The 57,671-nt window shown below is 69.2% G+C and carries 46 protein-coding genes and 3 pseudogenes (2 of these 49 running past the window's edge); 16 read left to right on the top strand and 33 right to left on the bottom strand.

What is annotated here, in order from left to right:
- The 4 genes from AC4IJH_RS10890 to AC4IJH_RS10875 all read left to right on the top strand — a co-directional run.
- Positions 1–612: the 3' end of an alpha/beta hydrolase gene (locus AC4IJH_RS10890; RefSeq protein ID WP_490851391.1), read on the top strand. Its footprint begins 912 nt before the window's first position; the window shows 612 of its 1,524 coding nt (coding positions 913–1,524); its start codon lies off the left edge, out of view; it ends in the stop codon at positions 610–612.
- A 104-nt stretch (positions 613–716) separates the two neighbouring features.
- Positions 717–1,892: a serine hydrolase domain-containing protein gene (locus AC4IJH_RS10885; RefSeq protein ID WP_490851390.1), complete on the top strand. Its 1,176-nt coding sequence runs from the start codon at positions 717–719 to the stop codon at positions 1,890–1,892.
- 147 nt (positions 1,893–2,039) lie between these two features.
- Positions 2,040–2,219, top strand: a complete 180-nt coding sequence (locus tag AC4IJH_RS10880; RefSeq protein ID WP_490851389.1) for a hypothetical protein — start codon at positions 2,040–2,042, stop codon at positions 2,217–2,219.
- Between the two features lie 224 nt (positions 2,220–2,443).
- The gene (locus AC4IJH_RS10875; protein ID WP_490851388.1) at positions 2,444–2,917 is read left to right on the top strand and encodes a carboxymuconolactone decarboxylase family protein; all 474 of its coding nucleotides are present in this window, start codon (positions 2,444–2,446) and stop codon (positions 2,915–2,917) included.
- A 103-nt stretch (positions 2,918–3,020) separates the two neighbouring features.
- Here the strand turns inward: AC4IJH_RS10875 and AC4IJH_RS10870 are convergent, their stop codons facing one another.
- Entirely contained in the window at positions 3,021–3,995 is a 975-nt protein-coding gene (locus AC4IJH_RS10870) for a nucleoside hydrolase (RefSeq protein WP_490851387.1), read from the bottom strand.
- Between the two features lie 281 nt (positions 3,996–4,276).
- Here AC4IJH_RS10870 and AC4IJH_RS10865 point away from each other — a divergent pair, with 281 nt between their 5' ends.
- Positions 4,277–5,392 (top strand): LuxR C-terminal-related transcriptional regulator, encoded by a 1,116-nt coding sequence (locus AC4IJH_RS10865; protein WP_490851386.1) that lies wholly within the window; start codon positions 4,277–4,279, stop codon positions 5,390–5,392.
- A 112-nt stretch (positions 5,393–5,504) separates the two neighbouring features.
- On the opposite strand, the gene AC4IJH_RS10860 is transcribed toward AC4IJH_RS10865, so the two are convergent.
- The 3 genes from AC4IJH_RS10860 to AC4IJH_RS10850 are packed head-to-tail and all read right to left on the bottom strand — an operon-like array spanning position 5,505 to position 8,630.
- Positions 5,505–6,599, bottom strand: coding sequence for a LacI family DNA-binding transcriptional regulator (locus AC4IJH_RS10860; protein WP_490851385.1), 1,095 nt, complete (start codon positions 6,597–6,599; stop codon positions 5,505–5,507).
- A 1-nt stretch (position 6,600) separates the two neighbouring features.
- On the bottom strand, positions 6,601–7,299 hold the full coding sequence (locus AC4IJH_RS10855; RefSeq protein WP_490851384.1) for an HAD family hydrolase: 699 nt from the start codon (positions 7,297–7,299) through the stop codon (positions 6,601–6,603).
- 14 nt (positions 7,300–7,313) lie between these two features.
- Complete coding sequence (locus AC4IJH_RS10850) at positions 7,314–8,630, bottom strand: cytochrome P450 (RefSeq protein ID WP_490851383.1); 1,317 nt, start codon at positions 8,628–8,630, stop codon at positions 7,314–7,316.
- 569 nt (positions 8,631–9,199) lie between these two features.
- Here AC4IJH_RS10850 and AC4IJH_RS10845 point away from each other — a divergent pair.
- The gene (locus AC4IJH_RS10845; RefSeq protein WP_490851382.1) at positions 9,200–10,405 is read left to right on the top strand and encodes an MFS transporter; all 1,206 of its coding nucleotides are present in this window, start codon (positions 9,200–9,202) and stop codon (positions 10,403–10,405) included.
- A 45-nt stretch (positions 10,406–10,450) separates the two neighbouring features.
- On the opposite strand, the gene AC4IJH_RS10840 is transcribed toward AC4IJH_RS10845, so the two are convergent.
- Positions 10,451–10,876: a nuclear transport factor 2 family protein gene (locus tag AC4IJH_RS10840; protein WP_490851381.1), complete on the bottom strand. Its 426-nt coding sequence runs from the start codon at positions 10,874–10,876 to the stop codon at positions 10,451–10,453.
- Between the two features lie 319 nt (positions 10,877–11,195).
- On the opposite strand from AC4IJH_RS10840, the gene AC4IJH_RS10835 reads away from it, so the two are divergent.
- The gene (locus AC4IJH_RS10835; protein ID WP_490851380.1) at positions 11,196–11,981 is read left to right on the top strand and encodes a bestrophin-like domain; all 786 of its coding nucleotides are present in this window, start codon (positions 11,196–11,198) and stop codon (positions 11,979–11,981) included.
- Between the two features lie 144 nt (positions 11,982–12,125).
- Here the strand turns inward: AC4IJH_RS10835 and AC4IJH_RS10830 are convergent, their stop codons facing one another.
- The 22 genes and pseudogenes from AC4IJH_RS10830 to AC4IJH_RS10725 form a co-directional block, all read right to left on the bottom strand.
- Positions 12,126–13,934: an ABC transporter ATP-binding protein gene (locus tag AC4IJH_RS10830; RefSeq protein ID WP_490851409.1), complete on the bottom strand. Its 1,809-nt coding sequence runs from the start codon at positions 13,932–13,934 to the stop codon at positions 12,126–12,128.
- 71 nt (positions 13,935–14,005) lie between these two features.
- A complete protein-coding gene (locus AC4IJH_RS10825; protein ID WP_490851379.1) occupies positions 14,006–14,440 on the bottom strand; it encodes a lasso peptide biosynthesis B2 protein in 435 nt (144 codons plus the stop codon).
- Positions 14,437–14,691 carry a lasso peptide biosynthesis PqqD family chaperone gene (locus AC4IJH_RS10820; RefSeq protein ID WP_490851378.1) on the bottom strand — a complete coding sequence of 85 codons (255 nt, stop codon included), beginning with the start codon at positions 14,689–14,691 and terminating at the stop codon, positions 14,437–14,439. The genes AC4IJH_RS10825 and AC4IJH_RS10820 overlap by 4 nt, the downstream gene beginning before the upstream one ends.
- Before the next feature lie 66 nt (positions 14,692–14,757).
- On the bottom strand, positions 14,758–16,614 hold the full coding sequence (locus AC4IJH_RS10815; protein WP_490851377.1) for a lasso peptide isopeptide bond-forming cyclase: 1,857 nt from the start codon (positions 16,612–16,614) through the stop codon (positions 14,758–14,760).
- 27 nt (positions 16,615–16,641) lie between these two features.
- A complete protein-coding gene (locus tag AC4IJH_RS10810) occupies positions 16,642–16,752 on the bottom strand; it encodes a keywimysin-related RiPP (RefSeq protein ID WP_490851376.1) in 111 nt (36 codons plus the stop codon).
- A gap of 810 nt (positions 16,753–17,562) precedes the next feature.
- Positions 17,563–18,342 (bottom strand): IS256 family transposase, encoded by a 780-nt coding sequence (locus AC4IJH_RS10805; protein ID WP_490851375.1) that lies wholly within the window; start codon positions 18,340–18,342, stop codon positions 17,563–17,565.
- A gap of 326 nt (positions 18,343–18,668) precedes the next feature.
- A complete protein-coding gene (locus tag AC4IJH_RS10800) occupies positions 18,669–19,085 on the bottom strand; it encodes a hypothetical protein (protein ID WP_490851374.1) in 417 nt (138 codons plus the stop codon).
- A gap of 449 nt (positions 19,086–19,534) precedes the next feature.
- Positions 19,535–19,930, bottom strand: a complete 396-nt coding sequence (locus AC4IJH_RS10795; RefSeq protein ID WP_490851373.1) for a RidA family protein — start codon at positions 19,928–19,930, stop codon at positions 19,535–19,537.
- Between the two features lie 215 nt (positions 19,931–20,145).
- Entirely contained in the window at positions 20,146–21,318 is a 1,173-nt protein-coding gene (locus tag AC4IJH_RS10790) for a PP2C family protein-serine/threonine phosphatase (protein ID WP_490851372.1), read from the bottom strand.
- A gap of 1,194 nt (positions 21,319–22,512) precedes the next feature.
- Positions 22,513–23,229: a hypothetical protein gene (locus tag AC4IJH_RS10785; protein WP_490851371.1), complete on the bottom strand. Its 717-nt coding sequence runs from the start codon at positions 23,227–23,229 to the stop codon at positions 22,513–22,515.
- A gap of 127 nt (positions 23,230–23,356) precedes the next feature.
- Positions 23,357–23,524 (bottom strand): annotated as a pseudogene (locus tag AC4IJH_RS10780) (IS5/IS1182 family transposase); the annotation flags it as partial.
- A gap of 156 nt (positions 23,525–23,680) precedes the next feature.
- The gene (locus AC4IJH_RS10775) at positions 23,681–25,591 is read right to left on the bottom strand and encodes an acyl-CoA dehydrogenase (protein WP_490851370.1); all 1,911 of its coding nucleotides are present in this window, start codon (positions 25,589–25,591) and stop codon (positions 23,681–23,683) included.
- Positions 25,592–25,630: 39 nt separating this feature from the next.
- Complete coding sequence (locus tag AC4IJH_RS10770; RefSeq protein WP_490851369.1) at positions 25,631–25,879, bottom strand: hypothetical protein; 249 nt, start codon at positions 25,877–25,879, stop codon at positions 25,631–25,633.
- 981 nt (positions 25,880–26,860) lie between these two features.
- Positions 26,861–28,279: an NADP-specific glutamate dehydrogenase gene (gdhA, locus tag AC4IJH_RS10765; protein ID WP_490851368.1), complete on the bottom strand. Its 1,419-nt coding sequence runs from the start codon at positions 28,277–28,279 to the stop codon at positions 26,861–26,863.
- Positions 28,276–29,517 (bottom strand): beta-ketoacyl-[acyl-carrier-protein] synthase family protein, encoded by a 1,242-nt coding sequence (locus AC4IJH_RS10760; protein ID WP_490851367.1) that lies wholly within the window; start codon positions 29,515–29,517, stop codon positions 28,276–28,278. The genes gdhA and AC4IJH_RS10760 overlap by 4 nt, the downstream gene beginning before the upstream one ends.
- Positions 29,514–29,783, bottom strand: coding sequence for an acyl carrier protein (locus AC4IJH_RS10755; RefSeq protein WP_490851366.1), 270 nt, complete (start codon positions 29,781–29,783; stop codon positions 29,514–29,516). The genes AC4IJH_RS10760 and AC4IJH_RS10755 overlap by 4 nt, the downstream gene beginning before the upstream one ends.
- Positions 29,756–30,859, bottom strand: a complete 1,104-nt coding sequence (locus AC4IJH_RS10750; RefSeq protein WP_490851365.1) for a beta-ketoacyl-ACP synthase III — start codon at positions 30,857–30,859, stop codon at positions 29,756–29,758. The genes AC4IJH_RS10755 and AC4IJH_RS10750 overlap by 28 nt, the downstream gene beginning before the upstream one ends.
- Positions 30,860–30,891: 32 nt before the next feature.
- On the bottom strand, positions 30,892–31,752 hold the full coding sequence (locus tag AC4IJH_RS10745; protein ID WP_490851364.1) for an SDR family NAD(P)-dependent oxidoreductase: 861 nt from the start codon (positions 31,750–31,752) through the stop codon (positions 30,892–30,894).
- Positions 31,752–32,852 carry a 3-oxoacyl-ACP synthase III family protein gene (locus AC4IJH_RS10740; RefSeq protein ID WP_490851363.1) on the bottom strand — a complete coding sequence of 367 codons (1,101 nt, stop codon included), beginning with the start codon at positions 32,850–32,852 and terminating at the stop codon, positions 31,752–31,754. Before AC4IJH_RS10740 ends, AC4IJH_RS10745 begins: the two co-directional genes overlap by 1 nt.
- Positions 32,849–34,717, bottom strand: coding sequence for an acyl-CoA dehydrogenase family protein (locus tag AC4IJH_RS10735; RefSeq protein ID WP_490851362.1), 1,869 nt, complete (start codon positions 34,715–34,717; stop codon positions 32,849–32,851). Before AC4IJH_RS10735 ends, AC4IJH_RS10740 begins: the two co-directional genes overlap by 4 nt.
- Positions 34,714–35,769, bottom strand: coding sequence for an ACP S-malonyltransferase (locus tag AC4IJH_RS10730; protein ID WP_490851361.1), 1,056 nt, complete (start codon positions 35,767–35,769; stop codon positions 34,714–34,716). The genes AC4IJH_RS10735 and AC4IJH_RS10730 overlap by 4 nt, the downstream gene beginning before the upstream one ends.
- A gap of 215 nt (positions 35,770–35,984) precedes the next feature.
- The gene (locus AC4IJH_RS10725) at positions 35,985–37,358 is read right to left on the bottom strand and encodes an NsdA family TPR-like regulatory protein (protein ID WP_490851360.1); all 1,374 of its coding nucleotides are present in this window, start codon (positions 37,356–37,358) and stop codon (positions 35,985–35,987) included.
- Between the two features lie 1,688 nt (positions 37,359–39,046).
- On the opposite strand from AC4IJH_RS10725, the gene AC4IJH_RS10720 reads away from it, so the two are divergent.
- The gene (locus AC4IJH_RS10720; RefSeq protein ID WP_490851408.1) at positions 39,047–40,552 is read left to right on the top strand and encodes an alanine/glycine:cation symporter family protein; all 1,506 of its coding nucleotides are present in this window, start codon (positions 39,047–39,049) and stop codon (positions 40,550–40,552) included.
- A 375-nt stretch (positions 40,553–40,927) separates the two neighbouring features.
- Positions 40,928–41,383 (top strand): group II truncated hemoglobin, encoded by a 456-nt coding sequence (locus tag AC4IJH_RS10715; RefSeq protein WP_490851359.1) that lies wholly within the window; start codon positions 40,928–40,930, stop codon positions 41,381–41,383.
- Between the two features lie 716 nt (positions 41,384–42,099).
- Here AC4IJH_RS10715 and AC4IJH_RS10710 read toward each other — a convergent pair.
- Positions 42,100–42,987: a GAF and ANTAR domain-containing protein gene (locus AC4IJH_RS10710; RefSeq protein WP_490851358.1), complete on the bottom strand. Its 888-nt coding sequence runs from the start codon at positions 42,985–42,987 to the stop codon at positions 42,100–42,102.
- 780 nt (positions 42,988–43,767) lie between these two features.
- Between AC4IJH_RS10710 and AC4IJH_RS10705 the strand changes: the two genes are divergently transcribed.
- On the top strand, positions 43,768–44,319 hold the full coding sequence (locus AC4IJH_RS10705; protein WP_490851357.1) for an STAS domain-containing protein: 552 nt from the start codon (positions 43,768–43,770) through the stop codon (positions 44,317–44,319).
- 324 nt (positions 44,320–44,643) lie between these two features.
- On the opposite strand, the gene melC2 is transcribed toward AC4IJH_RS10705, so the two are convergent.
- Together melC2 and melC1 are read right to left on the bottom strand one after the other, a co-directional pair.
- Positions 44,644–45,471, bottom strand: coding sequence for a tyrosinase MelC2 (melC2, locus tag AC4IJH_RS10700; RefSeq protein WP_490851356.1), 828 nt, complete (start codon positions 45,469–45,471; stop codon positions 44,644–44,646).
- A gap of 114 nt (positions 45,472–45,585) precedes the next feature.
- A complete protein-coding gene (melC1, locus tag AC4IJH_RS10695) occupies positions 45,586–45,984 on the bottom strand; it encodes an apotyrosinase chaperone MelC1 (protein WP_490851355.1) in 399 nt (132 codons plus the stop codon).
- A gap of 487 nt (positions 45,985–46,471) precedes the next feature.
- Here melC1 and AC4IJH_RS10690 point away from each other — a divergent pair, with 487 nt between their 5' ends.
- Complete coding sequence (locus tag AC4IJH_RS10690) at positions 46,472–46,699, top strand: hypothetical protein (protein ID WP_490851354.1); 228 nt, start codon at positions 46,472–46,474, stop codon at positions 46,697–46,699.
- An 816-nt stretch (positions 46,700–47,515) separates the two neighbouring features.
- On the opposite strand, the gene AC4IJH_RS10685 is transcribed toward AC4IJH_RS10690, so the two are convergent.
- Together AC4IJH_RS10685 and AC4IJH_RS10680 are read right to left on the bottom strand one after the other, a co-directional pair.
- The gene (locus AC4IJH_RS10685) at positions 47,516–48,439 is read right to left on the bottom strand and encodes an AraC family transcriptional regulator (protein WP_490851353.1); all 924 of its coding nucleotides are present in this window, start codon (positions 48,437–48,439) and stop codon (positions 47,516–47,518) included.
- A gap of 302 nt (positions 48,440–48,741) precedes the next feature.
- Positions 48,742–49,833 carry a tetratricopeptide repeat protein gene (locus AC4IJH_RS10680; protein WP_490851352.1) on the bottom strand — a complete coding sequence of 364 codons (1,092 nt, stop codon included), beginning with the start codon at positions 49,831–49,833 and terminating at the stop codon, positions 48,742–48,744.
- A 507-nt stretch (positions 49,834–50,340) separates the two neighbouring features.
- On the opposite strand from AC4IJH_RS10680, the gene AC4IJH_RS10675 reads away from it, so the two are divergent.
- The 4 genes and pseudogenes from AC4IJH_RS10675 (at position 50,341) to AC4IJH_RS10660 (ending at position 54,133) form a co-directional block, all read left to right on the top strand.
- Positions 50,341–51,378 carry a polyprenyl synthetase family protein gene (locus AC4IJH_RS10675; RefSeq protein ID WP_490851351.1) on the top strand — a complete coding sequence of 346 codons (1,038 nt, stop codon included), beginning with the start codon at positions 50,341–50,343 and terminating at the stop codon, positions 51,376–51,378.
- A 183-nt stretch (positions 51,379–51,561) separates the two neighbouring features.
- Positions 51,562–51,627 (top strand): annotated as a pseudogene (locus tag AC4IJH_RS10670) (hypothetical protein); the annotation flags it as partial.
- 25 nt (positions 51,628–51,652) lie between these two features.
- Positions 51,653–51,835, top strand: a pseudogene (locus tag AC4IJH_RS10665) (Crp/Fnr family transcriptional regulator); the annotation flags it as partial.
- A gap of 156 nt (positions 51,836–51,991) precedes the next feature.
- The gene (locus AC4IJH_RS10660) at positions 51,992–54,133 is read left to right on the top strand and encodes a terpene synthase family protein (RefSeq protein ID WP_490851350.1); all 2,142 of its coding nucleotides are present in this window, start codon (positions 51,992–51,994) and stop codon (positions 54,131–54,133) included.
- 94 nt (positions 54,134–54,227) lie between these two features.
- On the opposite strand, the gene AC4IJH_RS10655 is transcribed toward AC4IJH_RS10660, so the two are convergent.
- The gene (locus tag AC4IJH_RS10655) at positions 54,228–55,574 is read right to left on the bottom strand and encodes an NsdA family TPR-like regulatory protein (protein ID WP_490851349.1); all 1,347 of its coding nucleotides are present in this window, start codon (positions 55,572–55,574) and stop codon (positions 54,228–54,230) included.
- A 608-nt stretch (positions 55,575–56,182) separates the two neighbouring features.
- Here AC4IJH_RS10655 and dxs point away from each other — a divergent pair.
- A protein-coding gene (gene dxs / locus AC4IJH_RS10650) for a 1-deoxy-D-xylulose-5-phosphate synthase (RefSeq protein ID WP_490851348.1) crosses the window boundary here: on the top strand, positions 56,183–57,671 show its 5' portion. Its footprint extends 401 nt past the window's final position; 1,489 of the gene's 1,890 nt are visible here — the first part of the coding sequence; its start codon is at positions 56,183–56,185; its stop codon lies beyond the right edge, outside the window.

Below are 57,671 nucleotides of genomic sequence, written 5' to 3'. Positions count from 1 at the left end.
TCCGGCGACGGCCCGCTCACCGGTGATGGCATCCGTGCTCGGCACGCCACGTTCTTCCGCGCTCAGCAGGCCGCCGCATGGGTCGCCGGGCTGAAGCAGGCGGCCGAGGGCGAGAAGCCGGCCCCGTCCGGCACGCCCGGGCAGGCCCCGAGCCCCGTTCCGCCGGCCGACGCCCGTGACGACTCCCCGGACAACCAGGCCTCCAGCGCCTGGGCGGTCATCTGCGGTGACACCCGCGCAGCGTGGCCGGGCGACCCCGAGCAGTACCGCCGCGACGCGATCCGCGACAAGGCCCGGTATCCGCTGTACGGCGATGTCGCCTCCAACATCAAGCCGTGTGCCTTCTGGAAGCCGGGCAGCGAGCTCCCGACGAAGGTGCACAACAAGGTCAGGGCACTGATCCTGCACAACGAGTGGGACCCGGCAACGCCCCTGGCCAGCGGTCAGGCCATGCACCGGGCCCTGCGCGGCTCCCGGATGGTCACTGTCGCGGGCGGGGAGGGGCACGGCGTCTACGGAACCAACCCCTGTGCGGACCACAGCGCCGCCGTCTATCTGACCACGGGCAGGCTCCCGGCCAAGGACCTGACCTGCCGGGCGTCGGCCGGGTAGCAGGCCACCTCCCGCACGCTCGCCAGCCGTCCGGGCGGCCGCATACGGACAGCCCGGGCCGCCCTACACCGCTGATCTTCCAACGATTTCCCAGGAGTTGACTCATGCGTGAGCAGACAGGACGGACAGGGCAGACGTTGCCTTCTTCCCGGCGGCAGTGGAGCGGTCGGCGCAGAGCCGCGTCGGCCGCGGCCGCGCTGGCCGTCGGCGCCGTGGCGCTGGGCCTGCTGGTGCAGCCCGCGGCGTCCGCGGAAAGGCCGGACAGTGTCCGGCAGGGCCTGACCGAGCTGGTGCGCTCCGACGGCGTGCCCGCTGCGCTGGCCGGCGTCAAGGACCACGAGGGCCACACCCGTACCTACACGGCGGGCGTCGGCGACCTGGCAACCGGCGCGAAGGTGCCCAGGGACGGGCAGGTGCGCATCGGCAGCAACACCAAGGCGTTCACGGCGGTGGTCGTGCTGCAACTGGTCGGCGAAGGGAAGATCGGCCTCAATGCCCGGGTCGACACCTATCTGCCGGGTCTGGTCCGCGGGGAGGGCATCGACGGACGCCACATCACCGTCCGCCAGCTCCTGCAGCACACCAGCGGGCTGCCCAACTACGTCAAGTACCTCGACGACAAACCCCGTTACTACACCCCGCGCGAGCTCCTCGACCGCGCCCTCGCGCACAAGGCGGACTTCGCCCCCGGGAAGAAGTGGGCGTACAGCAATACGAATTACGTGCTGGCCGGCCTGATCGTCGAGAAGGTCACGGGCCACTCCGTCGCCCAGGAGATCGACCGGCGCATCATCGAACCCCTCGGCCTGCGCCACACCTACTTCCCCGCCCCCGGAGACACGACGATCCGGGAAGCCCACCCCAAGGGCTACGACAAAGACGCGAAGGGCGCCCCGCTCGACGTCACGCAGTTCGACCCCTCCTGGGGCTGGTCGGCAGGCCAGATGATCTCCACCAACTCCGACCTCAACCGGTTCTACAGCGCGCTCCTGGGCGGCCGCCTCCTGCCCAAGGCCCAGCTCGACCAGATGCGGACCACCGTCCCCGCCGAATACTTCGGCCGCGGCGCCCGCTACGGCCTCGGCCTCGTCAGCAAGCCGCTGTCGTGCGGCGGCGTCTACTGGGGCCACGGCGGCAGCACGACGGGGTACGAGACCCGGGGCGGCGCCGCCGACCAGGGCCGCCGCGCCGCCAACGTCGCGGTGACCACCCAGCCGACGGACAAGGCCGTCATGGACCGTGTCGACAGCGTCGTGGACACGGCCCTGTGCCGCCGCTGAACCGCGCCTCTACGGGGAGGAGAGCGACCTCGGCGCGACGGTGGCCCCGGCACACCTGCGAGGGGGAGCCCCGGGCCCTCCTTGGGACAAAGGTGGCGGAAGGCAGGATTCCGGGTCCCGGAAATACGCCACTGACCAGGGAGGATCGTGTCGCAGCAGCTGGGGCCGCTGGAGCTGGTGGGCGATCGGTGGGCGGCGGCGCACCGGCTGGGCGCCCCGGAGTGGTTGAGCGAGGCAGTTGCCTGGCTGGCGGCGCTGGATGTCCGGTCGAAGTGGGCGGTGGCAGACGGGGGCCTGAACGCGATCATCGAGGGCCTGCGCACCTGACGACGCCCCGGACTGCTGCGACGGGGCACCGGGGCTTCGTCCCCCGCCCCTGAGAGCCGCGAGAGCTCACGGCGCCGCGCTCGCCGCACGGCGGCCGCTCCGGTCACGGCGTCCGGGGCTGCGGTGCCGGAGGCGAGACGCAGGTCGCGTGCGTTGATGTCACACCGTGCGGGAGCCGTTCCGTCGTAGAGGTGTAACCACCAACAGCGACACAGGAGTGCGCCATGGAAGCTCGGTTGGATCTCTTCGCCAGCACGGTCGCGGCCAAGTTCGGCAAGCACATGGTCGCTGCGGGCAAGGTGCTCGCGGACTCGACGCTGCCGGCCGCGACGCAGGAACTGGTGAAGCTCCGCGCCAGTCAGATCAATGGCTGCGGTTTCTGCACCGACATGCACACCAAGGAGGCCGCGCACGCCGGGGAGACCGCGACGCGCCTCCACCTGGTGGCGGCCTGGCGGGAGGCCACGGTGTTCACCGAGGCCGAGCGCGCCGCGCTGGAGCTGACGGAGCAGGGCACCCGTATCGCCGATGCGGCCGGCGGCGTCACGGACGAGGCCTGGGCGAATGCCGCCCAGCACTACGACGAGGAGCAGCTCGCCGCCCTGGTGTGCTCCATCGCGCTCATCAACGCCTTCAACCGCGGGAACGTCATCGTTCAGCTGCCCGCCGGTGACTACCGGCCCGGCCAGTTCGCATAATCCCGTCGCCTCACCAGGAGGCTCTGGCCGGGGCTGCCGGTGTCCTGCTGCGGCGGCGGCACGCGCCGAGGTGCCCGCTCGTCACGACGGTGGGCCGGTCGCGTCAGGCGGTGGGCCGGCGCAGCAGGGTTTCGGTGAAGTGGGCGCTGAAGTTGCGCGGGCCGGTGCCGAGGGCCACGCGGCCCGTGTGCTTCTCGCGGTCGAGGATGTGGGGCGGGTAGGCGTAGGTCCCGGCCCGCTCCTGCGTCAGGAACGCGGTCTGGCCGCGGCCGAGTTCGCTCGCGCACTCGACGACGACGGTGCCGGAGCCGGTGGTGATGAAGGACTCGTCGGCCGCGACGCCGACGGCCAGCGGGTCGTGCAGGGGGCAGGAGTCCTGCCCGCGGATCGTGGCGTACACCTTCAGGTACGCGCGCATGATCCGGGCCGTCAGCTCCTGCCCGGGGCCCGCGGCCTCGAGTCGGCCCAGGTCCTCGTGGGTGAAGTGCCAGCCGTGCGTGGCGTCGAGGCCGACCATGGTGTACGGGATGCCGCTGGAGACCACGATGTCGGCCGCGTCCGGGTCCGCCCAGACGTTGAACTCGGCGAGCGCCGTGACGTTGCCCGGCACCTGGGCGGCTCCGCCCATGAACACCAGCCTGCGCACCCGGTGGGCGAAGCCGGGGTCCTGCAGCAGGGCGGTGGCGATGTTGGTGAGCGGCCCGGTGGCGACGACGGTCAGCCGGCCCTCGTAGCGCCGCGACAGCCGCAGGAGCGCGGCGGCCGCCGGCTCGATCTGCTCGGGCACCGTGGAGTCCGCGAGCACCTCCTCGCCCAGGCCGGTCGGGCCGTGGAAGTCCGAGGTGCTGTCGACCCGGCTGATGGTGCGGCCCGCGCCGGGGTGCACGGGGACGTCGCCGTCGATGCCGAAGGCCCGGGCCAGGCCGCGGGCGTTGCGGAAGGCTTGTGCCATCGGGACGTTGCCGCCCACGGCGGTGTACGCCTTGAGGTCCCACAGTCCGCTGCCGAGCAGGTATTGCAGGGCGACGGCGTCGTCCAGACCGGGGTCGCTGTCGAGGACGATCGGCGCGAGAGTCACACCACACCTCTTCATTTCTCGCTTCAGGAAACGTTTACCAAGTAGGGCGGCACCAACCGTTTCCGGATCGATAGGCGGGCAGACGTATCCGGGAAAAACGGGCGTGATGGGGTTACTTCTGCTCGCTGATCACCCATCAGATCGCGTCCTTTTTCGTCAATGTGCGTGACCTGGCGGGAGTTCAGTTCGGGTGCCATCGGTAGGTTAGGCTTCCGGCACAGCAAACGAAGGGCAGGCAGGGGGTCGCATTGCTGCCTGGCGGCGAAGTGAGGGGTGTCGCGATGTCGCATGTGTCGCATGTCACGCAGGGGCCGGGGCGAGTTCGTACGGAAACCGCAGAAGTCGGGCGCGGTGATTCGATATTGAATTCTCTGCTGGGTGCGAACCATTTTCTTCGGGACGAGGAACGTAAGGTTTACGGCTGGATTTCGGGGGCCGTGCACTGCGGCGTCGAAGAGATAGCTGAGGGCACCGGCCTGCCGCGGCAGGACGTGGAGAAGTCGCTGGACCGGTTGATTCAACTGCGGCTGGCGCGCGTCGACCCGGGGTCCCCCTCCGGCTACTTCGCGGTGGCGCCCGAAACGGCGCGGGTCGAGTTGCTGGGGCCGTTGCAGCGTGAGATCGACCAGCGGCAGCATGCGGTGGACCACGCGCGGGCGGTCCTGCACGAGCTCGCCGATGTGTATCAAGAGGGAGTGGCGCAGTGCGCGGGGCCCGCGCCGGTGGAGGTCGTCGCCTCGCCGTCCCAGGCCGCCGAGCTGATCACGCAGCTGGCTGCCTCGTGCCGTTCGGAGATGCTGCTCTCCGAACCGGATGTGACGGCCGCGGTCGCGTCCCTGACGAATTTCCAGTCAGGCGGTAAATGGGTTCTGGGAGCGGATGTCCGGGTCCGCACGCTGTTCGCGCACACGGCGCGTTTCCGGCGAGAGCTCATCGAACTCATGCAGACCCAGGCGCAGCGAAATTCTTTGTACCGCACGCGCAGCGACAGCTTCATGCCGCTGATTGTTTTCGACGGGCAGGTCGCGGTCCTGTCCGATCAAACGCGTCCTGGCGGAGTCGTTCTGGTGCGGGATTCCGCCGTTGTCGCGTTCGCGGTCGCGGCCTTCGAGCGAGCCTGGAACCGGGGAATCGAGTTCAGTACGTCGTACGAGCGCCATGTGGTGGACGAGCTCTCCGAGAGCACCAAGCGCACCATTTTGCATCTCATGGTGCAGGGCGTTGAAGACCGGTTGATCGCGCGGCGGTTGAATATGTCGCTGCGTTCCTGTCAGCGTCACATCGAGGTCATCATGCGGCGTCTGGGGGCCAAGAACCGTATGCATGCGGGGTTTCTCGTCAGTGAGCGCGGGCTGCTGAACGAGTGTGAGGTGCCGGTGGAGTCGGAGTGCCGTTGACGGTGCGGATGCGGCAGGTCCGACTGCCAGGCGGCGGTGTCCGGCGCGACGCTCCCCCTGGCGTGGCCCTCTCCCACGCGCGCCGCTGCTCCAGGCACGGCCTCGCCCCGGGCTACGGCTCGCAGCCGCACGAGCCGCCGCGCTGCAGACGCGGACGGCTCGGCTCCCTGCCCGGCGGTGGCGGCGCTGCATCTGGGGCGGCGGAGGGACTGCCCTCCTTCGGCGCTGCGTCCGCGGCGGCCTGGCCCTCCTTCGGCGCCCCGATGCCCAACGCGTCCAGTGCCGCCTGTACGAGACGGTCCTGGTCGGTGGTCACGGTGGTCAGCGCAGGCGCGTGGAAGCCCGCCTCCCTGATGCCGTCCTGACCCACGACGGCCAGGCCGGCCGGGACCGGAATGCCCAGGGCGCGGGCCGCCGCGATGACGCCGAGCGTCTGCTCGTCGGTGCCGCACACGACGGCCGTGAGGCGGCCTTGCCCCGCTCGCCCGTCGAGCAGTGCCCGTGCCGCCTCGTAGGCGCCGCGCCGGTCGCCGGGTACGGGGAACAGCCGCCCGTGTGCGTTCGCGTCCGCGAGGGCCGCCCGCCAGCCGTCCGCGCGCTGGGCGGCCACCGGGTTGTCGGGCTCGGTGAAGAGGCAGACCTCCCGGTGGCCGTGGTCCAGCAGATGCGCGGTGGCCAGGCGGCCGCTCTCGCGCTCGTCGGTGGTGATGGCGGTGGGCGTGGGTTCGGTGGGCGCCGGGCCGTGCAACTGCACCACGGGGGTGCCCTCGCGTCCGACCAGGTCGGCGGTGTCGGGCAGCGGCCTGGCTCCCACCACGACGAGTCCGGCGGCCCGCATGCCGAGGAAGGCGTCCCGGTAGTACGGCTCGCGTTCGGAGCGAAGTCCCGAGTTGCCGACGATGGTCGTCAACCCGCGGCGGCTCGCCGCCTGTTCGAGCGCGTGCACCGCTTCCGCGAGGAAGGCCCGCCGCATGTCCGGGACGATCACGCCGACGAGGCCGGTGCCGTGGCGTCCGGCCATGGCCTGCGACATCCGGTTTGGCCGGTAGCCGAGTTGGCGTATCGCCTCTTCCACGCGGCGGCGGGTCTCGGGAGCGACGGCCCGTGGCCCATCGTTGAGTACGTAGCTGACCACCGCCGTCGAGACGCAGGCGAGGCGGGCCACGTCGTCGCGGGTGACCCGCCTCGGCTGTGGGTCGGAGGCCATGTCAGCCGGTGGCGTCCATGACCGCGGCCCGGGCCGGCAGCGGTACGTCCAGCAGGCGGGCGGCCTGCTCGACGGCTCCGTACAGGGTGTCGCTGACCGGTACGCCGGCGTCGGCGAGGCGGTCGGTGTGCTCGGCCCCGCCGGAGTACAGGGCGGCCCGTACCCCCGCGGCAGCGGCGGCCCTGGCGTCGTCGCGGGTGTCGCCGATGGCCACGATGCGGGCCGGGGGCAGTTCGAGGCGGTCGACATGGCGGCGCATGGCCTCCGCCTTGGTGCCGCCGGTGGGGCCGCGGCGCCCGTCGACCCGCACCAGCCAGGGCGACAGGCCGAGTCGGCCGACTTCACCCACCAGGTCCTGGTGGGTGTGCAGGGACAGCAGGGACGCGGTGTACCCGGCGGAGGTCCAGGCGGCCAGGGCGTCGAGGGTGCCCGAGACCAGCTCCGCCTGGTCCGGTGCGTACTCCAGGTAGTTGCGCTGGAAGATGCCGTCGGCCGCGAGCCATTCTTCCTGTGTCAGCTCGCGCCCCAGCAGCGTGGCGTAGAACCGGGGTACGGGGACGCAGAACGTCTTGCGGAAGGTCTCCATGTCGATCGCCGGGATTCCCAGGCCGACGAGCGAGTCGTTGAGGGCCTGCAGCCGCGGGGCGTTGTCGTCGAGGAGGGTTCCGTTGAAGTCGAAGACGAGGTGGGCGGTGCGCACGATTCCTGTCCCCTTCACGCGCTCGCCCCGGCAGCCTGTGCCGCGCTCGCCCGGGGCGGCGTGCCCGGCGCGGCCACGCTGACCGGCATGTCCAGAATTCCGTGGAAGGTGGGGTTGCTGGTCCAGCGCGGGTTGTCGAGGTCGTAGCGCGGCCGGATGTCGGGCACCCGGGCCAGCACGCCCTTGAGGACTTCCTCGACCTCGACGCGCGAGAACGCGGCGGCGATGCACGCGTGGTAGCCGCCGCCGAATCCCAGGTGCCTGCGGCCCGAACGGTCGAGGCGGAATGCCTCGGGGTTCTCGAAAGCATCCGGGTCGCGCCCTGCCGCACCCAGGTAGAAGTAGACGGAATCGCCCTTCTTGATGGTCTTGCCGTGCACCTCCACGTCCTCGGAGGCGTGCCGGGTGATGAACTGCGTCGGCCCTTCCAGCCGGATGCCCTCTTCCACGGCGGGCGTGAGCAGCTTCTCCGGCTCCCGCTTCACCGCGGCGAAAGCCTCCGGCGTACGGAACAGCAAGTGCAGGCAGTTGCTCAGCAGGAACTGGGGAATCTTGTGGCCGCCGAATATCAGGTGGATCACCTGCGTCATGACCTCGCTGTCCAGCAGCTGGCCGCCCTCGCCCGGCTGCTCGGAGATCAGTCGGGACAGCAGGTCGTTCCTGGGGGCCGCACGGCGTTCGGCGATGGCATCCGTCAGATACGTCACGATCTCGCGCATGCTCTGCCGGGTCTGCGCGCTGATCTCCCGGTCCGGCACCGGCGAGACGACGAAGTCCTGCATGAAGGCGGCGATGTCGTCCGACCACTGGATGAAGCGCTTGACCTCGTCACCGGGTATGCCGAGCATCTTGCACAGCACCAGTGCGGGAATCGGATGAGCAACCTCGGTGACGAAGTCGAATTCGGTACCGTTGCGGAGCAGTACATCGTCCAGCTGCTCGGACACGATCTTCACGATCTCGGGCCGGATCAAGTCGATCTCGGCGCTCAAGAACGCCCGGTTCATGTGGCCGCGCAGCTGCGCGTGACGGGGCCGGTCGTTATAGACCATCCATGTCGAGATGATGTCGATGATGTCCGAGAACTCGGTGTGCTCGCCCTCGGGGACGAGTTCCATCTTGGCGGGCACGAGACGGCTGGTGATGAAGCGCTCGCCGACCAGAAGCTTGGAGACGTCTTCATAACGGGTGATGAACCAGGACTCTGTCTCCTCGTGCCAGAACACGGGCTCCGTCTCACGGAGTTCACGGTATGTCTGGTATCGACGCTCTTCGAATTCGGGGGCGTTGACACTGAACTGCGCGACCCCGCCGCTGTACTTGCTGCTCATGGGGCAGCACGCTAGGTCCGTCTACGCCGCTCCACACCCCCCGGCAACACGTCGCGTCGCCGCCATGCGCAGACACGACACGTCCTCAGCGGCGATTCCATGACCGATTGGCTCGCTTTGACCACGTAATGCGCAGCATCCGGAACTCGATTCTCGCTGTGGCCAGTTGAGTGATCTGCTGCTGTCCGGACCGGGTGATCACGGCCGTATCGTGCCCGGTACGATCCCGGCAGCACCGGAAATCCCACCGGGCACGCCGTGCTGCCGGGACGGCATCGACGCCGTACCCCAGGCCGTACCCATGCCGCGACGCAGCAGCTCGCGGCCGAGGCGAACGTGCGGCTGGCCAGGCCGCCCGTGCTGTCACACACCACCGTCCCGTACAGGCATGCCCCGCGCAGCAACGGTGCTGCCGGCCGGATCCACCCATGCGATCCCCTGCAATACCTCACCCCACCCCGTCCCGTCGGCGAGCCAGGCAACTCCACTCGCCAACGGGTGCTTCAGCCCCCACCCGCACGGAGAGCTCCTTGACTGCCGCCGAAACCAGCCCGGCTGATCCATCCACCATGCCCACAGGTCCCGTACGCCTCCCCGTCCTCAAACTCCTCGCCTTCACCGCCGCCGGATTCCTGACCATCACGACCGAGACCATGCCGGCCGGACTGCTCCCCCGGATCGGTCAGGGGCTCGGCGTCTCGGAGAGCCTCGTCGGCCAGCTCGTCACGAGCTACGCCCTGGGGTCCGTACTCGCGGCCATCCCGGTGGTCGCGGCCACCCGCGGAGTGCGACGCCGCCCCCTGCTCATATCGGCGATCGCCGGACTGCTGGCGTTCAACGCCGTGACCGCCCTCTCCTCCAGCTACCAACTGACGCTGGCGGCGCGCTTCCTGGCGGGCATGGCAGCCGGCGTCGTATGGGGCGTGCTGATCGGGTACGCGCGACGGCTGGTTCCCGAACAGCTCCAGGGGCGCGCACTGGCCATCGTCGGCGTCGGCCAGCCCGTCGCGCTGACGCTGGGAATCCCCCTGGGTACGTTTCTCGGCAGCCTGGTCGGCTGGCGGGGCGTGTTCTGGCTCATTTCCGGAGTCGCCCTGATCCTCATCGCCTGGTTCCGCGCCCTGGTGCCCGACCTCCCCGGCCAGAAAGCCTCCGCGCGACGGCCGATCGCATCCGTGGCCGCGCTGCCAGGTGTACGCCCCGTGCTGCTGGTCGTCCTGCTGTGGATCCTGGCCCACAACATCCTCTACACCTACATCTCCCCCTACCTGGCCACCGCCGGACTCGGCGGACGCGTCGACGCGATGCTCTTCGTCTTCGGCGCCGGCGCAATCGTCGGCATCTGGGGCACCGGCGCCCTGGTCGACCGCGCCTTGCGCACAGTGACACTGACGAGCCTCGCCGGCTTCGCAGCAGCATCCCTCCTGCTGGCGATCGGCCTGCACTCCACCCCGGCAGCCGTGATCGGCATCGTGTGCTGGGGCATCAGCTTCGGCGGCGCACCGACGCTCATGCAGACGGCCGTCGCCGACGCCGCCGGCGAGGACGCGGACGTCGCCCAGTCCATGCTGGTGACGGTCTTCAACCTGGCCGTGGCCGCCGGCGGCGCGGCCGGCGGCCTGCTGTTCAACGCGGCCGGTGCGAACGCCTTCCCCTGGGTGCTGCTGATCCTCTCCGCGGCGGGCTGCGCAGTGGTCCTCACCGCGCGCACGCACGGCTTCCGCCCGGGCGCGCGAGGCAGCAACTGCCCCGGCGCGGACCGCGGCCACCCGTGAGGCGCGCAAATGCGGGCCCGGCGAAAGCGTCCCCGGGCCCGCCCGTCATCCCCTGCGGCTGCGGCATTCTTCTTGAGTCGTGGCCCACGCGCGGGCGATGGCAAGGCCGTCCTCGTAGAAGCGGTAGCGCGTGATCTCGCCCTCCATGACCGTCAGTTGGAGCACGAACCAGCTCTCCATCGGCGCTCCATTGCGTATCACCCGGCTCCGGAAGTGGCCCGAGAGTGCCGCTTCCGCGCCATCCACGAGGGTCCGTTCGACAACGAATTCCTCCTTGGTGACGTAAGTGGGGTGCACGGTGAAGTAGTCGGCGACCTCGGCTCGCGTCGTACGGACGCCGAGCCAGGGGACCTCGACCACACCGGGTACGTCCCAGTCCACCCGCTCGGCGAAGAGCGCCGCGACGCCCTCTACGTCTCCCACGGCGAGCCGGGCCAGGAACTTCTCGACGGTCTCTCGCGTGCTGCGCACCGCCGATTCCGCTCGCGTCACTTCGGACCTCCACTGTTCGGTCGTTCACCTGGATTTTGAACACTACAGTACAAAACTGGAGGCGGACAGCTCAGAACGGTGTACCGCTGTTCCATGACCGGAGTCCGCCTGGCGTTCAGGGCGTACTTGGAATGCCGCCCCGGAAGCGGTGCGCTGGTCCCGCACCTCGCGAACGTGCGCGTATTTTCCCGGTACTTCATCCATCAGAGTGACTTCGGGCCTGCTGTGCGCATACTCTCCGCCGTTTCGGTGCAGCGAACTGGGGTCGCCCTCAGGGCAATTGAGCAGAGGGGGGACCGTGGAGCTGTGGCTGCTGAACAACCTGTCCACGCTGGAACTGGCCGTCCTCCTCGTCGGGGGTGTCATCGCCGTCGCCTTGGCGGGAAGTGTGCTGGCGCATCGCCGCTATCCCCAGCTCACCCGGGGCCACCACAACGACATGGTCGGCGTGGTGCTCGGCATGTTCGGTGCGATCTACGGGATCATCCTCGCCTTCGTCGTGGTGACGCTGTGGACGACGCTGCAGGAAACCGAGACCGTGATCGCCGCCGAGTCCTCCGACCTGGTGCAGGTGATCCGCAATGCGCGGGTCCTGCCTGCTGAGGAACAGGCCGAACTGAGCGCCGCCGTCGGGGACTACGTCCACGCCGTGGTGGACCGGCAGTGGCCGCGGATGCGCACGGGAACGGCGGACTTCTCGGTGGCCCAGCGGCAGGTCGACCGCATCTACACCGTGCTCCAGTCCTACGAGCCGGCCACCGAGCGGCAGAAGGTGTTCTACGAACAGGCCGTTGGACGCCTGGACGACGTGGTGACCCAGCGTCGGGCCCGGCTCAGCGCCTCCTCCCAGGAACTCCCGCTGCTGCTGAAGGTCCTGGTGTACGGCGGCGCGCTGGTGATCGTGCCGCTCACGTTCCTGTACGGCAACGAGAGCCGCAGAGCCCGGCTGCTGTTCGTCGGCTCGGTCGCCGCCCTCATCGGATTCAGCCTTCTGCTGGTCCTGGCCCTCGACCGCCCCTTCGCCGGCGACATCAGCGTCAGCCCCGAGCCGTTCACCTCCGGCATCCTGGCCCAGTACTGGTGACCTCGCCGCTGGGCGCCCTTCGTCCTTTGGCGATACCGTCTCTTCGCCGTCGGCAAGCCCAGCTGGCTGGCCCCTCAAGGACTGGCGCCTCCTGCGGAAGCTCCGCTGCGGCACCAACCGCATCACCGCGATTGCCTGTTGACTTCACGGGCCCGCTGCCGGCGGGTGCGGAGTGCCGGTCCGGCGCAGCATCTGTCCCGCGGCCAGCCGACGGTAGGCGACGCTGTGCGCCAGCAGTTCCTCGTGGCGCCCGGAGGCAATCGTCAGGCCGTTGTCCAGCACGACGATCCGGTCGGCGTGCTGGACCGTGGACAGCCGGTGTGCGATGACCAGCAGCGCACATTCCTGGGTGACTTCCTTCATCACCTCGGTGAGCGCGGCCTCGTTGATGGCGTCCAGGTGAGAGGTGGGCTCGTCGAGCAGGAGGAGCGAGGGGCGGGCGAGCAGGGCGCGTGCCAGAGCTACCCGCTGCCGCTCCCCCGCCGACAGCGTGCCGCCGCGTTCGCCGAGCAGGCCGCTGAGACCGCCGGGCAGCCGTTCCACCACCCCGTCCAGCTGGGCGAGTTCGACCACGCGCCGAACCTCGTCATCGGTGGCGTCGGGAACGGCGTAGACGATGTTGTCCCGCAGCGTCCCATGGACGACATGGGTGTTCTGGTCGACGACGGCGATCTGCGCCCGGCACTCCTGCCGGCTCAGCCCGGCGGCGGGCCGTCCGTTGAACCGCAGCGTCCCTCGGTCCGGTTCGTAGAACCTGGCCACCAGGGCGAAGACGGTGCTCTTGCCCGCTCCCGAGCGGCCGACCAGCGCTACCTGCTGGCGGTGTGCCACGGTGAGCGAGACATCGCGCAGCACGGGTCGGCTCGGGTCGTAGCCGAAGCCAATGCCGTGCAGAGCGAGGACCGGCGGCTCGCTGGTGCTGGTCTGCTCCGCGGGCCGGCACCATGCCGACGCCGCCTTTTGTTCTTCCTGCCCTCGCATGGGCGATGGGGCCGACGACGGTACGGGCTCAGGGGGCGCGTCAGGTTCCGCGGGCAGTGCCAGAACCTGCTCGATCCGTTGGTACGCCCCCATGCCGCGCTGGATCAGACCGGCCGCCCGGAAGACCGAGGACAGCGGCAGCACCAGGTAGGACGCGTACAGCAAGAAGGCCACCAGGTCGCCGAGGGAGTTGGCGTCGCCGTTGACCCGCAGGCCGCCGATGACCAGGACGATCAGGAACGAGCCCTGGACGGCCAGTTCGACCGCGGGGCTCATCACCGAGGCCAGTTTCGCGGTCCGTACTCCTGCGCTGTACGCGGACTCGACGCGCTCCCCGATGCGCCGGGCCTCGCGTCCCTCGGCACGGTGTACCCGGACCATCGGCAGGGCGCCGAGCGCGCGCTCCAGTTCGGCGGCGATCGCGCCGACCGAGCTCTGCATCCGCTCGGATGCCGTCCGGATGGCCTTCAGCAGGGAGGCCACGATCGCTGCGGCGGCCGCCACGGTCAGCGCCACGAGCACCAGCAGCAGCGGGTCGATCCACACCATCAGGGCGATCGCCCCCGCCGCGACGAGGGCCCCCGTCACCAGGTCGACCAGCGCCTGGGAGACCACCTCCCTGAGCAAGGTGGTGTCCGCGGTCACCCGGGAGATCAGGTCACCGCTGCGGTGCCGGTCGTACTCGCGCATCTCCAGTCTCAGCAACCGCGCCACCAGACCGTGGCGCAGCCCGCGTACCACGCCCTCGCCCATACGTTCCAGGACGAACCGCCCTACCGCGCCCGTCGCGGCTTCGGTCACGAACAGCACGGCCAGGAGCAGCAACAGCGGCCACAGGACCTGCCCGTGTCCGTTCGCGTCCACGATCCGCTTGGCGACAAGGGGCTGAGCCAGCCCCAAGGCGGAACCCACCACGGTCAGCACGGTGGCGGTGACGATGGAGGCCCGGTGCCCGGCGGTGAGCCGGTACATCGTGGCGACCGCGGCGCGGGTGGAGCGGTCGCCGCCGCCCGGTGGCCCGGCGCACTGTGCGGTCGGCTCGCTCACTGCTCCGACCGGCTCACCGGGGCGACGGTCATCAGCCGGGCGAAGTAGTCGTCGGGCACCCCTTCGTCCACCGGGCGGCCCTCCGCCTCGATCCAGGCGTGCGCCGTGAAGGGGGGCACCACGCGCACTCCGGTGCACCATGTCGGCCAGGACCCGCCCAGGCGGCACAGCAGGGCGGCACCCAGCGAGCGCGGCAGACAGCCGCGCGGTTTGGCGCAGCGCAGGCTCACCGCGCACATCGCGTCGCGGGCGTTCTTGGCCTGTGCCAGGGAGGCGGGTGCGGCGCCCCGGCGGATCAGGCCGAGCACGGCGCGGATGCGGCGCGGCGGCAGAAGCGACAGGGCGACGGCAGGGAGCAGGACGAGGGCGGCGGTCAGCCGTCGCGCGAAGGGCACGCCGGCAGGTCGTTCGAGCGCGCTCGGTGTCGTCATTCGGCCAGCCCCGAGGTGCGCAGTTCCTGTACGAGGGCCGCGACGTCCTGTGCCGCGTGGTCGCGGTCGATGTCGAACTCGGCCATGAGGGCGTCGACCGCGGCTGTTTCGTCGCCGCCCGCCAGCAGTGTGGTGACCACCAGAGTGCCGGTGGGGTTCAACTCCCAGTAATGGCCGCTGTGTTCGTCCAGGAGTACCGTGCCGTATTCCGTTCTTGCCGTGGAGACGTCGGCGACGAACCTCAATGCCATGGTGTGCTCGCCTTTCTGCCGGTGCGGTCGGGTGTGCGCCGCGAGGCGGAGTGCGCCTCCGGGGTGTCAGGGCGCACTGGGGGCCGTGGCCTTTAAGGTGCGTTCCAGGCCGCGCAGCCACACTTCGCATGCGATGGTCGAGTACAGGATTGCCTTTTGCAGTCCGGGGGTTGAGGGGCGCTGTGCCAGTCGGCGCAGGGCGTCGCCGTCCACCAGGCCGAGCCGTTCCAGGCGGGAGTCCTCCCACAGCGCCAGGAGGTCGCCGCGGTGCTCGCGCAGTCCGCTGGAGGCGTCCATCGACGCCTCGGCCTTGTTCGCGCGCCGCAGGCACTCCTGCGGAACGATCCCCTGCATGGCGGTCGCCAGGAGGGGTTTGTACCGCCATGGAGTGACCCGTTCGTCGGGGCGGACCGCCAAGCACTCCTCGATGACGCGGTCGTCGAAGAACGGCGAGGCCATCGGCAGTCCGGCCCGGGCCGCCATGCGGTCCCACTGCCGGATCACGCGCGTGCAGGACCGGATCTGTTCCAGGTCGGTGTGCAGCCCGCGGTCCGGCGCCAACGGCGTCGCGATCGCCGCTGCCCTGCGCAGCGCCCGCCGGGCGCTCTCCTCGGCGTCCGGAGTCACCCAGCCGAACAGGCGGGGCGGCATGCCCCAGCCGAGACTGGTGCTGACGGTCGGCGGCACCGGATCCCGCAGTTGCCGGCTGCCGTCCGCCAGCCACGCCCCGTACGACCGGGTGTCGGCCAGGGCTCGTACGGTGCCGCCGAGCGGCCACTCCCACAGCGCACGGAACCCCCGCAGCTGCCGCAGCGCGAAGAACGGGCGCGTCCGCGCCAGGCGGTGGTAGTACGCCTCGGAGCACCAGGCGACATGGTCGCCGCCGATGCCGGTGAGGTGGAGCCGGCTGCCGCGCCTGGCCAGCGCCGGCAGATGGTGCAGCACCCGGGACCGGTCCATGACGCCGATGGTCGGCTCGTCGAGGAGATCGTCGATGCCGAGCAGGTTGTTGTAGACCAGCGGCGAGGCATCGGCGTCCCAGACCACATGCTCGACGTCCGGCAGATGACCGATGGCCTTCTTGGCCCAGTGCAGATCGGTGTCGGCCGGGTCGCGCCCCGGCCAGGTGCTGGCCACCACCTGCGCCGGTGACCGCGCCGCCAGGAAACAGATCGAGGTGGAATCCAGGCCGCCGGAAAGGTCGCAGCTGACCACACCGCCCGCCTGGGTACGAGCGGCGACGGCCGCGCCGAGGGCTTCGCGGACGGCCGGCGCGCCCCCGGCCAGTGAGCGGACCGGCTCCGGCGGTGTCCACCAGCGCGACCGGCTCGCGGACCGCCCGTCCGGCGCGATGATCAGGGCATCCTGCGGGGCCACGGCCGAGACGCCTTGCCACATGGGTGCTTCGAACAGCGGATAGGGGACCGGCCAGAGCAGGCGGGTGGCCAGCTGCTCCGTGTCGACGCCCGCTCCGAGCGCGGCGGCGAGCACATCGGCGCTGGTGGCGGCCACGCGTACGCCGTCGATGAGGGCGTGGAAGACCAGCCGTAGGCCGGATGCGGTGCCCTGCACCCTGATCCGGCCCTCGGCCGCGGCCACGAGGTGGAAGCTGCCGGCGAGTCTGCGGGCCAGGGCGCCCAGCTCCACGACGTCCGTCAACCGGGCGGCGTGGTGCTCCAGTTCGGCGGCGTCGACCGGGCAGCAGCCGACGACGGCAATCGCCGCCTGTCGTGCGTACGCGGTCACGATTTCCTTCTCGTGCCACCGGCCGATCATCCAGGGGCGCCCCGAGGGGTGGGCCAGCGTGCGCGTTCCGGGGCGGGCGAAGGAGCGGGCCACGGCGGCCGCGCCCTCGCAGTCGGGAAAGACTGCGAAGTGCGCGTCGCCGAGGCCCGGACCCGCACTTGCGTGCGACTCAGTCATCGCTTCGTATCAACGAATCGACGGCCGTCAGTTCTTGCTCAGGATGAGACGGTCATTGCCGTGACGCTGAAGAAGACCGGTCTTCTTCCTGAACGTTCCCAGCCGGACGAGCGTCGGTGCCTCGTAAGGCTTCTTCATGACGTCTCCTCAGTGCAGGTTTCGCCACCGCTTTCCTGGCCGCCCGCAGACTGTCGAACTCGCCTACGGTCGCCCGCACCCCGGGCCCATCGGGAGCCCGGAGCAGGGAGGCGGTGGAACACGCGGCAGAGACTAGCGATACACCGTCAGGACCCCGCAATGACACAGAAGTAAGTCATACAATCATACGTACAACATGTAAAATGCATATGCCGAGCCCGCAGAATGCCCAGTTGAAGCATAAATTTTCCCCTCCATGACCACCCCGCACCGGGCGAATCCTTTTCATCTGCGCGTCCGGTACATCCTCAACGCCCAGCGCACAGGGGCGCTCACCCAACAAGAGGGGCGCCGCCCAGCGCACAACCCACCCCGCCGTGCGCACCTTGTCGAACGCACTCCCTCTCTTGAGGACCTCGCTGTCCGATCACGGCCCCGAAGCGGAACCACCGATCGGCGACCAGCACTGACAGGGCCCTGAACAGTTCAAGGCATTCCGGCCGTGAATCGTCGTGGCCGCATTCTGAACCCTGTATTCGGAGCCGACTTGACCTTGAGAGTTCAGGACTCTGGATGCACTACTGATCTCTTCGGTGGGATGTCGCGTCGGGTGGGTGGAGGGTGAGACCGGTTTCGGTGAGGCAGCCGCTGATGAGGTCGAAGCGGTGTTGGCCATACCTCAGGGCCCGCCGGAGGCTGCGTTCGAGGTGGTTGGGGGTCGGCGAAGGCGGTGTTGGCCAGCGGGCGGCACCGAAGGAGCGACGTGAGATCGGATGGGCGGCCTGGTGCCCTGTTGCGGGAATGACGGTGTCAGTCGCCGTTGAAGACGAGATACCGATGCGGCTTGCGTTCGACTTGGACAGCCAGGGCCAGGATCTCGTGCACCGCTGCGGCTTCGTCGGCGGTTGATCCGTCCGCCAAGACGCGGAGTTCCGGGACGAGGAGCTTGAGCTGCTCGTCGCTGGTGTCGAAGCAGGCCCAGAACCCGGCGCGGACGGCTTCCTGGTCGTCCTTGCTGATCTTCGCGAGGACGTTGCGGAGCTTATGAACGGTGCACCGCTGGCGCAGGGCCCTGGGGAAGACCTGCTCGGCCGCGCTGATCAGGCCCTTTGCCCCGTCGGAGATCACCAGCAGCGGCGAGACGAGCCCGCGGTCGGCCAGGTCGCCCAGGAAGCCGTGCCAGGCGTCGGTGGACTCGGCCTGGGCGTTGTCCAAGCCGACGAAGGCGGGCTTTCCGTCGGTGGTGATGCCCCAGGCGGCCAGGACGGGCTCGGCGGCGTGCCCGTCGTGCATCGTGAAGTGCGAGGCGTCCAGGAACAGGTAGTCGAGGTCGGTGCCGGACAGGTCGCGACGGCGCCACGCGTCGAACTCGTCGCGGATCCGGGTGCAGATCACCGACACCGTCGACTTCGACAGGGCGGCCTCAGGGCCGAGCGCGTCGGCCAGGGCGTTCTCGACATCGCGGACCGGCATCCCCCGGACGAAGGACGCGATGACCAGCGACTCCAGGGCGTTGGTCCGGGTGACATGCGCTCCGAAGAGGCGGGAGGCGAACTTCTCCGTGGTCCCGCGCAGCTTGGGGCGGGCCACCGTGACCGGCCCGTTGAGGCAAGGCCGCCAGAACCCCAGGCGCGCGATGTGCCAGCGGCTCCGGCCCCATCCCCTCGGGAAGGTACACGGTCGACTCCCGCACGCTGTGGACCTGGTGGGAACGGACCGCGCGAGGAGATCGTGAGCGGAGCACACTCTCCTCGCGCCACTGAGCAACCGCTGCCCAAGCACGCGATCAGCCGAAGACCGTCCGCACGTACAGAAGTTATCGATCCGAAACTCTTGGTCTGCTGCTGGGGGCAGGCATCGCCGCCGGCCACAGCTCTGTGTACAGGAATGCCAAGAGTTTCGGCTCGATACCGTCGTTAGCCCTCGTCCACGTCCGCACGGGCAAGCACAGCTTCCAGGACGGCATACTCGGCCTCGGAGATGGCAGAGAGCGCGAAATCGACCGCATCGGCCGCGTAGGCCTCGGCCGCTTCCGCATACCTCTCAGCCGCCTTCGCGTCGCGCTTAGCAACCCGCTCAACGCGCTTCTCCTTTATCTGCTCCACATGCTGCTGCCAGCCTGTCTTCAGCTGCTGCCAGCTCTCTGCGGCCTGCTCCTGTCCTCGCGCGGTCCGCTTCTGCAATTCCTGAGCCTGCTGAGTGGTGCTGGCCTTGGCCTGTTCGACCACCGCTTCCAGCTTCTCCTTGTCCTCAGCCTGCGCGGCGCGTACCCGTTCCGCAGCTTCCTGAGCCTTCTGCGACACCGACGCGAGCCCCTGGTTTAGCTCTGCCATGTTTCTTCCCCTTCAATACGATTTTTCCCCTATGCCCATCCTGCCATCGTTCCTCCATTCGTGCGTCATGGCGGCCACCGCCCAGGCTGGGTGCCAGCAGGTTCGCGTTCTGCTCACTTAGCAGGCGTTAGGTCCGTTGCTGGTAACAACCTCGTCCGGGTTGAGCGAGGACGTGGTGGCAGGTGAGGCGTCCGAAGCGACTGCACGTCCCGTCCATGGACGGGTCGCCGGTGGGCATGCCGAGGAGTTCGTGCAGTTCGCGGACCCGAAACGCCTGGCCGGGGTGCTGGTTGAAGGCGTTCACGATGGCCTGGCAGGCGGTGCTCGACTCGGGCGGATCGGGTTCGGTTCCGGTCGGTGCGAGTTCGGCGATGGCTTTCCGAAGGGACCTAACGCCTGCTACTCGTGCCGGTCGAACCGGCACGAGTAGCAGGGGCGGCGAGGTCGCATCACGCGACGGCGGTCCCCTCGAGCTCGACCATCTGGCCGGGGATCGCCAGTCGGGTCACCCCGAGCATCGTGGTGGTCGGAGCCACCCCGGCGGCGCCCAACCGCCCCGCCAAGGCGCCGTAGTGCTGGAAGAGCAGATCGACGTCGGTCGTGTAGACGTTGAGCCGGACGAGGTTGGCGAGAGACATGTCGGCCTCGCTGAGCACGGCCTCCAGGTTGTCGATGCTCAGCGTCAACTGCGCCGCCATGTCACCGTCGTGCTGGGGCTTGCCGTCGCCGCTCATCGCGGTCTGCCCCGAGATGTACAGGGTCCTGGTGTGCCCGGAGACGACCTCACCCTGGTTGAATCCCATCTCCTGCGACCACGTCACCGGGTTGACCGCCGTGCGTTCCACTGCACATCAGCTCCATTCGATTCATCGGGAGTACGTACATCCATCGGCTCGGTAGCCGCCAGGCTTGAGGTTCCCCGTTATGGGGGTGGGGCTGAAGGTGACCTTCCAAGATTCCCGACACGGCGAATGGGCGCTGTGACAGCTCCTGGCCTCGCAGTCGGTGCAACACCTCCCTACGCGACGACGCCGTCGCGATTGCCATCCGCCGTGGAGACTCATCCTGCAACAGGCTCAACATCCTCTGAAGGCAGCGGAATGCTGGCGGTGGTGGTGCGGCGAATAGCGAGTACGGCGATGTCGTCGTGATTGTCTCCTGAGGCGAATCCCCTGACGTCCCGGTACAGGGCATCGAGCAGTTTGTCGGCGGTCAGATCACTCCAGCGCGGCAGCCGTTCGGCCAGGGGGTAGAAGTTGCCCTCCCGGTCGCGGGCCTCGGTGACGCCGTCGGTGCACACCAGCAGCGTGGCGTGCGGGGGCAGGTTGAACCAGGAGACCCTGCGCGGTTGCGAAGAGAGTTCGTCCAGCCCCAGCGGAACGGAGATGTCGGCCAATGAGATCTCGCCGCCGGTCCCGTCACAGACCAGGAACGGTGCCACGTGACCGCAGCTGATCGCCTGGACACCCACCTGTTCGTCGATGCTCAGGAGCAGCGCCGTGACGAAACGTTCTGGACCTCCGCTCTGGCTGGCAAAGGCGTTGTGGCGCACGATGGCGGTCTCCAGGGACTCGGCCACCACCGTGAGTGTGGGCTCCTGAAAGGCTGCTTCGCGAAAGGCTCCGAGTACGGTGAAGCTCGAGCCGATGGCCGCCACTCCCTTGCCCTGCACGTCCCCGATCAAAATCCGTGTCCCGTACGGAGATTCCAGGACCTCGTACACGTCTCCGCCGATGAGGCGGTCCTCATCGACCGCCTCATACAGCCCATGGACCATGGCCTGTGCAGTGAGCACCGGCAGCGGGCGCAGCATCTGACGCTGAAGGGTCAGGAGCGTGGACCGCAGGCGGGTGAGTTCGCGCTCGCGCTTGACCCGCAGGGCACAGGCACCGACGGCGAGAGCCTCGAAGGCCACCATTCCCAGCGTCATACCGAGCTCGAGGTGCAGCTGCAGGGGCCGGAAAAGGTGGGGTGCCCAAAGTATCGCCGTTGCCCACACCGACGCGATCACCGTCTGGCGCACTGACCCCAGAGCGGCAGTAGGCAGCACGATCAGCAGCGGGGCAAACCTCAGATCCACTCCCGTGAGGGCGGCGAGGGCGATGATGACAGCGCCCATGGCAAACAGCCCGGTCCAGAGTTCTCCGTTCCGCAGCCGCAGACGGCTGTGCTCGGAGTCCTCTCCTGCAGCTGCGAGTCCCACGTCATCACCGTGTTTTCGTTCGTTGTCCATAGGTGAAATGCTGGAAGAACGCACAGCATATGGGCGTACCGGAGCTGTTTCGCAGCACGTTCAGTGTGTTGCTGAGGAGCCCTCCGGCAATGCGGATCGTTACGAGATGCCATCCCGACGCGTTTGTGGAACTGCTATCACCTCCAGGCATGCCGCAGTCTGCGGCTTCCCTCCGCACTCAGTCCGTTCGAGGTTTCCCCGTTGCTCGGAGGAGTCAATCAGCTGGTAAGGGTGGGGTGACGGATGTTTAGATTCACTTGTTCGGCTGTCGCTTGCTCGGCTTATTCCTTTCCTTCGAGCCCTACGGGTGAAAGTCATCCGAGCAGATCCTGGATACACCAGGTGTTATAGAGCCCGTCGATGTACTCGAAGAGCACGAGGTTTGCCTCGACCCGGGTGGAAGATTGAGGCTGCGGATGCCCGCGGTCTTGACGAGTAGTGGGGTCCGAGTAGGAGCCACGCAGAGAGTGCAGTTTGCTGTCACATGATTTGACACTCGGGCTGGGCGCGCTCAGGTCGCGGCCGGAGGCCAGGTTGAATCGGGTGGAGGTCGGCCCGAGTACGGGCGGCGAAGGCAATCTGGTGGTCACGGAGGTACTGGTGTGAGCCCTGTGATCAGGTCCTGGCAGACGAGGTGGGCGTCCCCGGTCCCGGGGTGGGGTTGACCTGGCTTTGTTGGGTCGGGGACGGGAAAACCGAGGTCCGCAAGGACGCACGGCGTCCCGTCCCCGACCCAACGAGGCCAGGTCAGCCAGTCACTCGAGACGAACCGGACCCAAAGACAACGGGGTCGTGTCCCGCAGAGCGGTGTAATCGATCTTGCATCTCCAGCCCCCCCACACACCAACGTGCTGGTCATGGGAGTGCTGTCCCGAAGCGAAACGTGATCCGCTACACCACGTGAGCGGACACGACCGACAACGGCTTCTAACGAGCACAGGCGCGCTACGGCGCGCGATACGGTCTCTCATGTTCGTCAACGTCGTGAACCCCGGCGTGGTGAACACGCGCAGCTTCTCCAGCACCGCCAACAACGACGCGGGCACCACCAAACTTGCGGGCATCGGCGTCCCCTCCCCGGGCGCGGTCGCCACAACGCCGATGCTGCCGACGCCCCAGCCCACCGCGGGCGAGAACAGCCGACCCGTCACCCACCCGGGTGGAGACCGCTGCCCGGCTCCGGCGCGCCGACCGCTACCAGCGCGGCCTGAACAAGCGACGTCGCCGCGACGGCTGCTCGGGGGAGGCGACCTCGAAGTGGAAACCGTCGTCGCCGACCGCGCGCCGCAGCGTCCGCAACACCACCTCGGGATCGTCGTAGGGGCCGTTGACGAAGAAGGGCTTGCCGTCCCGGCCGAAGCCGATCGGACTGGAGCCCGCAGGCTCGCCGAGCAGCACGGCGGCCTGCGTGAACTCCTCGGCGAGCTCCCCCTCGGGTTCGAACCCGAAGCCCCGCGCGTAGGCGGCGGCCCCGAACACCAGAGCGCAGGCGAGGTCGGCCGGAACCTGCACATGCCCCTCGAAGGCGCTGAAGTAAAGCCCCCGGTGCCCGGCCAGCCGACTCTCACTCATCGCTTCCGGGGCGAGCGCGTTCTTCACCCCAAGACACCACACGTCCAGCAGGAACCCCGCGACCTGCGCCTTCGAGGAGCGCATGCTGTCCGCGGCGACGAGTACCGCGACCAGACCGCGCACCTCCTCCGCGCCGGAAGCCCCGGGATCAAGACCCGCCCACTGCGGCGCATCCTCAAGATCCACACTGCGGCTCCAGCCGGCGTTCACCCAGCAACGAGGCTCGCCGCGACCCGGCCCCGAGACCTGCACGGCGCCGTTGAGCACCCCGACGACATCTCTGACGCCCACCCCCAGCGTCCTGGCGATCGCCTTCGCCGACCGACCCTGCTGGTCCAAGTGCTGCACCTGTACTACAAGGCGCTCATCCACGGCCCCACCCTACGGCCGCCGCCAAGGCCACACGGCCCAAACGCCAGCAGCCCCAACCACCCAAGCGACCCTGCAAAAAGGGCGAAACTCAAGGGCGGTTGACGTAGAGAATCGCGTCGAACACATCATGGAGCTCGACTTTGGGTGGCTGGCCGGTGGGCCGGCGGTCGATCCGGGCAGTTCTCCAGGCCGTCAACGTCGGCTCGATCAGGGCCCATCGGGCGCCGGACAGGTCACTGGGGTACGGCTTCCGCTGGCTCACGGGGGTGGCCACATGGCGGGTGTGGACACCGGTGCGTTCGCGGATCCAGTCGGCGCGCACGCCGACCGCGTCGGCAACTTCCCCGTTGGTACGGATGCGGCGGGGAGGTAGGTCCCCATGGCGCGGGCGCCGATGCGGTGCCCCCGTGGTGTGTGGTCATGACGTGCCTCCGCGCAGCCAGCGTAGGGAACCGGCCAGAGAGTCTTGGAAGTCGGGGGCTCCCAGGGGCGCTGCCACCACCGCGTGCGGATAGGAGAAGGCTTCTTCCAGCAGCGGAAGGTGGGGCATGAGATCATCGCACAGCTGGTCGGCCCGCTCGGGCAGCAGGTGCAGGTCCGCCGGCCGCAGTGTCTCGGTGGTCAGCAGGGATCCGGCCCTGCGGCGGGCGGCGAGTACGCCGTGCAGTGCCGCCAGCGGTTCCAGGGCGGCTTTGAGGGAGGGGTCGCTCAAGGAGGCCAGCGTGTGGGTCACGTCGTTGGCGGCCAGCCGGGCGGCGTAGGTCTCGCCCAGCTCGCCGGCGCTCTCCAGCAGGGGGTTCCACACGGTGAAGTCGTCCCGGCCGAGGCGGGCGCGCTCGTCGCGCCGTTGGCGCAGTCGGCGGGCGAGGCGTTGTTCGTGGGCCCGTACGACTGCGGGCCACCAGGCCGGATCCGCCGCCGTGTTCGGGTTGGCCGGGCGCGCCGAGGGCTCGGCGCTGGCGTCCGCCACGTCGGTGAGGGCGCGGCCGAGGTCGTAGAAGATGAGCTGGCTGTCACCGCCCGCGGCGTCGAAGGCGTAGTGGAAGCCGTGGTAGGCGGCGATCTTGTTGACGTCGAGGTGTCCGGCGACCCCGCAGTGCCGTTGGCAGGCGGCCGTGATCCGCGCGGCTTCCCGCACGGTGTGGGCCTTGTAGGCGGACAGCGGGCGGCTGACTGCGGACCAGGGCGCGAAGGTCATGGCATCCGTTGGGCCGGACGGGCCGACGCCCGGGTGCCGGGCCAGGGAGTCCGCCCAGATCGTGCGGGCCTGCTCCGCCGCGCAGGTCAGGGCGAAGGCGTCGGCCATCGCGCCCAGTACTCCGTGCTGTTGGGTGCGGTATCGGATCAGGGGGACACCTTGGGCGAGCCGTCCCTCGGTGCTGCGGTGGCGCGCGTAGCGCGCGGCCAGTGCCGAGGACTGGCGCGAGACCGCGGCCGCGGCGGACGGCAGGGCGCCCCACAGTCCCATCCCCACGCACAACGTGCGCTGCAGGCGGGCATCGGTGGAGCCGAGGGGATCGTGGAAGTTGCCGTGTTCGTCGATGGCCGCGCTGTCGCGCAGCCACCGTTCGTAGGGCAACCGCAGGCCGTGGAAGCAGACTTGGGCGTAATCCAGGGGCAGCGCCCCCAGTTCGATGGGAGCGGACATTTCCACTCCCGGCAGGGGGCCGGTTCCGTCGGTCAGATCGGCGACGAAGGAGAACACTCCGTGGTCGGTGCCGTCGACGATCACGCGGGCCAGCGGGACGCCGATCTGGGGGGCGCCGCGCGCTGCGACGTTGGCGAACTTCGCGGCGCCCGCCTCGGGGGTGGTCAGTACGAACTCACGGGTATCGGGGTCGAATTCGGCACGCGTACGGGTGGCCAGGTGGCTGTTGGAGCGGCCGACTTCGGTGATGAGGTAGGCGGCCTTTGCGCGGCCCGTCTCCAGCGCTTCGATCTGGGGTTTGAGTGTGTCGGGTTCGGGGGTGAGGTGGATCATCGAGCCCAGCCCCAGGAGGCGGTGGCCGACCAGGGTCATGCACAGCGCCGGCTCCGCGACCGCCGCCCAGGCCAGCAGTGTCGCCAGCAGCTCCGGTCGGTCGAACATCTCCCGGGCGGTGGGCAGCGCCCGCCCCAGGCGGTGCAGACGACGGACGATGTGCTCCTCGCGCCCGAGCGGATTGGGGGCGCAGGGCATGGGGTCGGCAGCAAGGGCGGTGTGCAGGGTGTCCAGGAACGCTGCCGGGCACGGGCCGTGGATGAGCCGTGCCAGCTCGGCGCGGGCGCTGTCGGGAACAGGGGAGTCGGGTGCGGACTGCGGTTCGCTCAACGTGGTTTCTGCGGGCAAGGGGTACCTCCCGGCGGAAGAGTGAGGGGGATGTCGCGCTCACCAGGCGGATGACTCGTCGGCCAGTGGAGCGCGGATCGTCGTCCGCGTCCGGTCCGCGAGGACGCGGTGGGCGTTGCGGGACAGGGCATGGCCGGTGCCGGCTTCGAGGAAGACGTCCGGCCGCTGGCCGGCGGCCACGTGGTGACGGCGGCGAGGCAGGTGCGCCGGGCGTACGAGGCAGTCCGCCAGCCTGCGCGGCAGGTCCTCCTGCGGGGTGCAGGCCCGCCCCGCCACGGCCGAGTACACGACGCGGTGCGCCGGATGCGCGGTCCGGGCCCGTACTGCTTAGGTGAACTCTCGGCCTGGGGCTCCAGGACCGGGTGGTGGGAGGAGAAGGGCAGGCGCAGCCGGAGTGCTGTCACGCCCCGGCCCGCGGCGTATTCCTCGACGGCGAGCAGCGCTGCGACGGGGCCGCTCATGATGGTCTCCTGGTGATCGGTGACGAGCCACGGCTGCATCGGTGTTTCCCGAACGGGCGAGGGCCGTCGTCGCGGTCCGTTCCGAACAGGTCAGCAGCGTCAGACCGCCCGGGCAGGTTGCGAGGATCTGAGCCAGTTCGTAGGCGATCCGCGCTCCGTCCGGTACGGAGTACACCCCGGCCGCCGTGAGGGCCGCGATCTCCCCGAAGCTGACTCCCACCAGTGCGACCGGCGCGCCGTGCGTGGCGCACACAGTGCCTGATGAATACTCAGGGAGGCGTGTATAGGGCGAGTTGAGCCGTTCCGAGGGGTGCGGCGGCCAGCTTGCTGGCCGCTGGGCGGGTGCGGGTCGAGGAGCCGGGGGCAGACCGAACTCCGCCGTGGCCTGGTCTACTTGAAGGAGGGTCACCTCCGCCTGGTCCCGCAGCGCGGTGCTGTGACGGCAGGCCCTCACCAGAGGGCTGATCGTGAAGTCCCCCTGGCCGGGCAATAGATGGGCCGAGACCTGATCGCGGCGTGCTCCGGAGTTCGGGAAGAGCGCGGCGTCGTTCACCATATCTCCTCTGTGTGAGCCGGTTCACTGGCGCAAAGATTCAACGGAAGCGGGAGGCGCCGAGTGCATCTCTGCGCCCTGTCGGCCGACTTGCTGAGTGCCTCACTGTGAGAGTGCTCCATTCGCCCCGTTTGCGGTGGCGTAAGCGTCCGCGCGAATGCTGAAACAAGAGGGAAGTCGAACGTCCGCTTGCGCTGGCTCTCGCGGTGCCGGAACTCCTGGTTGGTCGCGTCGGGTTCGGGGAGTCTGCCCGCCTCAGATCACGCCCTGGGCCAGCAGGGCATCGGCTACGCGTTCGAAGCCGGCGATGTTGGCACCGGTGACGTAGTTTCCCGGCGCCCCGTAGCGCTCAGCGGTCTCGTAGCAGAGGCTGTGGATGCGGTGCATGATGGCGGCGAGTTGTTCCTCGACACGTTGACGTTTCCAGGTGTCGCGGCCGGAGTTCTGCTGCATTTCCAGGGCGCTGGTTGCCACGCCGCCGGCATTGGCGGCCTTGCCGGGCCCGAAGCTGACGCCTGCCTGGTGGAATACCTGTACGGCTGCTGCTGTGGTGGGCATGTTGGCGCCTTCGGTGACGGCCTTGACGCCGTTGGTGACCAGCGTCGCCGCGGCGGTCGCGTCGAGTTCGTTTTCTGTGGCGCAGGGCAGGGCGACTTCGGCGGGGACGTCCCAGACACGGCCGCCGGGGACGTAGTGGGCCGATGCGCCGCGGCGGTGTGCGTAGTCGCTGACTCGACCGCGCTCTTCCTCCTTGATCTGTTTGAGGAGGGGCAGGTCGATTCCCTTCTCGTCGATGACGAAGCCCCCGGAGTCGGATGCGGTGACCACGTCGGCCCCCATTTCCTGGGCCTTTTCGATCGCGTAGAGGGCGACGTTTCCCGACCCGGATACGGTGACCTTCCTGCCGTCCAGGCTTCGGCCGTGCACCGCGAGCATGTCGGCGAGGAAGAGCACGGTGCCGTATCCGGTGGCTTGCGTGCGGATTTCCGAACCGCCCCACTGGAGGCCTTTTCCGGTCAGTGTGCCGGCCTCCCAGCGATTGGTGATGCGCCGGTACTGGCCGAAGAGGAATCCGATTTCGCGGCTGCCGACCCCGATGTCGCCCGCCGGGATGTCGGTGTGCTCTCCCAGGTGCCGGTGGAGTTCCGTCATGAAGGACTGGCAGAAGCGCATCACCTCGTTCTCGGACTGTCCTCGCGGGTCGAAATCGCTGCCGCCTTTCCCGCCGCCGATGCCGAGACCTGTCAGGGCATTCTTGAAAGCCTGTTCGAAGCCCAGGAACTTGACGATCCCGAGGTTGAGACTGGGGTGGAAGCGCAGCCCGCCTTTGTAGGGGCCGAGCGCGCTGTTGAATTCGATACGAAAGCCTCGATTCACCCGGACCCTGCCCGAGTCGTCCTGCCAGGGAACCCGGAACATGATCTGGCGCTCGGGTTCGGTGATGCGCTCGATGAGCCCGGGCTCGGCCAGTTCCGGGCGTACGGCGAGCACCGGTCCGAGGGAGCCCAGGACTTCGTGTACCGCTTGGTGGAACTCCTCCTCGCCGGGGTTGCGTTGGCGACAGATCTCGAAGAGGCAGCCGAGCCGTGCGTCCGTCGGCTCAAGGGATGCTGTGGTGAGGGCAGGAGGCGGCATGGTGCCTGTCCTTTCCGTTGCGCCGGGGTGGTTGGTCATGCGGCGGGGGCGAAGGCCAGCACGGTGTTGTGCCCGCCGAAGCCGGCGGAGTTGCTCAGTGCGAGGCGGATGCGGTGCGGGCGGGCCGCACCGCTGACGAGGTTCACATCGCCGCATTCCGGGTCGTGCCGCCGGAAGTTGGCGGTGGGCGGTACGAGTTGATGCTCGACGCTCAGTGCGGTGAGCGCGGCCTCGATGGCCCCGGCCGCTCCCATCGTGTGCCCCAGGACGCCCTTGGCCGAGGTGACCGGCGGTGCGGCGCTGAAAATCCGCTGCAGCACGCGGGCTTCGGTGCGGTCGTTGAGCGGGGTGCTGGTGCCGTGGGCGTTGACGTGGTCGATGTCGTCCGGGGTCGCGTCAGCTGTACGCAGCGCCTCGTACACCGCCAGGCGCAGGCCGTGCCCCGCGGGGTCGGGCGCCACCGGTTGATGGGCGTCGGCGGAGGCGCCGTACCCGGCGAGCCGCGCGTGCATGGCGGCGCCACGGGCAACGGCATCGGCGTGCCGTTCCAGTACCAGGACTCCGGCTCCTTCCGCCAGGACGAAGCCGTCGCGCTCGGCGTCGAACGGCCGCGAGGCGGCGCTCGGTGTGTCCCGGCGGCGCGAGAGCGCGCCCATTTTGGCGAACGCGGTGGCGCACATGGGTGTGATCATGGCGTCGGCGCCGCCCGCTACGGCGATGTCGCACGCGCCGCTGTCCAGGAGCATCGACGCCGTGATGAGCGCGGTGGCTCCCGATGCGCAGGCCGTGGCGGTATGGAGGACGGGCCCGTTGGCACGCAGGGCGATGGCTAGCTGTCCTGCGGCCATGTTGGGCAGGAACGCCGGCAGTGTCAGCGGGGAGACGGTGCGGGCGCCGGTGTCCAGGAATTTGCGGTGCTGGTCCTCGTAGGTGGCCAGACCGCCGGCGGCGGACCCCAGGACCACGGCGACTCGGCTGCTGAGCCAGACGGAAGGGTCCAGGCCGGCGTCCTGCACGGCTTCCTGGGCCGCCGCGAGGGCGAACTGCGTGAAGCGGTCGAGTTTCCAGGCGTGGGCAGCAGCCACGTGCTGCTTCGGATCGAAGCCGGGCACGCGGCAGGACAGGGAGACCGGGAGCCCGTCGAGCGTGGGATCCTCGGCCGTCGTGGTCTCCCCGGCGCAGACCCGTGACCAGGTGGCCTTGGTGCCGATTCCCGCGGGGGTCACCAGCCCGATGCCGGTGACGGCGATGGCGTCGGAGCGCGGGCGCGATGTCACCGGCCGGCTCCTTGACCGGTGGGTGATGGTGCCGCCCGGAGCTGGAGTTCCACGGATTCGGCGAACTTCTTGAGCGTCATCTCGGCGGCGGAGTCGTCCTCCTCCAGTTCGACGTTCCAGTCCTCCTGCAAGGTCACATAGAGTTCGACGACCGCGAGGGAGTCGAACTCCAGGTCGCTGAGCGAGATGTCGGGGCCGATGTCCGAGGCCGCGACCTGGAACTTGTCGGTGAGGACGGCTACGAGACGGTCGTAGACGGCTTGCATCGTGTCTCCTTGTGGTGTGTGCGCGGGGCGGGGGATGCGGTCATGCGGGTTTCGGGCGCGTTGGTGTGCGGTACTGCTTCCGGCCAGTGCAGAGCGACCGATCCCCAGGTCAGGCCGCCGCCGAAAGCGGTGAACAGGCTGCGGGTGCCGGGCAGTACGGCCTGGCGTGCGACGGTGGCGGCCAGCGCCAGTGGGATGGAAGCGGCAGCCGTGTTGCCGACCTCGCGGATGTTGCCGAAGCGGTGGCGGGCGGCGATGCCGATCCGGTCCGCCACCGAGTTCAGGATGCGCTGGTTGGCCTGGTGGCCGATGAACGCTCCGATGCTCTCCGGCGCCCAGTGCAGTTGCCGCAGGACGGCCAGGGAGGAGTCGGTCATCCGGCGCACGGCCTGCCCGTACACCTCCCGCCCGCGCATCCGGAAATAGCGGGTGTCGCGGCCCACCGGCCCGGCGGTGTCCGGGTGCCGCGATCCCCCGGCGGCGATGGCGATCAGGTCGCTGCCCGTGCCGTCGGACCCCAGGTCGAAGGCCTGCACCGCACCGGGCTCGTCCCGATCGCCGGAGCGCAGCAGGACTGCTCCCGCGCCGTCCCCGAAGATGACGGCGGTGTCCCGGTCAAGGGGGTCGATGATGGTGGAGTACGTTTCGGCGCCGATCACCAGCGGGCGTGCGCACAGGCCGCTGCGCAGCAGGCCGGTGGCGACCGCCAGGCCGTAGACGAATCCGGAGCACACGGCCGCCAGATCGAAGGCCGGAACCGGTCCCAGGCCCAGACGGTGCGCGATCTCCGGCGCGGTGCCGGGGCAGCGGCGGTCCGGGGTGGTCGTCGCCAGCAGGACCAGGTCCGCCTGGGCGCGTCCGGACCGCAGCGCCGCCCGGCCCGCCGCCACCGCGAGGTCCGCGGTGCTCGTCCCGGCCTCGGCCTGGTGCCGGCGGGCGATGCCGGTGCGGGTGCGGATCCACGCGTCGGTGGTGTCCAGGGCGCCGCGGCGCGTCACCTCCTCGTTGGACAGTACGCGCGGAGGCAGGCAGGAGCCGATCCCGCTGATCACTGCGGTGGGCTGGTGCTCGGTCATGGGGGGGTGCCCTCCTCGGGCAGGGGAGCCGGTCAGACGCTGACGAAGGGGGAGGGTGGCTTGGGAATCCCGGCCATCCCGCCATCGGGTACGGATGCTCCGCCGTCCAGGAGCAGAGCCTGGCCGGTGATGAACGCCGCGGCGGGTGAGGCGAGGAAGAGCGCGACGTTGGCGACTTCCTCCGGCTCCGCCCAGCGGCCCATCGGGACGTGGGCCATCAGCCAGTCGGACAGCGGTCCGGTCGAGTACGCGAAGGCCGTCAAGTCGGTCCGGGTCCAGCCGGGGCACAGCGCGTTGACGCGCACGCCGTCGCGGGCCCAGCCGACAGCCAGGCTGCGGGCCAGTGAGACCTGGGCGGCTTTGGTCGCGGCGTACGCTTCCATCCTGGGGGTGCCGACCACAGCGGCGAGTGAGGACATGAGGACGACGCTGGCGCGTGCGGAGGCGGCCAGATGAGGGTGCGCACGTCGGCACAGGGCAGCCGTGGCGTTGAGGTTGACGGAGACTACCTGGTCCCAGTCTGCTTGTGTGGAGTCCTGCAGAGGGACCATCGTGGGACTGCCGTCGGGCTGGGACGGCAGGACGCCGGCGTTGTGGACCACGATGTCCAGTCCGCCGAGCGCGGCGGCGGCGTTGTCCACCACGAGATCCGCCGTGCCCGGTACGGAGAGGTCGCCGGGCGTGAGCATGGCGGAGCTGCCCGCTTTCGCCACGAGTTCGGCGGTTCCTTCCAGTGCGGTGGCGGAGCGGGCGGAGAGGGCGAGGACGGCGCCGGCCTGGGCGAGTGCGACGGCCACTGCCCGGCCGATACCACGCGAGGCGCCGGTGACGAGCGCACGCGCTCCGTCGAGGCGGAAGCGGTCGCTCACGGTGATCGGGGTCTGGTTCGTCATCAGGTGCTCCTGGTTGCAGCGGGGACGGGCTGGGGGCGGGGCGCGGGCACCGGGTGGGCCGGGCGGGCCGGGGCCAGGTGGATGGAGGAGGCGTTGCTCCAGGTCAGCAGGGCGCTGCCCCAGGTGACGCCGGCTCCGAAAGCGGCGATGAGGACGCGTGCGCCCGGGGGCAGCAGGCCGCGCGAGGCTGCGCTGGCGAGCGCGTAAGGGGCGCTGGCCGCGCCGATGTTGCCCACTCCGCCGCCCACGATGACCAGCCGGTCCTCGGGAATTCCGATGCGGTCGCCGATGGCGCGCAGCAGCACGGGATTGGGCTGGTGAGTGATGAAGACATCGATGTCGTCGAGCCGCAGACGGTTGCGGACCAGGCTCTCCTTGACGATGGAAGGAAAGATGTCGGTGATGAAGTCGCGTACCGCGCGGCCGTCCATGCAGATGTCGTGCTGATGGCCCGCCAGCGTCTCCGGGCTGGCCGGGGCGCGGCTGCCGCCGGCGCGGATGAGGACGTGATGTGCGCCGGTGCCGTCAGACCCCAGACGGAAGTCCTCGAAGCCGCCGCCGTCGTGCACCGGGCCGATGACGGAGGCCGCGGCTCCGTCGGCGAACAGGACGGCGGTCCCGCGGTCGGCCGGGTCGACGAACCGGGAGTAGACCTCGACCCCGACGACGGCCGCGTACCGGGCACAGGGATCGTTGGTGAGCCAGTCGTGCGCGACCCGGGTGGCGAACAGCCAGCCGGAGCAGGCGGCGCTGACGTCGAGGGCCACGGCGTTGCGTGCACCCGTGAGGGCCTGGACGCGGCAGGCGGTGGAGGGGCCCAGTTCGTCGGGGGTGGAGGTGGCCAGGATCAGCACGTCCAGCTGGTCGATGTCGATGCCGGCCGCGGCGACGGCGGCGCGCACCGCGGCCGCGGCCAGGTCGGAGGAGGCCTCCTCGGGTGCGGCCGCATACCGGGTGTGGACGCCGGTGCGTTCGGCGATCCACTGGGGGGTGACTCCCACCGTGTCCGCGATGTCGTCGTTGGAGCGCCGGGTACGGGGAAGGTAGGTGCCCATCCCCAGCACGCCGTAGCGCGGGGTACTCGTCGGTACGGGACTCATGGCTGCCCTTCTGTTGGCCAGCGGACGGATCCGCTCGGAGCGGTGGCGTCGTCAGCGGCGCCCGAAGGCGTGTTCTGCGGGGTTGCCATGGCCTCCTCCAGGAGCGGCAGGTGCGGCAGCAGCCGGTCGCACAGGGCGTCCATCACCTGGGGGAGGGCGCGTGCGGTGTCGGTGTCGAGGACTGCGGAGGTCAGCAGCCGGCCTGACACACGGCGGGCCTGTGCCGTGCCGTAGAGCGCGGCCAGCACATCGAGTGCGGTGTGCAGCGCGGGGTCTTTGACGGTGGCGAGGGTCGAGGCCAGGCTCTCGGCGGCCAGGCGGTCGGCGTAGGCCTCACCGAGTTCCCGGGCGGCGTCCAGGAGCGGATTCCACAGTTCCGGTCCCCGAAGGCCGCTGAGCGTTCGTTTCTTGAGGGTGGCGCGCAGCTGGTTGGCGAGCGTGTTCTCGTGGATCCGGGCGATGGCGGGCCACCAGTACGGATGACCGACGGGCGCCTGAGGGGGCGTGGTGAAGGCTTCCGGGGCGCCCGCTTTTTCGGCGATGGCCCGTCCGGCGTCCAGGAGGATCAACTGGCTGTCGCCGCCCGCGCTGTCGAAGGAGTGGGCGAGGCCGTGGTAGGCGGTGAGCCGGTTGGTGTTCAGGAATCCGGCGAGGCCGCAGCGGTGCTGGCACTGTGCGGTCACCCGTGCGGCAGCGCGGACCGCGTGGGCCTTGAGGACCGCGAGGGGGCGGTCGACGGCTGCCCAGGGGGAGAAGGCCATGACGGTGGTGTGGTTCCCGCCCCTGTGCTGCCACCCGTGCTGCCTCAAGGAGCGGGCCCAGATGCCCTGCGCGGCGTGCCCGGCGCAGGTCAGGGCGAAGGCCTCGGCGAGGCAGCCCAGGACAGCGTGCTGCTGCGAGCGGTAGGCCAGCACCGGGCTTCCGGGGGACAGCCGTCCGTGGGTACGACGGTGCGCGGAGTGCCGTACGGCCCGTACGGCACTGTTCCGTGCCATGGCGGCCATCGCCGAGGGCAGGGTTGCCCACAGAGCCTGCCCGACGCACAAGGTGCGTGCGAGCCTGGCGTCGGGAGTGGGGAGCGGGTCGTGGAAACGGCCCTGTGCGTCGATGGCCGCGCCGTCGTTGAGCCATTGCCCGTAGGCCAGCCGTACGTTGGTGAAGCTCACCAGCGCATAGTCCAGTGGGAGATCGGCTGCTTCGATAGGGCTGGAGATCTGTACGCCGGGCGCTGGGCCCTGTGCGGTTGCGAGATCCACCACGAAGGAGAAGATGCCGTGGTCGCTTCCCGCGACCCGCAGCCGCGCGCACACCACGGCGGACTGGGCGATGCCCGGCGCTCCGACTCCCGAGACCTTGGCGGCCCCTGCGTCCGGTGTGCTCAGCACGAACCCGTATGTCTCCGGGTCGAATTCGGCTGTGGTGCGCATGCTCAGATGGCTGCTGCCGTCCCCGATCTCGGTGACCAGGAACACGCCGTTGGTGCGGCCTGAGGACAGCTCCTTCCAGCGGGAGCCGAGCTGCTCGGGGTCGTCCGACAACGAGACGATCGAGTTGAGGCACAGCGCGTAGTGCGACAGGGCGGCCATGCAGGACGGCGGGTCGGCGACGGCGAGGCACTCACTGAGCGCGGCCAGCGACTGCGGGGAGCGGCACAGCTGTTCTGCCGGGGGGAGGGCGTGGGCGAGGCGGCACAGCAGGTCGCGGTGGTGGCGGGCGCGGCGCGTGGCGTCGCCGATGGCCGCGGGCGTTGTCTTTGGGGGGCAGACCGGGGCAAGCGCTGCCTGCACTTCGTCGCGCAGAGTCTGCGGGCAGGGGCCGTTGACGATCTGTCGCAGTTCGTCGATGGGTGGCGTGTACGTGGTCATCGCCATCGCTCCGTAGCGGGCAGGGCAGGGCCGGCGAGGACGGCGGCATCCCGTGCCGAGGTGGTGGGCGCCCAGGCGAAACCGGGTTCACCGATGGGTGCGAGCGCGCGGGCGGCCGAAGGGGCCACGGTATGGCGGACGTTGCGGGTCAGCGCCCAGCCGGTTCCCGCCTCCAGCAGCAGGGGGCGCGCAGACATCGTGACCTGATGCAGGATCTTGGGCAGCCGTGCGGGGCGGACCAGGCAGTCGGCCAGCGCCCGGTGGAGGTCGTCCCGTGGGGTGTACGGGCCGCCGCGGACAGCGGAGTGGACAGGCAGCCGGGCGCGCCGGGCGGGAACGGAACGGATCGCCGCCGCGAAGGCGTCGGCCTGGCCTGTGAAGGACGGGTGATGGGAGGCGAAGGGCAGCCGGAGCCGGACCACGGGCAGACCCTGTCGGCGTGCGAGGTTCTCCACGCCCTCCAGATCCGTCACCGGACCGCTGAGAACGGTCTCGCCGGGATCGTTGACGCAGGCCAGGACCAGCGAGGGGGAGTCCCACTCGCGCAACAGGCGTTCGGCCTGCTCCTCGCCCGCGCCCAGCAGGCTCATCCCGCCCTCGCACTGGTACAGATAACGGGACAGCAGGCAGGCGATCCGGGCCCCGTCCGACGTGGAGAACACCCCCGCGGCTGTGAGTGCGGCGATCTCGCCGAAGCTGACCCCCACGATGCGGTCGGGCGTCAGGCCGGCCGCGCACAGGGCGCGATGGACGGCCAATGAGGAGCAGTAGAGCGCCAGTTGATACGTGCCGACGGGGCCCTGGGCGAGGTCGCGGCCGCTGGGCGGGCGGTTACTGAGCAGTGAGGGGGCCAACGGTGCGATGCCGAATTCCTTGCCCACTTCCTCGACCTGTCCGAACACGTCGGCCACGGCCTCGCGCACGCCAGGCGTCGTGCGGATGGCCCGCACCAAGGCGCTGACGGCGAAGTCCCCTTGACCGGGGAAGAGATGGATCACGGTGCTCGGCGTATCGTCGTGGCACTCATGGCTCTGGGGCGGAGCGTGAGTCATGAATGCGTTCCTTTCGCAGGGGGAGGTCGATGCGGTCCTTCTGCCGTGAATGAGGGAGAGGCGGTAAGGACGCCGACGGTTGGCTGTGACAGGCCGTCTCGCGTGGATCGGGTGGCTGTTCGTCACTGATTGAACCGGGTCTGCCCGGTCGCTGGGTACAGGTTTCCTTCGGCCAGGTGTTGAAAGGCGTGAAAGCGGGACGCGGATTCTCGCTTTCAGCAGGGAACGACAGCAGGCTTCTGCTGGGCCAGCTGCTCCAGCACGGTGGCTGCTGCCGGAACCCGGCTGAAGGGCTTGAGCAGTTGTCGCGAGCGTACGACGGCTGCGTGAGCCTTTCCCGAACCAAGGTGACCGTATTGCTCCAGAAACGACTGCCACGATGAACAGGCTGCTTCAACATGCCCGGCACGCATGAGCATTTCGGCCTGTTGCGCGTAGCTGAGTGCCAGGCCTCTGCGATCCTCGGCCGATCGCTTGGCCAGGGAGCGGCTCATCGCCGCATGTGCGCCGACAATATCTCCCGCGAGTTGGAGGGCCTTGGCGCTCTGGTATTCCAGCGCGGCCTGTGAGTAGGTATCGAAAGGACTGTCCGGGGGGCCGCCGGATTCGTCGGGCGCGATGGCACGCTCGGCCCGCAGGAGTGATACCAGCGCCTCGCGGCGGTGTCCGCAGGCGGCCTGCGCGACGGCGAGCTGGGTGAGCAGATAGGCACCTGCCGGGCTGTCCTGCGTCCCGGCGGCCCGCACCGCGGCCTCAGCGGCCATCAGCGAGAGGCGGTGGTGTCCGAGGGAGAGCCCCTGGGCGCTGAGCCCACGCAGCACCACGGCCTGCGCCGAGCGGTCCCCGGACTCCCGGGCGAGCTGCAGCGCGGCGATGAAGTGGCGCTGCGCCAGGCCGTGCGAGGCGGCGTCCTCGTACATCCGGGCCAGGAGAAAGGTCAGGCGCGAGGCTTCCACCAGCAGCGTGCGCTGGAGGGGCGCAGGCTTGGCGCCGTGCAGCCCGGGGATGACAGCGTCCGCGAGGAATGTCGCCAGCGCCGAGCGGGCGGCCCGCCCGCCGTGGGCGTTGAGGGAGGCGCGGTAGAAGCGCACCGCGAGGCGCATGACCGTGAGTTCGGCCGCGGCGGGCTGCTCGTGCGGTACGTCCGCCAGGTGGCATCCCGCAGACGTGCTCCGGCAGAGGTCCGCGAGCTGGCTGACCTGGTAGGGCAGCGCCTGGGCTGGCGGCCTGTGGACCGGGTCGCTCTCCAGGCGGTACAGCTCCACCAGTTCGGCCCTGGTCCACCGTTGGCCGGTGGGGCTGCTGCTCGACGACGCCACGTATCCGCTGCCTACGCCGGTGAATCCCGCGGCGGTGGCGGAGACGGGGCGTCCCAGGCGCCGGGTGAGGGCCTCGGCGATGAATTCCGGTACCGGAGGATGGGGCTGTGTTCCGCTGAGCCAGTGCGCCACCGCCGTACGGTCGTAGTCGAGTTGCCGACCGACTTCGGAGGCGACGGCGTTTACGGCTCGTGCGAGGGAGCCCTGCGTCCAGTCCGCTTCGGCGAGCAGAGCCCGAAGGAGCCCATTGGGCTGGCGGGGGATCGACACTGATTCTCCTCGTTCGAGTCGCGGCGTGTATCGACATGCGGAGCGCGGCCGCATCGGTGATTCCCGTGATGCCTCGTGTTGGGTGCGTGTATCGGCTCTGCTTCGGGCAGGCGGCCGCTGGTGGTGCGACTTCCACAAAAGCATGGTCGATAAGCGCGGAGAAATCGCACTGTTGGAGTGGTTGCGTGAACGCGTTGAACACTGCACGGATGCGGCTGCCGGCCGGTTCGGGGGTGGCGGGCACGTTACGGCGGGCCGACATCTCCTCATCTCGAACGCGAGCTCGGATATGCACCGTATCTGCGAAAGGTGATGCGGGATGGGATCTCGTCTGGGGCGTGGAGCACTTCGACCCGGCGGCTCCGGAGCAGTGCATGAAAAGCGGTGTGGGCGGTGCCGGGCGTTCAACACATTCACGCAGGGATCACCGGCAAGCCATTCCGCAATCCATCGTCGAGGCGCTCACCCACGGCCGGGGCGGGTACCCCGGCCGGCGGACTCTGACGTCGGGCACTCGCTCATCCTGCGGAGCGGCGCAGTGCTCCGAGCCGTGGACACCGCCCGATCGCTCCGCACCCGCGCATCGTCCTGCCACCGAGCGCACCGTACACACGCGGACAGCGGCACAAGCAAGGGGAAAGACTGATGGGTCACCTCACCGCATTCCTGTTCCCGGGCCAAGGAGCGTACGTACCAGGCTCCTTGGCCCGCCTCGCCGATGACGAGCCGATCGTCCGTGATGCGCTAAGGAAGATCTTGCTGAGCTCTCGATGGCAATGACCGCATCTAGGGGACTGTTAATACGAGGGGAGAAATATCAGCAGGCACTCGGCGCGCGTTTCCCGTGACGAGAAACTTACGGAATTCGATTTCCGTGCTCTGGCAGGGCATGTTCGTTGGCGTGAGGCTCCTGCGTCACCGCGCCGAGATGAGTTCGGCTCCGCGGAAAGCCCCCGGAAAGGGTGACGGCATGAGCACGTCCCCTACCTCCGTACGCATCGTCCGCGGCCGTCTCAAAGCGGATGAACTCGCGGTCCTTACCGTAGGCCTGATGGCGCGCCGCCGGTGGGGCGCGTTTCTCGACGCCGAGACTGCCAACGTGGTCAGGTGCTCCCACTTGGGGCGCATCCCAGCGCCTGGTCCACCGGCCTCTCCCCCGTCGGCAGAGAACGTGAGCGGCGCCGGGAACCTTCCGTTCGACGGGCGCTGACGGTAGTCCACGCCCCGGCCTGCCGCCGGGAGGGCCACCGCTGGCGAGCGTTTGCGTCGACCGCTCGCAGGAGGCGGTGCCGGCGTTGGATCGCCCCGAGGAAGCAGTACGTGGGCACGGGCACGCACGGATAACGGCGCACCATGTCGACATCAGTAGGCAGGTGTGTCGTGCGTATGAGGAGACGGGGCATCCGTGCTGCGCTGCGGCGCGCCGCGCGTGCTCGGGAGAGGCGGCGCCGCCGTGACGGGGACGGCGCGCTCCAAAGCGCCGCGGCCGGCCGGGCCGCCTGCGCCCTGCCGGGCCGTCGCTGCGCCAATTGTGTCTGGGGCCCGAGGCGTGCGGGTGCCCGTCACGGGGCGGCTGCGGGGGTGCGGGGCGCGGACGGGCGTCACCCGGTGAGGGCGCCCGGCGCGCGGTGGTGATCTTGATGGTGTCGGATGTCGCTTACCACCCGTACGACCCCCGTGAGAGCCCCATGCTGGAGCTGGCCCCCTTTGGTCCCGCCAACGAGCACATCGAGCGTGCCGTCAACGCCGTGGTCGAGCCCATCGCGCGCCACGTCTCCAACGTGGTCTTCGCGAAGATCACCGTCTTCGGCCAGGAGTTTCCCTGGATCGTCGGCTGGCTGGTGCTCGCCGGGATCGTCTTCACCGGTTATTTCGGCTTCGTACAGTTCCGCCGCTTCGCCCTGGCCGTGCGGCTGGTCCGCGGCACGTACGAGAACCCGGACCACCCCGGAGAGGTGCGCCATTTCCAGGCCCTGGCCACCGCGGTCTCCGGCACCGTCGGCCTCGGCAACATCGCCGGTGTCGCGGTCGCGGTGACCATCGGCGGGCCGGGCGCCACCTTCTGGATGATCGTCGCCGGGTTCTTCGGCATGGCCACGAAATTCGTCGAATGCACCCTCGGCGTCAAATACCGCGTCGTGCACGCGGACGGCTCGGTCTCCGGCGGCCCGATGTACTACCTCACCCGGGGGCTCGCCGAGCGCGGGCTGGCCCCGCTCGGGACGGTCCTCGCCGTCCTCAGCTCCGTCGCCCTGATCTTCTTCGGGCTGTTCGGCGGCAACATGTTCCAGGTCAACCAGAGCTATGCGCAGCTCGTCGAGGTCACCGGCGGCCCGGACGGCTGGGTCGGCAGCGATACCGGCGCGATCGCCTTCGGTGTGCTGCTGGCCGCGGTCGTCGGCGCGGTCCTGCTCGGCGGGATCCGCTCCATCGCCAAGGTCACCAGCCGCCTCGTGCCCGCCATGGCAGTGCTGTATCTCGTCGGCTGCCTGATCGTCATCGCCGCGAACATCGGCCAGGTGCCCGATGCCGTCTCCTCCATCATCACCGGCGCGTTCTCCCCGCTAGGCGTCGCCGGAGGCGCCCTGGGCGCACTGACCGTCGGCTTCCAGCGGGCTGCGTTCTCCAACGAAGCGGGCCTGGGGTCCTCGCCGATCGCGCACGCCGCGGTCAAGACCGAACACCCCGCCACCGAGGGCCTGGTGGCCCTGCTGGAACCCTTCATCGACACGGTCGTGGTCTGTACGGTCACCGCCCTGACCATCGTCGTGGCCTCCACGCCCAGCTGGGAACAGGCCCGCGCGGCCGTCGCAGCCGGCCAGGACATCCCCGGCGGGGTGACCATCACCTCCGACGCCTTCGCCTCCGTCCTGCCCTGGTTCCCCTACGTCCTGACCGTCGCCGTGCTCCTGTTCGCCTTCTCCACGATCATCACCTGGAGCTACTACGGCCTGAAGGGCTGGACATTCCTGTTCGGACACGGCAAGAAGAGCACGCTCCTCTACAAGACGCTGTTCACCCTGACCGTCATGCTCGGCTCGCTGCTGACCCTCAGCTCCGTACTCGACCTCGCCGACGCCCTCGTCTTCTGCCTCGCCGTCTTCAACATCATCGGCCTCTACCTCCTCGCCCCCGTCGTCAAGAAGGAACTCGCCTCCTTCCTGACCTACCTGCGCACCCGCCACCGCAGCTGACGCCGACACCACCCGCCCCATCCGCCAGCCTCCCTGTCCACAAGACAATGCTCCGCTGCGCTGGGCAGGTTGACGGCCGCAGCCTGGGCACCGAGGAACACTCGCGGTGCGGGACCGAGCAGGGCAGGAAGAACGCCTCCTGCGGCCCGCGGCGCGAAGGAGCCGGACGCGTGGCGGCGCGCCGGATCCGTGCGCCCGCGCCGGGAGTCTCCGGTCCCTCATCAACCAGCTGCGCCGGGTCGCTCATGCTGTGGCCGGGGCGGTTCGCCGGGTTGGTGCTCGCAGTCGAGTCGCTCTGCGGGTTGAATGCGAAGAGCGTCGCGGAAACGAAACACCACGAGCAGACCACCGTGGCATCCCTCCAGAAGAGGCGGAATGACCGACAGCACGAAACCTCTGGTCGAAGCCATCGGCGGTCTTGATGCGCTCCGCCGCCTGAGCAACACCTTCTATGACGACGTCCTGGCGGATCCGTTGCTCGCGCCTGTCTTCGCCAACTTCAGCCGCACCCATACCGAGCACGTCGCCATCTGGCTCGCCGAGGTCTTCGGCGGCCCGCCCCGGTTCACTGACGAGCTCGGCGGCCACCAGGCTCTGCTGCGCGCCCACCTCGGCCTGTCGATCACCGAGGAGCAGCGCCTGCGCTGGATGGAGCTGATGACAGCTGCCGTCGAGAAGGAACTCCCAGACGACGAGCTGCTGCGGTGCCGAGTCATCGAATACTTCGACTGGGGCACCAAGATCGCCCGTGACGTGTCAGCTGATCCAGTCGGCACCGACGTCGGTGACCCCGGCCCCACGCCCCGGTGGGGCTGGAACGGACTGGCCTGATTCTTTGCCCTCTGCTCTCCGCGCCGGCCGAAGGGGCCGCCGCCCCGGCCGACGCGGAGTTGGCAGCACGAACCTGGCCGGCCTTCCCGCCGCAACGGTCATGCCGGGGACACGAGACACCGTTTGCCTCACCGGAGGCCTTCTCGCTGCGGACGCGGGCACGTTCACGTCGCTGCGCGACGAGGACGCCGGTGTGCCGGGCATTCTGGTGGTGCCGGCGCGGGCAGCGGTGCGACTTCCATGTGGACGGTGTGCTTGGCATGGTACGAGTTGGCCAGCGTGAGCTTCCGCAGCGGTCCGAGGCGGGCCTCGATCGGGTTGGCCCAGGACGCGTTCGTCGGCATGAAGCACAGCTCGGCCTCGTTCCTCGCCGCCCCTCCGAGGCGCCAGTTCTTGTGGGCGGAGAGATGATCCAAGATCACGCAGACCGGGGCGCCGTCCGGGCCGGCCCCCGAATGCTCTTGAGCTCGCCCCAGGCCGGGCCGATGCCCCTGCGGCGCCAGTTGACGCCCCACAGGGCGTCAACACCGACCGAATAGCAGCCACGGAAGTGCGGGTGCTGTGAGGGCGGTGGAAGCTCTCCGGCAACCGGCCCGGCCTGCCCTGCTCGACCGAGCGGGCCCCGGTCGTCGAGCGGATGCCCAGCGGCCCGTACTCGTCGAAGGGCCGGCCCGACGATTGCCTCGGCGAGCTGCTGTTCATGTTTCATGGGCCGTTCACCGTCCCTCGTTCGCTGTGCCGCGCCGCCCATGCTCCTGGCCCTCGTCCGCCTCCGCAGAGAAACGGACCGCCCGGCTCACTACGTCACGGGCCAGCTCGGTCACCGAGCACCCCTGAGTGAAGGCGCGGGCCCGCAGCCGGTCCAGGGCTTGCTGCGGGTCTAAGCCCAGCTGAGCCATGACCATGCCGACGGCCTGGTAGACCTCGGCGTGATCGGCTTCTGCGGCCTCTACCCATGACGCTGCTCCGCCTTCGTCCCCGGGCCCGTGCCGCTCGGTGTCGGACTGCAGGTGCAAGACGGAGAAGGTGACGGCGTCCCGGACCATCAACGCGATGCGCAACTCCCGTTCGGACAGCGCACCGGTGGACTCCCGGTACAGGTCGAGCGTGCCGACGGCCAGTGCACCCACCCCCAACGGCAACGAGAACACCGCCCGTACCCCCAGTTCAAGGGCCTGCTGGGCGAAAACCGGCCACCTGAGGGCATCTGGTCCACCGGTGAGATCCGATGCCAGCACCGGTGCCGTCTGGTCGAAGGCCGCCTGGCACGGGCCGTCGCCGAGCGTGTATTGGGCCTCGGCGAGCCGGGTCGCCCTCTCATCACTGGCGCACCACAAGGTGTTCACCGTCCGCTGCGAGGTGAGCGACACGGACGCCCCGGTGACCGGAAGCAGCTTTACGCAGGCACGGCACAGCGCCGCGGGCACCTGCAGGAAGTCGAGGCCCTGCACGGCGGCTGCCACGACGTCCGTGACACACCTGCCATCCTCGCCACCGGACGGACGGGCGCCATTGGCCGCGCTGTTGTCGCCATGGACCTCGGGCCACATCGCTCGCACCTCCACCCGCCGCACTCGGCCGGCCAACCTGATCGTCAGCACCATCCACCGCTACCGCCCGAGCAAGGGAATCGTCCGGCAGTGGCGACGGTCACCTCTGCGCGACTGCCGACCGTCTCTACGGTGTCGAATACCCCGACCCCGGCCCGGCATCGCACCATCGGCGCCGCCTCCAACGAACAACAGAAAGAGCTGGGGTGATGTCCGTACAGGCACGTCGGCGGACGACGGTGCCTGGCCGACCTGCGCCGCTCGCCCTGCCGCTGGACACGGCCTCGTATTCCTGTCAGGCGGCTCTGCCGTGACGTCACCAGCCTGTTCGCCCCGGGCCACGACGCAGCGGCCCCGCCCCACACCGCGCATCACCAGCCGAGGAGCAGGCTGCGATGAGGCCCAGGGTCCCGCCGCTACCCCTGCTGGAGATAGCGGAGTCCCGAACGCAGCGACTGCAGACCTCACTTGGCAGCCGGATCCTCAACTATGGGCCTGAACAACCCGTCCCGCACCCTCCAGCGGGACGTCGCCACACCGCCGAGGCACTGCCGCGGTGCCCTCATCGACAACCGAGCACTGAAGACGTACCGAGCCCGGCTCTCGCCTGCTCTGCGCCGGGCGCGTTCGCCGATTCGTCCGCGAACGCCCGCAGTACGTCTGTGGAAGATGCGCTGCTTCCGGCCTCTGTTCACTCGTACGAGTGGTCGTGGTCGATGGTGAGCGATTCTGCAACGGGTGCCGGTACTAGGGTGCTTTGGCGTCACCCCGAACCCCGGTGGCAGTTGCCCTGCTCCCGCCCCGGCCCTGTGCTGGCTGTTCGGAGGCCTCAACATGCCCCACCGGACCCGCGCACTTCACCAATCGCCGCGCCCGGTGCTCGGCGCGCCGCTGCCCGGCCGCCATGCCCGCACCGAGATGGTCCGCAGTCATGCCGTCGTTGCCCTGTTCGGCGAGATCGACCTTGCTGCCGCGGCGGAGGTCCGCGCGCATCTGGATGCCGTAACGCTGCCTGACGGGGCCCAGGTGGTCATCGACCTGCGTGGTGCCGAGTTCCTGGACTGTGCCGCCCTGGCGCTGATGTGCCGGGCCCGCCAGCGGCTGCATGATCGGGACGGGCGACTGGCGGTGGTGTGCACGCGCCCCACGCACCTGCGATTGCTGCGCCTGACCGGACTGGAGACGGTGTTCCGTCCGGTGGCCACGCTGGAGGCTGCCTGTGTCCGTCCCCCACCGGCGGCTCATGTCACAGCCGGTACTGGTGTGCACGCCGTGGCCGCGGGCCCTCCCGCCACCGTCCGGCGGGAGGGCCCTGCCGCAGCCCAGCTACGGGCGGCGGCTGGGCCTAGGACGGTTCCGCCCCTGGGCCCGCCTCAGCGGCGGTAGAGGCTCCGGCCGCTCAGACGAGGAGAGGTCCAGACGCGGCCGTACAGGCTGCCTCGATCCTCCCACCGCGGCACCGGCGCAGGCCCCCGTGCGCACGATGCCCTTGGCTGATGCCGTACGCCCGAACTCAACGCACCATCTGCCGTAGCTCATTCGCACCGTGAGGGAGCGCACCGCGAACACCGCACGCTGCACGGCGGCCCGGATCGGTCCGCCCCTGTGCCGAAGCCCGGTGCGCTTCGGCCGTGTCCCAAGGGGCCGTGGGGAACTGCGCAACCAGTCGCCCCGTGTCCGCGGACGGCACACCGCACAGCAGCGGTGCGCTCAGGCCGCGGCCGTGTCGTAGGTGTAGTAGGGGCGGTGGTCGAGCATGTCGCGGGGCGTGGTGTCGTTCCACGGGCGCATGGTGTCGGTGAGGCTGACCACCCCGGGGGTCTTGGCGGCGGGCTGATAGGTCCGTCCGTGGAGTTGTTGCCATTGGGTCCAGAGCTTGTCCACGAAGCAGTGGTGCAGCCAGAACACGGGGTCGTTGGGGGACACGCCCTGCGCCATGTGCCCGCCGACCCAGACATGGACGCGGTTGTGGAGGTTGATGCCACGCCAGCCCTCCAGGTTGTTGCGGAACCCGCCCGCCGCGCTGTTCCAGGGGGCCGCGTCGTAGGTCCGCATGGCCAGGACGGAGTCCACCTCGGCGCGGCTGGGCAGCCGTACGCCGGCGGCGCCCAGGGCGCGGCTGAGGAAGGGGCGGGTGTCGGTGGTGACACCCAGCGGCCAGCTGCCGCCTTCGTAGGCGAAGGGGCCGGTGGTGACCCGGCGGTCGCCGGTGCGGCCGTTGCCGCCCAGGAAGTCGTCGCGCCACAGGGAGGCGCTGGGGGTGTTGTCGACGGTCCAGTCCCAGTACGGCAGGTTCACGTTCGGGTTGACCTCCTGCAGGGCCCGCTCGAAGTCCAGGAGGAACTTGCGGTGCCAGGGCAGGAAGGACGGACATCGGTGGGCGGCGCGAGGGCCGTTGTCGACGTCGCTCATGATGAAGGAGTTGTGTGTGGTGACGAGGTCGTCGTACCGGCCGTTGCGTTTGAGGGCGAGGACGGCGTCGACGAAGTCACGCTTTTCCGTGGCGGTGAGCGCGGCCTGGTTCTTGCGGATTCCCATGGCGGCTCCGTAAATCAGGGCAGGGCTGCGCGACCGGCGGCCCTGCCGGGTCAGCTGGTGGCCCGTGGTGTCCGGTGAGCGCAGCGCAATGCCGCGCCGGAGATGCGCGGTTGGTCAGGTGGAAAGCGGTACGAGGTCGGCGCCGGCCAGGCCGTCCACGGCGACGCGGGCGACGGCGAGCGGGGTGGGCAGCGACTCGAAGTGGTTGACGATGCTGACGTATGAGCCGTCGGCGTTGCCCATCAGGTGCAGCTCTTCCCCGTCGATGAAGACGCGGACGCCCACCTCGCCACCGCCCGGGTGCCGGCGGGCGCCGTCATGGGTGCAGCGGCCCACGATGTGCCGCCCCCGGTAGATCTCGTCGAAATCCTGGCAGCCGTCCGCCGTTGCGCCGGCCTGCTGGACGGGCACCGCGGCCCGTGCTGTCGCGGACGCGCCGAGCGCGCCGAGGCCGGCGACGGCGGCGGCCGTCGTACCGGCGCGCAGTGCGGCGCGGCGTGAAAGATCTGGCATGGTTCGTCTCCCTTGCGGCCGGCCCGGGAGCGGTTCCCGGGGTGTGTTTGCGCAGAGATGACCGGGCGCGCGATGGCGCCCCGCCGGGCCCGGCGCCACAAGGTACGGAGCCGGACCGACCGCATGTCAGCGTGACAAATGCTCTCGCGCCACCCAACCCCCCGCCCGGCCCGCCCGTCTCTTCACGCCATATACGCCACGGAAGCCTGTGCGCTGATCCCGGCAGCCTTCCTGTCTCAGTACGCCCTGGTGCCCCATGGACACAAAATTCTTCTGCCGTTGCAGGAAAAACAAAGGGAGTCTTCAGTCCCACCAGTCCATCGCTCAACGACCGCCGGGTCGAAGACGCCTGGAATTGGTCTGCCCGGTGCGCTGATGGCAGGGCAGACCGGCAGAAGGGGTTTCGCACCGGCCTCACTACACTCGCTGGTCGCGACGTAGATCACGTTCTGTGGCAACCGGTGGCAAATTGTCCTACGGTGCCTACATGACACTGAGGACCTTCGATGCCACCCTGAACAAGACGCTGAGCCTGTGGATCGTAGGTCTCATTCTCTTGGTGGCCGGTTTCCTGCTGCCGGTGGACCTGCTGCGCGGCATGGCACTGGGATCCGGCATCGTCATCACTTTGACCGCTGCCGTCCGACGCCGCCGGGCCGCCGACGAGCGACAGGCATCGGGCGGGAACCCGCCCTATGCCAACCACTCCTCGTAGGAGTTGCGGCACGCGCGCCTCTCCCCTGTCGTGAACGAGGTGGCACTGCTGCCCGGCCCCTGGGAGCGGGCCGGGCAGCAGAGATTGGCTGGCCACAACGGATGTGCCGGGCCGTATCGAGCCTCGCCGCCAGCCGTCTGGTGCATGCGCTGACGGTGTCTTCTTCCAGCTCTTGCCCTTGCGGGGCTCTCCCCGCCCGTTCTTGAGCGGGGGAATACGGCATGCCGACAGCGAGCCAACTGCCAGCCCCTGCGGGCCTCGGTGCGATGGCCGGGTGCTTCACGCATCCAGCCGGGTGCTTCACGTATCCAGGGAAGTCCGGGCGTCGGGTTCTTCATCCGCCGGCCGAGTCGCACCGCCGGTAGCCTCGGGAGCGCTGTCGAGGGCCGAGGACGGGTCACCATGGTGACCCTCCAGCCATTGCCGCTCGGCGTGTAAAGCGTCGCCGTCCACAAGGTCCCGACTGTCGTCCTCGCCGTGACCGGATGGGACGTCCGGGAGGTTCGGCTCTTCCGGGCATGCCACAGGGAGAGGCGCCAAGCAGAAGGGATCATCCATGGTCCCGGATCTTCTCCGAGAAGTAGACGAGACCTCTGTTTTTGCTGGCCGAACAGGCGAGCAGTGTGGCCATCAATTCGCGTTCTGGGGCAAGTCATTCGCTTTTCGGGGACGCGCCTGGAGTCCCGCCCACGACTCCGGAGCTCTCCCGGGCCGGCACACCGTGGCACTTCCCGGGCGGACGGGCCCCGCCTGTCGGCAAGGGCAGGGCGGCAGGCTAGGGCCTCCAGGTCCAGGGGTGGCCACCAGGCCCTCAGGTCAGGTCCGCAGTGTCGTGCTGGGGAGCGTGTTGTAGGTATGCCGGTACAACTCCGTGAAGCGGCTGGGTTTGCCGAATCCCCAGCGTGCGGCGATGGAGGCGACAGTGACGCCGGTCGTGGGGTCAGCGGCCTGGAGTTCCTTGTGGGCACGCTCCAGCCGAACCCGCCGCATATACGTACCGGGCGTGATGCCGTAGTGGCGGGCAAAGTTGTGTTGCAGCGCGCGGGGTGTCACACCCGCTGCCGCGGCCAGCTGGCTGATCGTCACCGACTGGTCGGCATGCGTCTCGATATAGGCCACCGCTCGCCGCAGCGCGGCTGGAGCGACGTACCCCGCGGTGGGCGACGGGCCGCGCCCTCGGGCCGTGTTCGGGAACACGGCCAGCAGCGACAGCGCTGCCGTTCGCGCCAGTTGTTCCCTGACCAGGGGCTCGGTCAACGCGGAGCCCGGGCTTCTGGTCTCACGGTTCAGGAAGGCCATGAAGTGGTTCCAAGAACGCGCCCTGTCCGACGTGACCGGCGAGAGCGAGTCGAAGCGAAGGTCGCCCTCCTCGATCCCGCCGGTTTCCGCTGCCGTTCTGCGCACCAGAGCAAGGGGGAGACTGATCACGGCGATGCGCACGGGATCCCAACTCACCCGCGTGCTGGCCGTAACCGGGTAGAGCGCGACCTGTCCCTGCTGCAGGCGCACATCGTGCCGCCCACTGACCAGGCGTACGGTGCCGTGCAGGACGGACAGGCACAGCACCCTGTCCACCGGGTCGCAATGGCAGTCGGCGGCCAGAGTGTGCTCGACGAAATCGAGGTGGAGACCGTCGGCGTCGGCCCGGCGGAAGGAGAACCGGAAGTTCTTCCGGTCTCCCGTCAGGCTTGCTGCGTGTTTCGTATAGGCATTCTCCAGATACGAGTGGGCTTCATCCATATTGTGCGTGGTATACGTGGAAATCGGGACCGGGGCCGGGAGTACTGCACGACGTTCGTGAGGCATGAGGGGCTTCCATAGAGGGGACGCGTGTTCCATCCCTAACTAACCGCCAACCGCTATGAACGTTCCGCACGTCTGCCAGTTCGGCCGGTGACCACCGCAGGAGCGCAAACGATCCGACTGTCACTCTTCAGGGGATGTGGATCCGCGTGCCCCCAGAACGCAGCATGACGTGTCGGGCCGATTGGTGCGTGCGCTGCCGGCACACGGCTTGGGCGCCCCTCGTCGCGCGGTTCACTTCATGAGAACGTCGAGGGTACGGGTGATCCGAGTGTGTGGTGGGGTGTTCGACGCCCGCTGCGGCCGATGTGACGGGCTCGCTCCAGCACGGATGCGGCGGCAGGTTGGCGTCCAAAGCGTGGCAAGGCGCTGTGCAGATTTCCCATCGCCTGCCGTGCTGTTGCGGACTGCAGGCACGGGTACTGGTCGAGGAAGACATGCCAATGGGTGCATGCCTCTTCCAGGTCGCGGCGTGCCAGCAGGGCTTCGGCCAGCCGGGCATGGGTGAGCGCGTAGCTTTTCCGCTGCAGCGGCGACCGGTGCCGAGCCGCCTCGCGCAGCGCGGACACCGCCATGGAATCGTGCCCCAGGGCATGCAGTACTTCGCCTCGCTGGAAATCCATTCCAGCCTTCGGATAGGACGTGAAGGGCCCCGGAGTTCCGACGCATTTCAGGTGCTCCGACTCGGCCGCCGCAAGGTCGGTGAGCGCGCGGCGGGGTTCGCCGCGGTTGGCGTACACACGGGCGCGCTGCACGAGAACGAAGGCCCGGGTTGCAGAAGCTCCTGTCGCGCCCACAGCGCAGACGGCCGCCTCGGCAAGGTCTGTGGCGTTACGAGCGCTCCCGTACTGCATGGAGTGCAGACTCATGGCGCGCAAGGTGACGGCTCGGCAGTTCCTGCTGCCTGCTTCCTGGGCCAGGGTGAGGGCCGTGTGGAACTGCCGCCTGGCCACCGGATGGCGTCCCGCGTCGGCCGTCATCCCGGCGAGGAGATGCATGAGCTGTGCGGAGTATTCGAGCAGTTGACGGCGCTTGGCATGAGGGAACGGAACTGCGAGCAGCTGCCTCACTTCGCCGGTGATGAATGAGTGCAGCGCAAACCTGGTGGATTCTCCGCCGTATGCTGCGGACTGCGCGAAGAAGCAGTTGACCGCTCGTTCCAGACTTGCGGCTTCCAGGGGTCGAACAACCCTTGGCGTCAAGGCTTCTGCTACGCCGCAAGTCAGCGATAGGGGCAGTGTCGCCGCTCCCAGAATGACTGCCATGTGGCGCACGGCGACTCGTCGGTTCGGGCCGAGATCAGCCCTGACATATACACGCTCCCGAGGCACAGCGTCTCCCCCTCGCGAAAATACACTCCGGCAAAATCCTGCAACTGCGTTGTTGTCACGCGTGATTAAGTAGCTACAACTGAGCCCTGGGTGACGGAACGGATCGCAAGATGAGCGAGTGGCGCCGCTTCAGTCAATGCAAGAGAAGGCTCCGGTCGGAGGGTAGCGATACGGGCACACTCGCGTCCAGGAAATTCATAATGATGAGCTCGAAATGAGATTCTGGCGGGCGCCGCGGATGGCGATCGGGCGCCGCGGATGGCGATGAGGCCTCTGCCCCAGGCGGCATGTTCTCCCGCGAGTCAGGACACCGACCGTCGACACAGCCGATCGGCTCCTGCGTTCAGCGCGTTCACGCAACCAGGTTACGCGGGGGCTTCCCTGCGAACGGCGGCGATGGCTCCCTGGAAACGGTACAGGGCATCGCAGCTCTCGGCCCGACCCAGTGGATTCCCCCGTCCGACAGCCTGTCGTGAGTCGCCCGGGAATGGATCGGAGGTGCATACGGTGAGTGTCACTGCTGCCGCCGCTGATCGAGGCGGGGCCGAGTTGCTCAGCCGCGCCCAGAAGTTACTCGAACCCGAACTAAAAGCTTGGGCACAAACACTTCCGGCTGAAATATGGCCGTGGGTCGGCCACCACCTCGGCTGGCTCGACGAGCATTCCCATCCGGTGCAGCGCAGCCGAGGGAAGTGCGTTCGTCCGGCTCTGGCCTTTGCCTGCTGCCGTACGGCGGGATCCTCATCCGCGAAGGGAGTGAACGCCGCGCTGGCAGTTGAGTTGGCTCACAACTTCTCGCTCCTGCACGACGACATCATCGACGAGGACGAACTGCGCCGCCATCATCCGACGGTATGGAAGGCCTTCGGTGTCCACGCGGGAATCCTGGCCGGCGATGCCCTGCTCGCACTGGCCTTCCGCGTCCTCGCCGACAATCCAGGCCCATTCGACGGTCTTGAGGTCATCCTGCTGAGCGATGCGGTGCAGGCACTCGTCGAAGGCGAGGCACGCGATGTCGCCTTCGAGGCCCGGTCGGTGGTGAGCGTCGCGGAGTACGAGCAGATGGCCGCGGGAAAAACCGGGGCGCTGATGGGGGTTGCCTGTGCGCTCGGCGCGCTGTGCGGGGAAGCGGACCCGTGCCTGGCCGAGCATCTGGAAGCGTTCGGACGCCATCTGGGCATCGCGTTCCAGATCGTCGACGATCTCCTCGGAATCTTCGGCGACCCGCGCACCACAGGGAAGCCGGCGGGTAATGACCTGGCCGTCCGCAAGAAAACCCTTCCCGTCGTCGCCACGCTGGCTGCCGACTGCCCCGCGGCAGTGGAGTTCGCGGATCTGTATGCCCAACGGACTCCTCTGGCCCCGTACCAGATCGCTCGGGCCGGACAGCTGGTCGTGGAAGCGGGCGGGGCCGAGACGGCACGCCGGATGGTGGCCGGACATCTGACGCTGTCCCGGGCCGCGCTCGACGCCGCTGCGCTCGGCCCACGTGAGCGCGAGGAACTGGAACTACTCGCCCGGCTCCTGACCGACCGGGACCACTGACTCGTGCCGAACCGTCCCGAAGGGCCCGTTCGCCGCCGACCGCACGAGAGCAGCCCGGACAGCCCCCGCCGCGGCGGCGCTGAGCCCTTCTCACACCCCACACCATGAGGACGCCATGCTCCCTCCCCTCCCGTCCACCGCAGAGCACTCCCGGCCCCGGCCAGGTGGGCCCCCACACGCTCCGGTCCGCCCACCCCCGACAACTTCGGCGAACTGCTGTCGCTGGGCAAGCGGACCACCTTGATGCTCGCCCACTGCCCAAGCTTCGGCCGCCTTCAGCCGCGCGTGCGGCCGACGCGGCATCAGCCCCGGCACCATCGGGATGCCCGGCCACCAGGTCCTGACGTGGCGCCCAGTGCCCGTCGCTCCGGCCCCGCACATGCCGATCAGTAAGTCCCGGACCACGGCCGTCCTCGCTCTCCGCGTAGGAGAGGACGAAGGCGGAGTGATCCCACTGCACACCAGGCTGATCTGGCCGCCACTACGACGCCCGACGCTTCCGACGGAAGATCATGGGAGGAAAGCTCACGTGCAGCCCTTCGAAATGCCCGAGTTTTACATGCCGTACGCGGCACGTCTCAATCCCCACGTACAGCGCGCCCACCGTCATTCCATGGCCTGGGCCCGGCAGATGGACATGCTCGATGTCCCCGCCGTACCAGGACAGGATCCCGTGTGGACCGAGGAAGAACTCGCCGCCCACGATTACTCGTTGATGTGCGCCTTCACCCACCCGGACTGCGATGAGGACGAACTCGACCTCATCACCGACTGGTACGTCTGGGTGTTCTACTTCGACGATCACTTCCTCGAAGCGTACAAGCGCACGCGTGACATCGCCGGGGCCCGCGTGCACCTGGACCGGCTCGCCTCCTTCATGCCCGAGGATCCCACCCGTCCCCTGCCACGCCCCGCCAATGGAGTCGAGAAGGGCCTGGCCGACCTGTGGCCGCGTACGGCGCCCACCATGTCCAGGGCCTGGCTGAAGCGCTACCTCACCAGTACCCGCAATCTCCTTGAGGAGTCGATGTGGGAGCTCGCCAACATCAGCGAGGGCCGCATCGCCAACCCGGTCGAATACATCGCGATGCGCCGCAAGGTCGGCGGCGCGCCCTGGTCCGCGAACCTCGTGGAGCACGCGGTGGGCGCCGAAGTCCCCGACGCCATCGCCGCGACACGGCCCATGCAGGTGCTGCGCGACACCTTCTCCGACGGCGTCCACCTGCGCAATGACCTCTTCTCTTATCAGCGCGAGGTAGAGCAGGAGGGGGAGATGTCCAACTGCGTACTGGTCACGGAGCACTTCCTCGGTGTGGGTACCCAGCGCGCGGCGGAACTCTCCAACGACCTGCTGACCTCACGGCTGCGCCTCTTCGAACACACCGCCGTGCACGACCTGCCGCGGCTGTTCGCGCATGCCCAGCTCCCCGAGGAGCAACGCTCGGCCGCCCTCGCCTACACCAAGGGCCTGGTGGACTGGCAGGCCGGCGGGCACGCCTGGCACATGCGGTCCAGCCGGTACATGAAGCAGCGCCACGGCGGGCTTGACGCGCTGCGCGGGCCAACGGGGCTCGGCACCTCTGCGGCACGCCTGTTCCAGGCCAGTGCCGGCCGCGCCGTGCGCCCTCGCCACGACTACACCCGTCTGTTGCACCGGCCCACCGGTCCGTACACGGTTCCCCGCGCCCATGTGCCGTTCCCGTCGAGGCTCAGCCCGCATCTGGACAAGGCCCGGGTCCGGCTCAAGCAGTGGACCGCAGACGTAGGCATGATCGACAGCGACGGGCGGTTCGGCGTCTGGGACGAGGAGCGCTACGACGACGCCGACCTGGCCCTGTGCGCGGCGTTGATCTGCCCCGACGCGCCCCAGGACGAAGTCGATCTGACGTCCTGCTGGCTCAGCTGGGGGACGTTCGGGGACGACTACTACTCCACGGTCTTCGGCCGCACCAAGGACCTGGCCGCCGCAACCGCCCAGACGCTGAGGCTGTGGGAACTGATGCCCACCGAGCCGGGCGCGACCGGTCCCGCCCCCGCGAACGCCCTGGAAACCGGACTGCGGGCGGCCTGGGAACGCGCGGTGAAACTGATGCCGCGACATATCCGCACCGTCTTTCGCCAGTACGTCTATGACATGGTCGAGAGCTGGCTGTGGGAGCTGGACAACCAGCTGCAGTTGCGCATCCCTGACCCCGTCGATTACGTGGAGATGCGCCGCAAGACCTTCGGGGGCGACCTCACCACTGGGCTCACGTACCTGAGTCTGGTGGCCCAGGGCCCGCCGATTCCCGAAAAGGTGCGCGAAAGCAGGCCGATGCGCACGCTTTCCCGGTCGGCGGCCGACGCTGTCACCATGACCAATGACCTGTTCTCCTACCGCAAGGAGATCGAGGTGGAGGGAGAGCTGAACAATCTCGTCCTGGTGGTCCGCCAATTCCTTGACTGCGGTCTGGAGCAGGCACTCGATGTCGTCGACCGGCTGCGCAACGAGCGCATCGCCGAGTTCCAACGCACGGTGCATGTCGAACTACCGCTCCTCTTCGAAGACTTCGCACTGGACGCCGAGCTGCGAGCACTGCTGACCGCCTATGCAGGCAAGCTGCGCGATTACATCGCGGGTGTGATCCGCTGGCACGAGTCCGTGGACCGCTACCGCAGGCTGCGGCCGCACTACTTGCCGGCACCGGGCTGGCTGGCCAAGCCGCTGCCCGGCCGAGCGGCGGCCCCCATGATGTCCGCGGCATCCTGGCACTGACGGGAAAGGCCCCGTGAGTGCGCTGGGCGCGCCCGGCTGAACGGCACCGCTCGCACTTGGACTACGGGCCTCCCGGGGTTCAGCGGGCGTGTGCTCAGGGGCGCTTGAGACCGCGTACCCGGTCCAGGGCTTCCGCAGCCTGACGCTGGCGGGGGAAGGATCGCAGCCGTTCGGCGAGCTGCATCAGGCTGCGGTCGGCTCGGGCGGAGTGCAGTGGGGGGTAGTGGTCGAGGGCGAGATGGCAGTGTGCGCACGCCTCTTCCAGGTGGCCGACGTCCACCAATAGGTCGGCGAGGCGCAGCTGCGTGAGGACGTACAGGCGGCGCTTCGCCGGGGAGCGGTGGCGCACCGCCTCGCGTAGTGCTTCGAGAGCCGGGCCGCGGTCGCCCAGCGCGTGGAGGGTCTGGGCACGCTGATAGTCGAGCCCCGCCCGTGGATAGTGGGAGAAGGGACCGGGGTGGCTGGTGGCCTGGCTGTGCTCCCGTTCCGCGGCGGCTAGGTCGGCGAGCGCGTGGCGTGCGTCGCGCTGAGCAGCACTGGTCACAGCGCGCTGAGCGAGAAGAAAGGAGCGAGTGGCGGAAGTGGCCTGCGCGCCGACGGATTCGATTGCGGCTCGGGCCAGTTCGATGGCGTGACGGGAGTGCCCGAGCCGCAGGGCCTGCGTACTCATCGCACGCAGTGTGATGGCGTACCGGGTGCGGTCGCGGGCTTGCAGCGACAGCGCCAGGGCGACGCGGTAATACTGCTGGGCCAGGCCCTGGTATCCGGCGTCGGTGGTCATGGTGGCGAGCAGGTGGGTCAACTCGGCGCAGTGCACCAGGACTTGACGGTACAGCTCGATCGGGCCGGTGCGGGCGGCGAGTGCTGCTGCGTCGTCGGCGAGATAGGTGGCCAGCGCGGTACGGGCGTGCGCTCCGCCGTATGCGTCGCACAGGGACGCCAGGCTGTGCGTCATGTTCTTGAGGGTCTCGATATCGGCCGGCCGGAGCTCGGGCCCGGAATGCATGCGCTGTACGGGTGCCGGTGTATCCCAGTCGGGCAGGGCGACAGCGGACAGGGTGTAGGAGGTCTGGGTGACCGCTCCTCTGCGGTGCGGGTCCGCGTCGCTGCGGGCCAGGGAGTGCAGGAGGTAGACGGCGTCGGCCTTCTCGACGGGGGTCAGCCGGGCGGGCGCACGGGTGGACGCGGCAGCGAGGAGGCCGGTCTCCTCGGCACTGATCAGGCGGTGGCAGCGGCGGCTGAGGGCCTGGGCTGCGATGTTCGCGACGGCGGCGCGGGGTTGTGAACCGCTCAGCCAGTGGGCGATGGAGGACCGGTCGTATCGGAGGGCGAGCCCCTGGCGGGCCCCCAGGGTATTGACCGTCCGGGCGAACTCCGCAGTGCTCCAGCCCGCTTCGGAAAGGAGCGCGGCCAGACAGTCGTTGCGTTCACGACGGGACATGATCACTCCTAGCCGCGGCATGCAAGCCGGTTATGGGGGCGCTGGAACCTGTGCCGGACATACGGATGCCCGGTGTCTGGCTGGGCTCACGGGCCCGCGATGCTGTCGCGCGGGGAATTGCCGTCGCGCCGGACGGGCCGCGCATCCATTGATGAATACGCACGCGCGATCACATGGCGTCGGGAGAAGGAATGGGGACCTCCGCCCGTTATCTCATGTCAGTGCCCGGATGGGTAGCCCAGTGCGACCGTGCGCCCTGCGCGTGCACTCTTTACGCCCTTGCCGCCGCAATGCCGAGTTAGCAAGTGCGCAAGCGTTCAGCGCGTTCAGCGGTCGCCCCGACCAGCGGCCTTCCCAGGAGCACCGCGCCCGGTGCTTTATGGGATCAGGGTAAAGCAGCGACCGGTCCAGGGCCCCTGGTTCTTCCTCCTTATCCCTGCCCCGTCCCGCCCCACGAGATTTCAGCGAGCCGAAGGGTGTGCCATGGACAGCACGGACTCGTTTCCTGCGACACCGAGCCGAACGGCACCCTCGCGCCGCGCGACACGGGCCAGACCCGCTCTCACGAGTGAAGTCTGTCCTGTTCCGCCGGCCGCTGGGAGGCCCCGATGACCACATCCGCGACATCGCCCACCTTCCCTCTGCTCCATCGCCTCGACGGTCCCAAAGCCCTGGACGGCCTGTCGTACGACGCGCTGGGTGACCTCGCCGAGGAGATCCGCGCGTTCCTGATCGCCAAGGTCGCCGCCACGGGCGGCCATCTGGGCCCGAACCTGGGCATGGTCGAACTGACCGTCGCGCTGCACCGCGTCTTCGACTCGCCACACGACACGCTGCTGTTCGACACGGGACACCAGGCGTATGTGCACAAGGTGCTCACCGGCCGGTCCCCCGGCTTCGACACGCTGCGTCAGGCCGAAGGGCTCTCCGGTTATCCACGCCGTGCCGAATCCGAGCACGACGTGATCGAGAACTCGCATGCCTCCACCGCTCTGTCGTACGCGGACGGCCTGGCCAAGGCCCGCCAGTTGACGGGCGACAGCGAGCGGGCCGTGGTCGCCGTGGTGGGGGACGGAGCGCTCACCGGCGGCATGGCGTGGGAGGCGATGAACAACCTCGGCGCCCACCAGGATCGCCCTCTCGTCGTCGTCCTCAACGACAACGAGCGCTCCTACGCCCCCACCATCGGTGCCCTGGCCGATCACCTCCAGCAGTTGCGCTCCCAGTCTTCGGACACCATGGACTGGCTGGTCGGGCACGACCACGCCGAGAAGGGCCACCTGCCGAGCCCCGCGCCGCTGCCCGTGGCCCGCAATCTCTTCGAGCTCCTCGGGTTCGGCTATGTGGGACCGGTCGACGGCCATCACCTGCCCTCGGTGGAGGAGGCCCTGCGTCTGGCCCGCAACGCCCGGCGGCCCATGGTGGTCCATGTCGTCACCGTCAAGGGAAAGGGGTACACACCGGCCGAGACCGACGCGGCGGAGTGCATGCACGCGGTCGGCGTCCTCGATCCGGACACGGGCAAGCCCCGCTCGACGTCGTCGCGGCCCGCCTGGACCCGGGTCTTCGCCGACGAGCTGTGCGCGCTGGGGCAGACGCACCCCGACCTCGTAGCGATCACCGCCGCCATGCCCGGCCCCACCGGGCTGGCCCGCTTCGGTGCCCGCTTCCCCGACCGGTTCTTCGACGTCGGCATCGCCGAACAGCACGCGGTCACCTCGGCGGCGGCCCTGGCCATGGGGGGCCTGCATCCGGTGGTCGCGGTCTACGCGACCTTTCTGGGCCGGGCCTTTGACCAAGTGCTCATGGATGTGGCCCTGCACCGGCTGCCGGTCACCTTCGTCCTGGACCGGGCCGGTATCACCGGTGCCGACGGGCCCAGCCATCACGGCATGTGGGATCTGACCATCCTGGGCGCCGTACCCGGCATGCGGGTCGCGGTACCGCGCGACGCGGAGCAGCTGCGCGCGCTGCTCGCCGAGGCGGTCGCGGACGCCTCGGGCCCCACCGCGCTGCGCTTTCCCAAGGCCACGGCGGGCGAGGACATCCCGGCTGAGACCCGCATCGGTCCCATCGACATCTTGTACCGCACGGGCG

It is taken from the genome of Streptomyces sp. UF-297, assembly GCF_058245575.1.
The sequence above is the reverse complement of the archived record's forward strand: the minus strand, read 5'-3'. Positions and strand labels throughout refer to the sequence as shown.

What these genes read in the sequence shown, in the direction of transcription:
- AC4IJH_RS10690 (WP_490851354.1), top strand. Translation starts at nt 46,472, where the DNA reads ATGACACTGAGGACCTTCGATGCCACCCTGAACAAGACGCTGAGCCTG.
- AC4IJH_RS10740 (WP_490851363.1), bottom strand. Translation starts at nt 32,852, where the DNA reads ATGAGTCCCGTACCGACGAGTACCCCGCGCTACGGCGTGCTGGGGATG.
- AC4IJH_RS10865 (WP_490851386.1), top strand. Translation starts at nt 4,277, where the DNA reads ATGTCGCATGTGTCGCATGTCACGCAGGGGCCGGGGCGAGTTCGTACG.
- AC4IJH_RS10750 (WP_490851365.1), bottom strand. Translation starts at nt 30,859, where the DNA reads ATGACCGAGCACCAGCCCACCGCAGTGATCAGCGGGATCGGCTCCTGC.
- AC4IJH_RS10735 (WP_490851362.1), bottom strand. Translation starts at nt 34,717, where the DNA reads ATGACCACGTACACGCCACCCATCGACGAACTGCGACAGATCGTCAAC.
- AC4IJH_RS10885 (WP_490851390.1), top strand. Translation starts at nt 717, where the DNA reads ATGCGTGAGCAGACAGGACGGACAGGGCAGACGTTGCCTTCTTCCCGG.
- AC4IJH_RS10660 (WP_490851350.1), top strand. Translation starts at nt 51,992, where the DNA reads ATGGCCTGGGCCCGGCAGATGGACATGCTCGATGTCCCCGCCGTACCA.
- AC4IJH_RS10830 (WP_490851409.1), bottom strand. Translation starts at nt 13,934, where the DNA reads ATGTACCGGCTCACCGCCGGGCACCGGGCCTCCATCGTCACCGCCACC.
- AC4IJH_RS10820 (WP_490851378.1), bottom strand. Translation starts at nt 14,691, where the DNA reads ATGGCATTGAGGTTCGTCGCCGACGTCTCCACGGCAAGAACGGAATAC.
- AC4IJH_RS10755 (WP_490851366.1), bottom strand. Translation starts at nt 29,783, where the DNA reads ATGCAAGCCGTCTACGACCGTCTCGTAGCCGTCCTCACCGACAAGTTC.
- AC4IJH_RS10845 (WP_490851382.1), top strand. Translation starts at nt 9,200, where the DNA reads ATGCCCACAGGTCCCGTACGCCTCCCCGTCCTCAAACTCCTCGCCTTC.
- AC4IJH_RS10685 (WP_490851353.1), bottom strand. Translation starts at nt 48,439, where the DNA reads ATGGATGAAGCCCACTCGTATCTGGAGAATGCCTATACGAAACACGCA.
- melC1 (WP_490851355.1), bottom strand. Translation starts at nt 45,984, where the DNA reads ATGCCAGATCTTTCACGCCGCGCCGCACTGCGCGCCGGTACGACGGCC.
- AC4IJH_RS10825 (WP_490851379.1), bottom strand. Translation starts at nt 14,440, where the DNA reads ATGACGACACCGAGCGCGCTCGAACGACCTGCCGGCGTGCCCTTCGCG.
- AC4IJH_RS10790 (WP_490851372.1), bottom strand. Translation starts at nt 21,318, where the DNA reads ATGGACAACGAACGAAAACACGGTGATGACGTGGGACTCGCAGCTGCA.
- AC4IJH_RS10815 (WP_490851377.1), bottom strand. Translation starts at nt 16,614, where the DNA reads ATGACTGAGTCGCACGCAAGTGCGGGTCCGGGCCTCGGCGACGCGCAC.
- AC4IJH_RS10810 (WP_490851376.1), bottom strand. Translation starts at nt 16,752, where the DNA reads ATGAAGAAGCCTTACGAGGCACCGACGCTCGTCCGGCTGGGAACGTTC.
- AC4IJH_RS10720 (WP_490851408.1), top strand. Translation starts at nt 39,047, where the DNA reads ATGCTGGAGCTGGCCCCCTTTGGTCCCGCCAACGAGCACATCGAGCGT.
- AC4IJH_RS10710 (WP_490851358.1), bottom strand. Translation starts at nt 42,987, where the DNA reads ATGGTGCTGACGATCAGGTTGGCCGGCCGAGTGCGGCGGGTGGAGGTG.
- AC4IJH_RS10745 (WP_490851364.1), bottom strand. Translation starts at nt 31,752, where the DNA reads ATGACGAACCAGACCCCGATCACCGTGAGCGACCGCTTCCGCCTCGAC.
- AC4IJH_RS10705 (WP_490851357.1), top strand. Translation starts at nt 43,768, where the DNA reads ATGCCCCACCGGACCCGCGCACTTCACCAATCGCCGCGCCCGGTGCTC.
- AC4IJH_RS10800 (WP_490851374.1), bottom strand. Translation starts at nt 19,085, where the DNA reads ATGGCAGAGCTAAACCAGGGGCTCGCGTCGGTGTCGCAGAAGGCTCAG.
- AC4IJH_RS10875 (WP_490851388.1), top strand. Translation starts at nt 2,444, where the DNA reads ATGGAAGCTCGGTTGGATCTCTTCGCCAGCACGGTCGCGGCCAAGTTC.
- melC2 (WP_490851356.1), bottom strand. Translation starts at nt 45,471, where the DNA reads ATGGGAATCCGCAAGAACCAGGCCGCGCTCACCGCCACGGAAAAGCGT.
- AC4IJH_RS10715 (WP_490851359.1), top strand. Translation starts at nt 40,928, where the DNA reads ATGACCGACAGCACGAAACCTCTGGTCGAAGCCATCGGCGGTCTTGAT.
- gdhA (WP_490851368.1), bottom strand. Translation starts at nt 28,279, where the DNA reads ATGACCAACCACCCCGGCGCAACGGAAAGGACAGGCACCATGCCGCCT.
- AC4IJH_RS10655 (WP_490851349.1), bottom strand. Translation starts at nt 55,574, where the DNA reads ATGTCCCGTCGTGAACGCAACGACTGTCTGGCCGCGCTCCTTTCCGAA.
- AC4IJH_RS10730 (WP_490851361.1), bottom strand. Translation starts at nt 35,769, where the DNA reads ATGACTCACGCTCCGCCCCAGAGCCATGAGTGCCACGACGATACGCCG.
- AC4IJH_RS10860 (WP_490851385.1), bottom strand. Translation starts at nt 6,599, where the DNA reads ATGGCCTCCGACCCACAGCCGAGGCGGGTCACCCGCGACGACGTGGCC.
- AC4IJH_RS10850 (WP_490851383.1), bottom strand. Translation starts at nt 8,630, where the DNA reads ATGAGCAGCAAGTACAGCGGCGGGGTCGCGCAGTTCAGTGTCAACGCC.